The 57,671-nt window shown below is 49.9% G+C and carries 56 protein-coding genes (1 of these 56 running past the window's edge); 9 read left to right on the top strand and 47 right to left on the bottom strand.

Annotated features, from left to right (window positions below):
• The 4 genes from SO058_RS03665 to SO058_RS03650 form a co-directional block, all read left to right on the top strand.
• Positions 1–200, top strand: the 3' end of a protein-coding gene (locus tag SO058_RS03665) for a hypothetical protein (RefSeq protein ID WP_320841646.1). It extends 1,342 nt beyond the left edge of the window; 200 of the gene's 1,542 nt are visible here — the last part of the coding sequence; the start codon falls outside the window, past its left edge; the stop codon is at positions 198–200.
• A 69-nt stretch (positions 201–269) separates the two neighbouring features.
• Positions 270–524: a hypothetical protein gene (locus SO058_RS03660; RefSeq protein WP_320841645.1), complete on the top strand. Its 255-nt coding sequence runs from the start codon at positions 270–272 to the stop codon at positions 522–524.
• 13 nt (positions 525–537) lie between these two features.
• Positions 538–1,290, top strand: coding sequence for a zonular occludens toxin domain-containing protein (locus tag SO058_RS03655; RefSeq protein ID WP_320841644.1), 753 nt, complete (start codon positions 538–540; stop codon positions 1,288–1,290).
• 393 nt (positions 1,291–1,683) lie between these two features.
• Entirely contained in the window at positions 1,684–2,766 is a 1,083-nt protein-coding gene (locus SO058_RS03650) for a replication initiation factor domain-containing protein (RefSeq protein ID WP_320841643.1), read from the top strand.
• 358 nt (positions 2,767–3,124) lie between these two features.
• Here the strand turns inward: SO058_RS03650 and SO058_RS03645 are convergent, their stop codons facing one another.
• The 27 genes from SO058_RS03645 to SO058_RS03515 all read right to left on the bottom strand — a co-directional run bounded on the left by SO058_RS03645 (position 3,125) and on the right by SO058_RS03515 (position 35,261).
• On the bottom strand, positions 3,125–3,952 hold the full coding sequence (locus SO058_RS03645; protein WP_320841642.1) for an HAD family hydrolase: 828 nt from the start codon (positions 3,950–3,952) through the stop codon (positions 3,125–3,127).
• Entirely contained in the window at positions 3,949–4,869 is a 921-nt protein-coding gene (locus SO058_RS03640) for an RluA family pseudouridine synthase (RefSeq protein ID WP_320841641.1), read from the bottom strand. The genes SO058_RS03645 and SO058_RS03640 overlap by 4 nt, the downstream gene beginning before the upstream one ends.
• On the bottom strand, positions 4,862–5,338 hold the full coding sequence (lspA, locus tag SO058_RS03635) for a signal peptidase II (RefSeq protein WP_320841640.1): 477 nt from the start codon (positions 5,336–5,338) through the stop codon (positions 4,862–4,864). Before lspA ends, SO058_RS03640 begins: the two co-directional genes overlap by 8 nt.
• A 62-nt stretch (positions 5,339–5,400) precedes the next feature.
• Positions 5,401–8,193: an isoleucine--tRNA ligase gene (gene ileS, locus SO058_RS03630; protein ID WP_320841639.1), complete on the bottom strand. Its 2,793-nt coding sequence runs from the start codon at positions 8,191–8,193 to the stop codon at positions 5,401–5,403.
• A gap of 27 nt (positions 8,194–8,220) precedes the next feature.
• Positions 8,221–8,931 (bottom strand): DivIVA domain-containing protein, encoded by a 711-nt coding sequence (locus SO058_RS03625; RefSeq protein WP_320841638.1) that lies wholly within the window; start codon positions 8,929–8,931, stop codon positions 8,221–8,223.
• Positions 8,932–9,028: 97 nt separating this feature from the next.
• Positions 9,029–9,295, bottom strand: coding sequence for a YggT family protein (locus tag SO058_RS03620; protein ID WP_320841637.1), 267 nt, complete (start codon positions 9,293–9,295; stop codon positions 9,029–9,031).
• Positions 9,296–9,307: 12 nt separating this feature from the next.
• The gene (locus SO058_RS03615; RefSeq protein ID WP_320841636.1) at positions 9,308–9,763 is read right to left on the bottom strand and encodes a cell division protein SepF; all 456 of its coding nucleotides are present in this window, start codon (positions 9,761–9,763) and stop codon (positions 9,308–9,310) included.
• Between the two features lie 14 nt (positions 9,764–9,777).
• Positions 9,778–10,509, bottom strand: coding sequence for a YggS family pyridoxal phosphate-dependent enzyme (locus SO058_RS03610; RefSeq protein WP_320841635.1), 732 nt, complete (start codon positions 10,507–10,509; stop codon positions 9,778–9,780).
• The gene (locus tag SO058_RS03605) at positions 10,506–11,777 is read right to left on the bottom strand and encodes an HlyD family efflux transporter periplasmic adaptor subunit (protein ID WP_320841634.1); all 1,272 of its coding nucleotides are present in this window, start codon (positions 11,775–11,777) and stop codon (positions 10,506–10,508) included. Before SO058_RS03605 ends, SO058_RS03610 begins: the two co-directional genes overlap by 4 nt.
• 18 nt (positions 11,778–11,795) lie before the next feature.
• On the bottom strand, positions 11,796–12,050 hold the full coding sequence (hfq, locus tag SO058_RS03600) for an RNA chaperone Hfq (protein WP_320841654.1): 255 nt from the start codon (positions 12,048–12,050) through the stop codon (positions 11,796–11,798).
• Between the two features lie 29 nt (positions 12,051–12,079).
• Entirely contained in the window at positions 12,080–13,021 is a 942-nt protein-coding gene (gene miaA, locus SO058_RS03595) for a tRNA (adenosine(37)-N6)-dimethylallyltransferase MiaA (protein ID WP_320841633.1), read from the bottom strand.
• Between the two features lie 8 nt (positions 13,022–13,029).
• On the bottom strand, positions 13,030–14,982 hold the full coding sequence (gene mutL, locus SO058_RS03590; RefSeq protein WP_320841632.1) for a DNA mismatch repair endonuclease MutL: 1,953 nt from the start codon (positions 14,980–14,982) through the stop codon (positions 13,030–13,032).
• A gap of 21 nt (positions 14,983–15,003) precedes the next feature.
• A complete protein-coding gene (mutS, locus tag SO058_RS03585; RefSeq protein WP_320841631.1) occupies positions 15,004–17,592 on the bottom strand; it encodes a DNA mismatch repair protein MutS in 2,589 nt (862 codons plus the stop codon).
• 14 nt (positions 17,593–17,606) lie between these two features.
• On the bottom strand, positions 17,607–19,013 hold the full coding sequence (miaB, locus tag SO058_RS03580) for a tRNA (N6-isopentenyl adenosine(37)-C2)-methylthiotransferase MiaB (protein WP_320841630.1): 1,407 nt from the start codon (positions 19,011–19,013) through the stop codon (positions 17,607–17,609).
• Between the two features lie 16 nt (positions 19,014–19,029).
• Positions 19,030–19,698 (bottom strand): TIGR03936 family radical SAM-associated protein, encoded by a 669-nt coding sequence (locus SO058_RS03575; protein WP_320841629.1) that lies wholly within the window; start codon positions 19,696–19,698, stop codon positions 19,030–19,032.
• Positions 19,691–21,541, bottom strand: a complete 1,851-nt coding sequence (locus tag SO058_RS03570) for a TIGR03960 family B12-binding radical SAM protein (protein WP_320841628.1) — start codon at positions 21,539–21,541, stop codon at positions 19,691–19,693. Before SO058_RS03570 ends, SO058_RS03575 begins: the two co-directional genes overlap by 8 nt.
• Before the next feature lie 77 nt (positions 21,542–21,618).
• Positions 21,619–23,934 (bottom strand): heavy metal translocating P-type ATPase, encoded by a 2,316-nt coding sequence (locus SO058_RS03565; RefSeq protein ID WP_320841627.1) that lies wholly within the window; start codon positions 23,932–23,934, stop codon positions 21,619–21,621.
• A 6-nt stretch (positions 23,935–23,940) separates the two neighbouring features.
• Entirely contained in the window at positions 23,941–24,315 is a 375-nt protein-coding gene (locus SO058_RS03560) for an ArsR/SmtB family transcription factor (protein ID WP_320841626.1), read from the bottom strand.
• Between the two features lie 120 nt (positions 24,316–24,435).
• Positions 24,436–25,356, bottom strand: a complete 921-nt coding sequence (locus SO058_RS03555; RefSeq protein ID WP_320841625.1) for an SPFH domain-containing protein — start codon at positions 25,354–25,356, stop codon at positions 24,436–24,438.
• A gap of 20 nt (positions 25,357–25,376) precedes the next feature.
• Complete coding sequence (locus SO058_RS03550) at positions 25,377–25,817, bottom strand: NfeD family protein (protein WP_320841624.1); 441 nt, start codon at positions 25,815–25,817, stop codon at positions 25,377–25,379.
• A gap of 135 nt (positions 25,818–25,952) precedes the next feature.
• Positions 25,953–27,578, bottom strand: a complete 1,626-nt coding sequence (gene groL / locus SO058_RS03545; RefSeq protein ID WP_320841623.1) for a chaperonin GroEL — start codon at positions 27,576–27,578, stop codon at positions 25,953–25,955.
• Between the two features lie 20 nt (positions 27,579–27,598).
• The gene (locus tag SO058_RS03540) at positions 27,599–27,883 is read right to left on the bottom strand and encodes a co-chaperone GroES (protein WP_320841622.1); all 285 of its coding nucleotides are present in this window, start codon (positions 27,881–27,883) and stop codon (positions 27,599–27,601) included.
• Positions 27,884–28,021: 138 nt separating this feature from the next.
• The gene (locus tag SO058_RS03535) at positions 28,022–29,197 is read right to left on the bottom strand and encodes a THUMP domain-containing class I SAM-dependent RNA methyltransferase (protein WP_320841621.1); all 1,176 of its coding nucleotides are present in this window, start codon (positions 29,195–29,197) and stop codon (positions 28,022–28,024) included.
• 99 nt (positions 29,198–29,296) lie between these two features.
• A complete protein-coding gene (locus SO058_RS03530) occupies positions 29,297–30,997 on the bottom strand; it encodes an oligosaccharide flippase family protein (RefSeq protein WP_320841620.1) in 1,701 nt (566 codons plus the stop codon).
• Entirely contained in the window at positions 30,948–32,090 is a 1,143-nt protein-coding gene (tgt, locus tag SO058_RS03525) for a tRNA guanosine(34) transglycosylase Tgt (protein WP_320841619.1), read from the bottom strand. The genes SO058_RS03530 and tgt overlap by 50 nt, the downstream gene beginning before the upstream one ends.
• Before the next feature lie 116 nt (positions 32,091–32,206).
• Entirely contained in the window at positions 32,207–33,511 is a 1,305-nt protein-coding gene (locus SO058_RS03520; protein ID WP_320841618.1) for an NCS2 family permease, read from the bottom strand.
• Positions 33,512–33,545: 34 nt separating this feature from the next.
• Positions 33,546–35,261 carry an adenine deaminase C-terminal domain-containing protein gene (locus SO058_RS03515; protein ID WP_320841617.1) on the bottom strand — a complete coding sequence of 572 codons (1,716 nt, stop codon included), beginning with the start codon at positions 35,259–35,261 and terminating at the stop codon, positions 33,546–33,548.
• A 335-nt stretch (positions 35,262–35,596) separates the two neighbouring features.
• Here SO058_RS03515 and SO058_RS03510 point away from each other — a divergent pair, with 335 nt between their 5' ends.
• The gene (locus tag SO058_RS03510; RefSeq protein WP_320841616.1) at positions 35,597–35,896 is read left to right on the top strand and encodes a hypothetical protein; all 300 of its coding nucleotides are present in this window, start codon (positions 35,597–35,599) and stop codon (positions 35,894–35,896) included.
• Positions 35,897–35,923: 27 nt separating this feature from the next.
• Positions 35,924–36,838 carry a C40 family peptidase gene (locus SO058_RS03505; RefSeq protein ID WP_320841615.1) on the top strand — a complete coding sequence of 305 codons (915 nt, stop codon included), beginning with the start codon at positions 35,924–35,926 and terminating at the stop codon, positions 36,836–36,838.
• Positions 36,839–36,874: 36 nt separating this feature from the next.
• On the opposite strand, the gene SO058_RS03500 is transcribed toward SO058_RS03505, so the two are convergent.
• The 7 genes from SO058_RS03500 to SO058_RS03470 form a co-directional block, all read right to left on the bottom strand.
• Positions 36,875–37,441 (bottom strand): hypothetical protein, encoded by a 567-nt coding sequence (locus tag SO058_RS03500; RefSeq protein ID WP_320841614.1) that lies wholly within the window; start codon positions 37,439–37,441, stop codon positions 36,875–36,877.
• A 101-nt stretch (positions 37,442–37,542) separates the two neighbouring features.
• The gene (locus SO058_RS03495; RefSeq protein ID WP_320841613.1) at positions 37,543–38,490 is read right to left on the bottom strand and encodes a hypothetical protein; all 948 of its coding nucleotides are present in this window, start codon (positions 38,488–38,490) and stop codon (positions 37,543–37,545) included.
• A gap of 66 nt (positions 38,491–38,556) precedes the next feature.
• Positions 38,557–39,744, bottom strand: a complete 1,188-nt coding sequence (locus tag SO058_RS03490) for a class I SAM-dependent methyltransferase (RefSeq protein ID WP_320841612.1) — start codon at positions 39,742–39,744, stop codon at positions 38,557–38,559.
• Positions 39,745–39,865: 121 nt separating this feature from the next.
• Entirely contained in the window at positions 39,866–40,423 is a 558-nt protein-coding gene (locus SO058_RS03485; protein ID WP_320841611.1) for an ABC transporter ATP-binding protein, read from the bottom strand.
• The gene (locus SO058_RS03480) at positions 40,420–41,190 is read right to left on the bottom strand and encodes an ABC transporter permease (protein WP_320841610.1); all 771 of its coding nucleotides are present in this window, start codon (positions 41,188–41,190) and stop codon (positions 40,420–40,422) included. The genes SO058_RS03485 and SO058_RS03480 overlap by 4 nt, the downstream gene beginning before the upstream one ends.
• Positions 41,165–42,178, bottom strand: a complete 1,014-nt coding sequence (locus tag SO058_RS03475) for an ABC transporter substrate-binding protein (protein WP_320841609.1) — start codon at positions 42,176–42,178, stop codon at positions 41,165–41,167. Before SO058_RS03475 ends, SO058_RS03480 begins: the two co-directional genes overlap by 26 nt.
• An 11-nt stretch (positions 42,179–42,189) precedes the next feature.
• Entirely contained in the window at positions 42,190–42,432 is a 243-nt protein-coding gene (locus tag SO058_RS03470; RefSeq protein ID WP_320841608.1) for a TM1266 family iron-only hydrogenase system putative regulator, read from the bottom strand.
• A gap of 258 nt (positions 42,433–42,690) precedes the next feature.
• Here SO058_RS03470 and SO058_RS03465 point away from each other — a divergent pair, with 258 nt between their 5' ends.
• Positions 42,691–42,864, top strand: coding sequence for a DUF1540 domain-containing protein (locus tag SO058_RS03465; protein WP_320841607.1), 174 nt, complete (start codon positions 42,691–42,693; stop codon positions 42,862–42,864).
• A gap of 44 nt (positions 42,865–42,908) precedes the next feature.
• Here the strand turns inward: SO058_RS03465 and SO058_RS03460 are convergent, their stop codons facing one another.
• The 13 genes from SO058_RS03460 to SO058_RS03400 all read right to left on the bottom strand — a co-directional run bounded on the left by SO058_RS03460 (position 42,909) and on the right by SO058_RS03400 (position 55,927).
• On the bottom strand, positions 42,909–43,796 hold the full coding sequence (locus SO058_RS03460; protein WP_320841606.1) for a diacylglycerol/lipid kinase family protein: 888 nt from the start codon (positions 43,794–43,796) through the stop codon (positions 42,909–42,911).
• Between the two features lie 25 nt (positions 43,797–43,821).
• Positions 43,822–45,729: a molecular chaperone HtpG gene (gene htpG, locus SO058_RS03455; protein WP_320841605.1), complete on the bottom strand. Its 1,908-nt coding sequence runs from the start codon at positions 45,727–45,729 to the stop codon at positions 43,822–43,824.
• A 178-nt stretch (positions 45,730–45,907) separates the two neighbouring features.
• Positions 45,908–47,077: an AI-2E family transporter gene (locus SO058_RS03450; RefSeq protein ID WP_320841604.1), complete on the bottom strand. Its 1,170-nt coding sequence runs from the start codon at positions 47,075–47,077 to the stop codon at positions 45,908–45,910.
• A 249-nt stretch (positions 47,078–47,326) separates the two neighbouring features.
• Complete coding sequence (gene guaA / locus SO058_RS03445; RefSeq protein ID WP_320841603.1) at positions 47,327–48,631, bottom strand: glutamine-hydrolyzing GMP synthase; 1,305 nt, start codon at positions 48,629–48,631, stop codon at positions 47,327–47,329.
• A 206-nt stretch (positions 48,632–48,837) separates the two neighbouring features.
• Entirely contained in the window at positions 48,838–48,969 is a 132-nt protein-coding gene (locus SO058_RS03440) for a DUF4368 domain-containing protein (RefSeq protein ID WP_320841602.1), read from the bottom strand.
• A 197-nt stretch (positions 48,970–49,166) separates the two neighbouring features.
• Positions 49,167–49,517 (bottom strand): DUF5720 family protein, encoded by a 351-nt coding sequence (locus SO058_RS03435; RefSeq protein WP_442872233.1) that lies wholly within the window; start codon positions 49,515–49,517, stop codon positions 49,167–49,169.
• Between the two features lie 585 nt (positions 49,518–50,102).
• Positions 50,103–52,358 carry an AAA family ATPase gene (locus tag SO058_RS03430; RefSeq protein ID WP_320841600.1) on the bottom strand — a complete coding sequence of 752 codons (2,256 nt, stop codon included), beginning with the start codon at positions 52,356–52,358 and terminating at the stop codon, positions 50,103–50,105.
• A 58-nt stretch (positions 52,359–52,416) separates the two neighbouring features.
• Positions 52,417–52,902 (bottom strand): hypothetical protein, encoded by a 486-nt coding sequence (locus SO058_RS03425; RefSeq protein ID WP_320841599.1) that lies wholly within the window; start codon positions 52,900–52,902, stop codon positions 52,417–52,419.
• A gap of 94 nt (positions 52,903–52,996) precedes the next feature.
• A complete protein-coding gene (locus SO058_RS03420; RefSeq protein ID WP_320841598.1) occupies positions 52,997–53,467 on the bottom strand; it encodes a very short patch repair endonuclease in 471 nt (156 codons plus the stop codon).
• Entirely contained in the window at positions 53,467–54,342 is an 876-nt protein-coding gene (locus tag SO058_RS03415; RefSeq protein WP_320841597.1) for an NgoMIV family type II restriction endonuclease, read from the bottom strand. Before SO058_RS03415 ends, SO058_RS03420 begins: the two co-directional genes overlap by 1 nt.
• Entirely contained in the window at positions 54,290–55,276 is a 987-nt protein-coding gene (locus SO058_RS03410; RefSeq protein ID WP_320841596.1) for a DNA cytosine methyltransferase, read from the bottom strand. Before SO058_RS03410 ends, SO058_RS03415 begins: the two co-directional genes overlap by 53 nt.
• Positions 55,277–55,320: 44 nt before the next feature.
• Complete coding sequence (locus SO058_RS03405) at positions 55,321–55,524, bottom strand: helix-turn-helix domain-containing protein (protein WP_320841595.1); 204 nt, start codon at positions 55,522–55,524, stop codon at positions 55,321–55,323.
• 157 nt (positions 55,525–55,681) lie between these two features.
• Positions 55,682–55,927, bottom strand: coding sequence for a DUF6061 family protein (locus SO058_RS03400; protein WP_320841594.1), 246 nt, complete (start codon positions 55,925–55,927; stop codon positions 55,682–55,684).
• A 469-nt stretch (positions 55,928–56,396) separates the two neighbouring features.
• On the opposite strand from SO058_RS03400, the gene SO058_RS03395 reads away from it, so the two are divergent.
• Together SO058_RS03395 and SO058_RS03390 are read left to right on the top strand one after the other, a co-directional pair.
• Positions 56,397–57,236: a site-specific integrase gene (locus SO058_RS03395; RefSeq protein ID WP_320841593.1), complete on the top strand. Its 840-nt coding sequence runs from the start codon at positions 56,397–56,399 to the stop codon at positions 57,234–57,236.
• 15 nt (positions 57,237–57,251) lie between these two features.
• Positions 57,252–57,440, top strand: a complete 189-nt coding sequence (locus tag SO058_RS03390) for a tyrosine-type recombinase/integrase (protein ID WP_320841592.1) — start codon at positions 57,252–57,254, stop codon at positions 57,438–57,440.
• The last annotated feature ends 231 nt before the right edge of the window (positions 57,441–57,671 follow it).

The following is a 57,671-nucleotide window of genomic DNA, read 5'->3' as shown; positions in this document are numbered from 1 at the left end:
TTGTAAACTCCATCAAGGTCTTTGCCGCGACAGCCTCGGACTACCAGCTTCGCATTGATCTGGACACGGCCTATTTTCAGATACATGAGAATATCGACTTAACGCCGTTTGCGCTGCCGATCGCGTTCTTCCGGTATGGCGCAACCGTGTGGTTTGCTATTGGGCTGATACTGCGCACGCGTAGCTTGATCAAGTGGTGAGTAACACAATGGTCGATGTGCAGCAGCTCGCCGGTGAGAAAACTTGTGTGACATAGGAGGGGAGAGCGCATGTTCAAAGGTCTAGCGTCGTTTTGCCAATTCCTGCTCGACGCGATTGCGGCGGTGCTGGCGGTGATCTGCAACCTGTTCCCGCCGTCGCCGTTTAAGATCATCTCTAACGCTGGCTTTTCCGATCTGCTGGCGCAGATTAACTACTTTCTCCCGGTCTATGAATTCCTGACGATTGCCGAGGCTTGGCTTATTTGTATTATCGTCTATTACGCCATATCAGTAGTTGCCCGCTGGCTCAAAGCGATTGAATGAGGTGAGCTGCACAATGATCTATCTGTACTCCGGTACTCCCGGCTCTGGTAAGAGCTATCACAGTGTTAAAGATATCTGGGACAAGCTGCATAAGAAAGAGCGTAACCGGGTAATCGCCAATTTTTCGTTGGGACTTCCCGAGGAGCTGCGGGAGCACTTCACATATCTTGATAACCCGGATATCACGATAGATTATCTTATGAGCTATGCGCGGGAACATCATAAGCGCGGTATAGAGGGGCAAACGCTGGTAGTGATTGACGAGGCGCAATGTATCTTTAATAGCCGGGACTGGAACGGCAAGGGGATTTTGCATGAATCCTTGAAGAAGAAGCCCGACACGCGCATGGACTGGATCAAGTTCTTCTCCCAGCATCGGCATTTAGGCTATAACTTTATCCTCGTCGCGCAGTCTGATAAGATGATTGATAAACAGATTCGGGTGCTCATCGAGTATGATGTGAAGCACCTGAAAGCAAATAACGGCTTTTTCTTCTTTCTTCCGACCACCTTTGTCTGTGTGGAACGCTGGTACGGCCAGAACATGAAGTTAAGCACGGATATTATCCCGTACCGGAAGAAGATTGCACAGCTATATGATAGCTACGCCCTGTTTGACACGCTCGCACAGGACGAGGGCGGGCAGGGGGAACCGCGAAGCGGTGGGCACCCGCCCGCCGTACCTGCTGCGCCTGAGCCAACCAGTGCGCAGCCTATGGATAAGCTGTCGCAGTTCTTCGGACCGGGCGTAGACCCAACGCAATAAGTAACACAAAGATTGTGCTGCAGCGAGCTGATCCGGACGAGCTACGGCGCGGCAATGTGTGACAAATAGCGATCGCAGCGCAGCATGTCACACAATTTCGCTGATCGACCTGGTTTACTCGAGCGAAAATTGTGTTGCAGATGCGGGAGCGCAGCGGCTCGCATACCGACCGCCGCCCGCAGGCGGTGGAAACCCAGCCCGCCAGCGTCCAGCGGGAAGCCGTCCGCGCGGGCAGACGCAAGCAGCCATCACCACGGTTTAACCGTGTTCTATATACATTCCTATTTACAAGGTAGGAAATAAGCATAGGGCAGGGGAGCACCGCGCAAAGCTCCCTTGTAACCCCCGTGCAGTAATCACGGGGGTACTCGTTACAAGGGGAGGGGACAAGCTATGAAATCAGCAGCGAGTATAGACTGGCTGACGTTTTCTATAAAAGGGGAAACTGACCCACATGCAATCGTTAAGCGGTATCTGCGGATAGACCCGGCGTTATTCGTAGATCATCCGCACGGCAAGTACGGCTATCAGCGCAGCATGTCATTCGGGAATATCTTTGTGTTCCATGACCCGGCACCAGATCGCATTGGTGATATGGGCGTATGCGTCAGTATGTCCGGTTCAGGCTGCCGAACCTTTGAAGCTCACACGACGCTGCACAGCAAAGATGATTTGACCACGCCATTTCTGCGGCTCGTGGAGCAACTGCACGCCGACGAAAATGTAAATGTGTCGCGTGTCGATCTCGCGCTGGATGATACCGAGGGCTATTTAGACCTAGAAGTAATCGCCGCTGCGGTAGATGAAAATACCATTAACAGCCGTATCCGCAAACGTAGGGTTGTTAAGGGCTATGACGGTACAATCAAGGACGGTACAACGGTTTATATCGGTGCAGAACAATCCGATTTTCGTATCAGAATCTATGATAAGGCCAAGGAACGCTATAAGCCGACTGAACCGGAATATAACAAGCATTGGGTACGCTTTGAAATCGTCATGCGCGGCGACAATGCAAACGGCTTTGTAAATGCGCTGGTGAATACCGATGATCTAGGGCTGCTGGCTAGTGGTATCCTAAATGATAAAATTGCTTTCATCGAACGTACCGAAACCAATATAACGCGCTGTGAGGTTTGTAAGTGGTGGACTGATTTCGTCGACTCGGTCGCAAATATCAAGCTGGTAATCAAGGAAGAAACCCAACACAGGCTGTTAAAGAGTATCGATTGGGTGAAGCGGCAGATTGCGCCGACGCTTTCGCTTATCAATGATGCTAAGGGGTTTTTTATGATACGTGAAATATTGGCTATTGGAACATCTAAACGTACACGGCAGCAGCAAGCGATTTTAGACGATTACCGTAACTCGTACTACATAGATACCCGGCAAGCTACTAAAGCATGGAGCGAGCAAGATGGCTGTACCGACCAAATACTGTTACATGTGCCTGTGCGAAGTGTGTACCCGGACTAAATGCCCGTTTGTCTACGCACATAGATATGAAGCAAAGCTATATTTCTGTCAGGCTTGCTTGAATACCCAGCGCGGCGCACGGCTGGAATGCGACTTCTTTGAGCACAAGCAAAAGCATCGTTCGTACCGTATGAAGATTAGCCGTAGTGAAACGTTGGAGCGCAAAGTGGATAGAATCTTGAAGCTACTGGAGGAAAAGAATCATGAAGATAGTAACACGTAGACAAGCTGCAGCTCGTACCGATCAGTACGCCGGCGCGGAAACCTTGTGTTACAATTGGAAAACCTCCCCACCGAATTATACAAAATCTTTATTTTGTATAATCTCCTATGTTGACAATTCCATCGCGCCTAGGTCTTACTTCGTGCGACCTGGGCGCGTCTCCATATTGTCGAGCCATTCTATTGCTGCTGCAACCGCATCACAATCATGATTTCGCACAACAATATCTGCAATCTCCAATATTCCTTGATCCGCGTTTTGAGGAGCAAAGCCTTTATAGGCCATGCGCAGCATCATCTCATCATTAAAACTATCTCCAATTGCATAGATGCGATTATTTGGAATCCCACAATAAGCTGCTATTTTTTGAAGTGCTGCACCTTTATGAACGCTCTTTTCCGTTATTTCCAAAAACATCGGCATACTGGATGCCATACAAAATTCATCAGCATATGGCTGCAAGAAAGCTCGAACTAATCCTAGGATTTTAGGCGTGCCGGTTAAATTGATTTTACACCAGGAAGAAGTGTCTGTTAATTCATCTTGCATAATAGGTTGATAGGATAAATTAAGTGTTTTCAGGTGTGTTTCAGTAACCTCACTCATTTGCCGAATATAGATATTTTCGCTGTCAAAAATCTCGCAGCCAATCTCCGGAAATTTTGACACAGCGGCATTGATAAGTTCTTTTGTTTTTTCTGGCATGCCTGCACAGGATAGAATATTGTGCTGCTTATCAAAAATCAATGCACCATTCAACAGGCTATACGGGGCATTGATCGACAGTTCATCAAAATACGGCTGGGCGGCCCCGGGCGCTCGTCCTGTTGCCAAAGAAAAGAGCCCTCCCTGCTCCGTAAAATACTGTATAGCTTGTTGGTTTTTCACGGAGACTTTTCTTTGACTGTCCAGTAATGTACCATCCATGTCACATGCAAGTAGCATACGCTCAAACTTTTTCATTGCATTTTCTCCAATTTAAACAATATATCCGTAAAATATGGCGGCAATGGAGCTACAAACTTCATGTTTTCCCCTGTTCTTGGATGCACCAGCGTAAGTGCCGCTGCATGCAAGCATTGTCCGCCAATTGCTGAAAAACGGTCTTTTTTCAGCCCATATAGCGGATCACCTATGATTGGATGACCAATAGAAGCCATATGCACTCGAATTTGATGTGTACGCCCGGTTTCTAGTTGAAATGCCATATGCGTATAGCCAGAGTAACGTTTCAAAATACGGTAATGCGTAATGGCATTGCGGCCGCCTTCCATAACAGCCATCTTTTTCCGATCGCTCTTATGACGTGCAATCGGTTTGTCAATCGTTCCTTCTTCAAGCTGCGGGCAACCGATCACAATTGCTTCGTACTCACGCCGAGCCGTATGGGTAACGATCTGCGCTGCCAGATTCTGATGTGCGGTATCATTTTTAGCAACAACCAGTAAACCACTCGTATCCTTATCAATACGGTGAACGATTCCCGGCCGGTGTTCCCCGTTGATTCCTGACAGGCTATCACCACAGTGGTACATTAAAGCATTGACCAAGGTACCGGACCAATTTCCAGCTGCCGGATGCACCACCAGACCTCTTGGCTTATTAACAACAATAATGTCCGTATCTTCATAAATAATATCAATTGGAATATTCTCTGGTACCAAATCGATTTCCCGCAGTTCCGGCATCGTGATTTCAAGCAATTCCCGGCCGGTAAGCTTGTAATTCTTTTTAAGCGCCTTATTTTCGGCAAAGACTGCGCCCTGCGCCAATAATCCTTGCGCAGCGGAACGTGTCAGCCCCTCAATTTGCTCACTCAGATATGTGTCGATCCGCTTTCCAATATCCTGTTCAGACGGAACTAGATGGAGCTTAGTCATCCTGCTCCCCTTTCTGTTCTTTGTCTTTATGTTGGAACAGGATATAGATAAAAAACATTGCGCCTCCTATGCAGATAAAAATATCGGCGACATTAAAAACCGGAAATCCAATGGCTCGAAAATCAAACAGATCTACGACGAAGCCACGGATAACGCGGTCTATTGCATTCCCAAGTGCCCCGGCAGAAATCAAGTATAAGGACCATCGGCCCAACTGTGTCTGGATCCAATTCTTTCTTAATGCTACGCAAATCGCGGCAGTAATTAATACCGCTAAAGTGACAAAGAACCATCGCGAATCAAATTTTGCAAATAAACTGAATGCAGCACCGCGGTTTTCAACATAGGTTAAATGAAAAACATTTTCAATCAGTGGAATGGTATGCGCGGGCTGCAGCACGGCCACTGCCCAGTACTTCACCACTTGGTCAAGCACAATCATAAGGGCTATAAAAATTAAAACATGCATCACTAAGCTCCTACCTCATAAAAAGGGGAACAGCGGTTCGCTGCTCCCCTTTCCTATCCTATTTATCCAACAACAGACGCGCAGCGTGCACAAAGGGTCGAATGTTTCGTATCCGTGCCAACCGATTTGGATTGCGTCCAGCAGCGTTCACACTTATCCCCCGCCGCACGCTCAACCTGAATCTTTAGACCCGGCAGATATTCGCTGTCCATTCCATCGCCCAAGCCAGCCACCACATGAAGCTCGGAAACGATACAAAGCGCCGCAAGATCCTGTCCGCAACCGTTCAGGAATGCGATGGCCTGTTCGTCACCATACACGGTCACACTGGCCTCCAATGGCTTGCCAATGATTTTATCATTACGCGCACCCTCCAATGCCTTGTTGACATCATCACGGAACGCCGTAAGCTTCGCCCATTTCTCGGCGTTTTCCTCATTGAATGCCCACAATTCATTGACAGACGGCATATCATTATAAGCAACGTTGCGCACATCATCACCATCTGCATGGGGCATTACCTGCCAAATCTCATCTGCCGTAAAGCAGAGGATAGGAGACAGCATGCGCACAAGTGCATTTAGAATATGGTACATCGCAGTCTGCGCCGAACGGCGGCTTACACCAGCGGTTTCATCACAATACAACCGATCCTTTATTACATCCAGATAGAAATTGGACATATCAACTACGCAGAAATTATGAATCGTATGAAAAACCGTATGGAATTCATAATCGTCATATCCACCGCGCACTTTGGCGACCAGCATATTTAAACGGCTGAGAGCCCATTGATCCAGTTCGGGCATATCGTCATATGCGACCTGATCCTTATATGGATCAAAATCAAACAGATTGCCGAGGATATAGCGTGCTGTATTACGGATCTTCAAATAGTTCTGCGAAAGATGCTTTAGCATGTCCATGGAAATACGCATATCCTGCCGATAGTCAGAAGATGCAACCCAAAGACGCATCACATCCGCGCCAAACTGAGCCAAAATGTCATCCGGAGAGATGCCGTTGCCACGCGATTTGGACATTTTCTGGCGTTCTTCATCCACGATCATACCATGCGTGATGACCGTCTTATAAGGCGCTTTCCCCTGTGTTGCGATCGAAGTCAGCATCGATGACTGGAACCAGCCTCGGTATTGGTCGTTGCCCTCCAGATATACGTCAACCGGAGTCGGCTGCTGCTCACGATTTTCAATGACCGCACGCCAAGACGAGCCGGAATCAAACCAAACATCCATGGTGTCGGTTTCTTTTTCAAATTCGCCACAGCCGCAGGGGCATTGAATATCTGCCGGCAGGATCTCCGCAGCCGAAAGCTCAAACCACGCATTTGATCCCTTTTTGCGGAACAAGTCAGCGACAATTTGAATCGTCCGCTCATTGACCAATGGTTTACCGCATTTTTTACAAGTAAAAATCGGGATCGGAACGCCCCAGACACGCTGTCGCGAAATGCACCAATCGGAGCGCTCGCGGATCATAGAGGTCATGCGTTCCTCACCCCATGCAGGCAGCCACTGGATATCGGCGCAGGCACGGATCGCGTCGTCTTTCAGCGCATCCACCGAACAGAACCACTGTTCTGTTGCACGGAAAATAATCGGATGCTTGCAGCGCCAGCAATGCGGATAGCTATGCTCAATTTCCTCGATCGCCAAAAGCGCACTGCATGCCTTAAGATCTTCCAGAATCACAGGCGTAGACTTCTCATAATACATGCCGGCGTATTTGCCCGCATCTTTCGTCGTCATGCCCTTGCCGTCGACCGGGACTATAATCGGGATCTTATATTTCTGGCAGACAATAAAGTCATCCGCGCCAAAGCCTGGAGCCGTATGGACACAACCCGTACCGGCGTCCAGCGTAACATGGTCGCCGCAGATTACAATGCTTTCTCGATCCATAATCGGATGTTTGGTGCGCATCAACTCCAAGTCAGAACCCATAAGCGTACCGATAACTTCCCAGAAATCCATTCCAGACGCCTGCATCACCGACGTGACCAGTTCTTTTGCCAACACATAAACATCGCCGTTTGGCACCTTGACCAGATCGTATTCAAACGATGGGTTCACAGAAATTGCGAGGTTACCTGGCAGCGTCCAAGTCGTCGTCGTCCAGATGACAAAATAAACATGGTCGAGCGAGCCGGCGATTGACGACAACTTGCCACCCTGATCGTCGGTAACTTGGAATTTCACATAGATAGATGAGCATTTCTCGTCCTGATATTCGATTTCAGCTTCCGCCAGCGCGGTTTCGTCGTGTGGACACCAGTAGACCGGCTTCAGACCCTTGTAAATAAAACCTTTTTTGGCCATTTCGCCAAAAATCTCAATCTGTGCAGCTTCATAATCGTGAGTCAGCGTCAAATATGGACGTTCCCAATCACCGATCACGCCGAGGCGCTTAAACTGTTCGCGCTGTGTGTTGACATGGTTGTGTGCAAATTCCTCGCACTTGGCGCGAAACTCCGCTGTCGACACCTTGTCACGGTCCATCCCATAAGCCTGCATGGCCTGACGTTCGATCGGCAGTCCGTGGGTATCCCATCCAGGTACATACGGAGCCTGAAAGCCAGCCATATTTTTATAACGAACGATAATATCCTTTAATATTTTGTTGAGCGCATGGCCCATGTGCAGATTGCCGTTAGCATAGGGAGGACCGTCATGGAGTACAAAAAGCGGCTTACCCTCATTTTTGTCCATAAGCGTATGATAAAGGCGGTCATTTTCCCAACCTTCGAGAAAGCCGGGCTCGCGCTTGGGTAAACCCGCACGCATCGGGAACTCGGTTTTCGGCAAATTGATGGTGCTGTTATAATCCTGCGACATCGTGTCGTGTCCGTCCTTTCGTTGTGTTTACTTAACTTGCTTGGGATCGTAATCCGAGCCAAACTTCAGCTCGCCAAAGTCAAAATTTTTATCCTTGCTGCTCTTCAGTTCCGTCTCCGTGACGGAAAAACGCCTAGTAGCCTCTGCAACAGGCTCATCTGCCTGAGGAGCCTGTTGCGGCTCGTCTATAATCTGAGAAACTTCCTGAGCGACCTGACGATCCATCGGCTGTTCCGGCACCGGTGCTTGCTGCTGTTTAGCTTCGGTCTTGGGCTGAGCCGCTACCAGCTTTTCCCCTTTTGCGAGCTCCACAAGCGCCTTAGCTTGAGCTTGATAGACCGCGGAAACGCGCGCAATAAACTCCATGGTGTTCTTCTTCGCGGTTTCAAACTTCTGTTCTTCCAGCGAAATCTGCTCCTGTGTGGTTTTGACCTTAGTTTCGGTTTCGCTGCGCGCTGCTGAAATAATCTGCGCAGCCTCTTCCTTAGCTTTGTCCACCGTCTGCTGGGCTAATGTTTGTGCACTCATTAGTGTCTTGCGCAGGCCGTCTTCGACACCGCGGTATTCCTCGATCTTGTCGACCAACACTTTCATCTTGGCTTTGAGTGCCGCATTTTCTTTTTGCATCGCTGCAAATTCCTCTGCCACACGCTCCAGGAACGTGTCAACAGATTTCATATCGTATCCACCGAAAACTGCTTTTTCAAAGCCAATTTCCTGAATTTCCTGCACCGTCATATGTTCTTCCTCCGTTTATCTTTAGAGTCGGATTTTCTTTCTATTAAAATACGGTAAAATGGTCGGGCAAATGACCCGACCACTCCGCTCAACCGTGTTACAAGGTGTAAAGGAAAGTCAAAATGACCTCCAGCGCGAGAAATGCCAACAAAAATGCAATATCGAGCGGAAAGCCACGTAACGCGTCAAACCGTTCAAGCAGCCGGCGAAACGGCACGATGATCGGCTCGGTGACGAGATACAAAAACTCATAGATTTTGGAATCCCGCCCTTGCATAAACCACGACATAATCGCGCGGGCAAGGAACAAAAACTCCAAACACCGGACGACCGAAGATACAAAATAGATGACCAAATGATTCACGTCGTACCAGCCTTAAAAATACATGCCGCTGCTCTCAAGCTCGTCAATCAGATCGCCCATGATATCCACATTGTAGGGCGTGATGATATACGTGCTGTTTGCAACTTTTTTAATTTTGCCTTCATTGGCATAGGCGACACCGCTGAGAAAATCGACCAGACGGCGCGCAACATCCTTGTTGGTCTGTTCCAGATTGAGCACAACAGTGCGCTTGTCTTTCAAATGATCGGCAATTTCCGCCGCGTTTTCAAACCGGTCGGGCTTTACCAAAACGACCGCAAGCTGTGTAGTTGCGTTGATGTTAACGACCTTGTTGCTGCGGCGGGATGAGGAGGTATCGGGAACATCATAAGCCGAGGGCGATGCGGAGACAGGTTCTTCGATTCGCTGACGGGGCTCCTGCTCTTCGAATTCGTCTTCGACATCCTCTCCCTTAACCCAGTCGATAAATCCCTTAATCGAACCCATAAAAAAGTTCCTCCTTATGCTTTCTGCTGCGCCGCCCCATAGAGCCGCGCGCCAAAGATCGCCGTACCGATACGCACCATATTCGCGCCGCAGGCAATCGCGGTTTCAAAGTCATTTGTCATACCCATAGACAAATAATCCATGTTTACATTATCGTATTTTTTCGTCAAAATGTCAACAAAGAGTTGGTGCATTTCATGGAAATAGCTCAAATTTTTCGTTGTTTGGTCAGCAATCGGCGGAATGGCCATTAATCCGCGGATATGCAGGGCAGGATTTTCACATAAATGACAAACCGCAGCATCCAGTTCTTCCGGTAGCAGGCCGCTTTTGGCCTCTTCTCTACCAATGTTTACCTCCAAAAGGATATCCTGCCGCAGAGAATGCTTTGCCGCCTCTTTGGCTATGGCCTCTCCAAGGCGTATGGATCCGACTGACTGGATCAGCGATACCTTGCCGATTAAATATTTTACCTTATTCGTCTGCAGCGTGCCGATGAACTGAAGATCAGCACCATCGTAGGCGTGCTGATCGTACTTATCCAGCAGTTCCTGCACACGGTTTTCTCCTGCGATATGAATGCCACAGGAGATTGCATATTTCACGCGTTCAGCATCGTTCATTTTAGTCGCCGCGACCAAATGGATTTCCGAAGCATCGCGCCCGGCAGCCTGGGCGGCCCGTTCTATCCTCTCGCGCACATTGCGGATACGCAGCGCAAGCTCCTGTTTTTCCTGCACGGTCATGTCTTCACCACCCTGTTATTCTGAATATCCTTACCCTTAATAATAATTTTATCCTGTGCAACAAGCGCACCAGCGTCAGTGGCGCTTTGCTGCACCACATAAAACTGGTCGGTCTCATATAACGGCTGAATGCTCTTAAAGCGCGACATCGAGCCGCTGAGGATATAGACACCGAGCGTACTGTTGCCCTTGCTGTCAGTTTCCATGCGCGCGGCCTCTTTGGGAACTTTCAGCCCTATATAGGTGCCCAAAATAATATCGATCGGCTGATCGCGCATCGAAACCATTTCGCTGTTGAACTCATTTCCCTCTAGTATAACGAGTGAAACATCGCTGTTTCGCGGTTTATCCAACGCATATACGGTCACCGGCACTTCAATAGAGGCCTGTGTAAAGCGCACCCGCAGACTTGTACCGACAGACAGTCGATTAGCCTGTTCAGTTGGGATTTCTGCACCAAGATACCAGCTAAAGCCTTGTATAATCTTACCTAATGCCGCTCCCGAATTCTGCGGTTTTGCCGCGGTGAGCTTCTGAAACGTTTCCAGTGTTAGGTCTTCCAGCTTATCAACAGTGAAAACCTGTTCATAACCATCTATAATTTCAGAAAAATAACCAGAGGATGGCGCCGTAATTTCGCTGGTCCTGCCGGAAAGCTGTTGGGCAAGTGATTGCCGCTGCGTATCAAGCGCTTGACGTTCAGCAGATATGGTTGCTGCATCGAGCGTGCCCGCTTCCCGGCGAAGCGAAAGCGTACGCAGTGAGGCTGCTGCGGAACTAAGCGTTGCGCCCGATCCTGTTTTTAGCTGCGCAGATAATTGCTGCATGGAAAGCGTGATCAGCTGATCCAGCTTTGCCGCATCTGAACCGTCGCCAGCGGTTTGCAATGCGGTATCCAATAGGCCGATCTGTTCGTCCAGTGCCTCCAGCTCGCGGCTATGGTCGAGCGACTGCTCGTCCGAATATTCGATTGCAAGCGGCGCATTTTGCTGCACGCGTTCACCGCTATAAACGATATGCTTTACCGTATCACTTGCGCTGCCCGATACTTCGACCTCATCCCGGATAAACCATCCGGTGGCGCCGAAGCTGTCATCGACCGTAACGTGGGCGGCAGTAATAGTTTCCACACTGCCAAAAAACGCGGAAATTACCTGCGCGCCGATATAAAATACCAGCACTGCGGCGATGACCAGTACGGGAAGCCGGTTATTTGGCTGCGTGCGCTTTCGTTTTTTCCTATGCAGTTGTCTGTTATCCTGCTCCATGCGGTACCCCTATGTATGTTATTCCGAGGCTGCAATTCCCTCCTCACGGCGGGCGTGCAGATCGACGCGGCTCTGCGGAATGATGGTGGAGATAGCATGCTTATAAATCATCTGCTGCTTGCCTTCGCTCTCCAATATTACAATAAAGCTATCAAAACCGCGGACACAGCCACGCATCTGAAAGCCATTGGTCAAAAACACCGTTACAGTTTGTCCCTGCTGGCGCACCGCATTGAGCAGTGCTTCCTGCAAATTGATCTCGTTTCGCACAATAATTCCTCCATAATTTACAAATTATGGTATTATTGTACACCGCATTCTACCAGATAGTCTGTCGCTTTTTGTCGCAGCGTCTCAAGTTCCTCGTGTTTATTATAATAAATCCAGTGGATTTTGTCATCTCTTTTCAGCCAAGTCAATTGGCGCTTGGCGTAATTTCGGCTGCGTTGCTTGAGCAGTTTGACACACGCATCCAGCGGCTCCTGTCCCTGCAGATATCCCAAAAGCTCTTTATAGCCGATGGCTTGCGCCGCTGTTCCAATGAGTTTCCCAGCATCCAGCAAACGCTGGGTTTCCTGAAGCAAGCCGTCCTCCAACATCTGCTCGACGCGACGATCGATCCGCTCATACAGCACTTCACGTTCCACGGGACAAACGCCGATCTTTACTGCGTCGTATTTTGGCGCAATCCGTTTATTGCGGCGGTTAAATTCGTCAAGCGTCAGCCCTGTCTGCTCAAAAACCTCCAAGGCGCGAATGACACGTTTCAGGTTATTCGGATGAAGCCGCCCAGCCGCTTCCGGATCTACCTGCCGCAGCGCGGCGTGCACCGCCGCATTTCCCTGCTTCTCCGCCAATTGCTGATATTTTATGCGCACCGCCAAATCGGTCTCGTCCCCAGTAAAAACGCTACATTCGATCAGCGCATCCATGTACAATCCGGTGCCGCCTACGACAACCGGGATATGGCCGGATGCCAGAAGCTGCTGCGCCGCAACGTCCGCGAGTTCGACATAGCGTGCGACCGAAAAACGCTCGCCCGGCTCACAAACATCAATCAAATGATGAGGGATGCCGCGCCGCTCCTCGGCAGTCGGCTTGGCTGTACCGATATCCATGCCGTGATATAGCTGCATGGAATCAGCCGAAATGATTTCCGTATCAAGCTGTTCGGCCAGCGCGACCGAAAGCGCGGTTTTCCCACTAGCCGTCGGGCCACAAATACAGATCAAACGATTTTCCATTTGCTCTCCTATTGGTTTACACGCTTAAATAGCTTGTCCAGCTCATATTTTGTCAACCGCACAGTGGTTGGCCGCCCATGCGGGCACGAACGGACATTTTCATCGCTTAGTACGCGGTCGCAGAGATCCTGCAGTTCGATGAGTGTAGTCGATTTCCCCGCTTTGATTGCCGCCTTACAAGCAACCGTGTGGATCAAATCATCCAGCCGGTCGGGTACGGCGGCACGGCTGTTCATCGCTTTTTCCGCCAGCTCACTTAACACGTTGGATACGTCGCCGCTATCCAGATATGCCGGCACGCTTCTTACAGCAAAGCTATTCTCCCCAAAGGAGTCCACAATAAATCCAGCCTGCCGAAGCGTCTCCATCTGCTCGGTCAAAGCAGCCGATTGCTCGGCGGTCAGCTCGACGATCACCGGCGACAATAATTCCTGAGATGGGATTTCACTTTCCGCACGAAGCTTATTAAACAAAATCCGCTCATGTGCGGCGTGCTTATCGATGAGGATTAGTCCATCCTGATCTTCTGCAATCAAATAGGTTTGAAAACACTCTCCTATCACACGCGCACCGGTATCCAACGGTTCTAAAGTAGGAGCCGCCTGAGTTGGTTCCGCAGAAACGGCTTTGGATTCCGCGGCCGCCGGAGCGGGCATATTATGCTGCTTCATTTTCTGCATCAGCACAGGATCTGCCTGCATGGGCCCAGCATTGCGGGGCGGTTGATACGGGATCGCAGGCTGGGCGGCTACAAAGCCTGCATGCTGAGGCCGCGGCGTACGCGGCGGCACGGCGACCAAAAAATCTTCGAGCTCGGGCGCGGCGCTTTTTCCCTGCAGGGTTTCTGCCTGCACGGACGGCTCTATCGGCCGCTGCATGGCAAACCGCTGCTGCTGTCCTGTCACATGATCTTCACAGCGAGGAACAGGCGCGGCTTCTTTGGTCTTATGAATGAGCTGAGGCGTGTTGTCACCCGCTGCCAGCGCGTTTTTGCATGCAATATAGACCGCCTCAAAAACGGCTTTTTCCTGCGAGAACTTCACTTCTGTTTTGGCCGGATGGACATTGACATCGACCGCGCCGAGCGGCAGTTCGAGAAAAACAGCGCCTGAGGGATATTTCCCGGTTATGATCGCATTGCGATAGGCTTCTTCCAACGCGGCCTGCATCAGCTTGCTTTTCACATAACGCCCGTTTACGAAGAAATGCTGCATTGCCCGGTTCGGGCGGCCCGCATGCGGTTTGACGATATATCCGCTGACCGACATGCCGTTATGCTCCGTCTGCGGCACCGGCAGCATGTTTTCCGTCATCTCTTTGCCAAATACGGCAAACACCGGCACCAAAAGCTTTCCTTTGCCGTCGGTCGTGAATACCTGCTTGCCATCGCGGATAAGCGTAAACGAGATTTCGGGATGCGACAGCGCGGCATGCTGCACCACGCCTAAAATATATCCGGCCTCCGTAAAGTCCTTTTTGAGAAATTTCATGCGCGCCGGCGTATTGAAAAACAGGTCGCGCACCACAATGGTCGTCCCCTGCGGACAACCGGCCTCCTCGCTTATATCCGCCGTGCCCGCCGTCAAATGCAGATGCAGGCCGGAGATCGCATCCGGCTGGCGTGTGAACAGGTCAATGCGTGAGACCGAAGAGATCGCTGCCAGCGCTTCGCCCCGAAAACCCAACGTGCCGATCGCGGAGAGGTCGGCTTCGGTGCGCAGCTTGCTGGTCGCATGCCGACGAAACGCGACAGGCGCATCCTCCGCCGACATGCCGCAACCGTTATCCGCGATACGCAGATAGGTCACGCCGCCATTTTCAATTTCTACCGTGATTCGGGTCGCGCCCGCATCAATTGCATTTTCAACCAATTCTTTCGCGACTGATGCCGGCCGCTCTACGACCTCGCCCGCCGCGATCAAATCGGCCAGATGCGGTGATAATTCCTGAATAATGGCCAAGCTGGGCGCTCCTTTCCTCCGTTACAGCAGTTTTTTCAGTTCATAGAGCGCATTCAGCGCTTCGATCGGCGTCATAGTGTCGACCTGCATCGCGCGCAGACGGTCTGCGACCGCGCCGCCCGACAGCTCGTTCATAGTAAGCTGTGGAATGTCATCCTCTTCAATCGCGTGCATTTCCACGCGCGGCGTATTTGCCTCCAAATCGGCGAGCACGCTTTTGGCGCGTTTAATGACCGGGTTCGGCACGCCCGCTAATTTGGCGACTTCTATGCCATAGCTGTCATCCGCGCCGCCGCGCACGATCTTGCGCAGAAATGTGATATCATCTCCGCGTTTTTTGACTGCGATATTGTAGTTTTTAATCCCGGCAACCATACCCTCAAGCGCAGTCAGCTCATGGTAGTGTGTGGCAAACAGCGCACGCGCGCCGATCTTCTTGGTATCAGCCACATATTCTATCACCGCGCGCGCGATGGACATGCCGTCATACGTCGAGGTGCCGCGCCCGATCTCATCCAAAATGATCAGGCTGGATTTGGTTGCGTTTTTCAATATATCAGCAACCTCGCTCATTTCCACCATAAAGGTCGATTGACCGCTCGCCAGATCGTCCGACGCGCCGACGCGGGTGAACACCCGGTCGGCCACGCCGATATGCGCGCTGGACGCCGGCACGAACGAACCGATCTGCGCCATGATGGTAATAAGCGCAACCTGCCGCATATATGTAGACTTGCCTGCCATATTGGGGCCGGTGATGATGGAGACCCGGTTCTCCCCATTGTCAAGCACCGTGTCATTGGGAATGAACAGGCTGTCCGCCAGCATTTTTTCAACGACCGGATGCCGTCCGTCGTGAATTTCGATACGTCCCGAAAAATCGACGGTCGGACAGACATAATGGTTGTCCGACGCTACCTCTGCAAGTGCGCACAACACGTCTAAATTCGCAAGCGCCTGCGCCGTGCACTGTACGCGATGGACCTCTGCGGCCACCCGGTCTCGCACCGATACAAACACGTCGTATTCCAGCGCGGTCAGCCGTTCCTGTGCACCAAGCACTGTGCTTTCCAATTGTTTGAGTTCTTCTGTGATATAACGCTCACAGTTGGCCAGTGTCTGCTTGCGGATATATCGGTCGGGCACCAGATTGCCGTTGGCCTTGCTGACCTCTATATAGTAGCCAAACACGCGGTTATAACCGATTTTCAGGCTCTTGATCCCAGTCTGGTCGCGCTCGGACTGTTCAATATCCGCGATTTGCCCTTTGCCGCCTGATGCCAAATCGTGCAGGCGATCTATTTCCTCGTTAAAGCCTGATCTAATGATACCGCCTTCACGCACCGTGACAGGCGGCTCTTCCACGATTGAAAGATCGATCAGCTGCCAGATATCCTCAAGCAGATCGATACGTCCGGTGAGTTCCCGGAGAAGCGGCGTGCCGAACAGCGCAGCCTGTTCCCTAACTGCCGGCAGATTGGAGATCGCGGCGCCGAGCGCGCGCAGGTCGCGACCGCCTGCTGTGCCATATACCACGCGCCCGATCAGGCGCTCCATATCGAACACCTTTTTCAGCGCGTCCCCCATTGCGGTTCGTGCCATCACATCGTCACACAGCGCGCCGACCGCCTGCTGGCGGCGCGCGATGTGGAGCGGATTGTGGAGCGGCTTTTCGATCCACTGACGCAGCAGCCGTGCGCCCATGGCTGTCTTGGTCTTGTCCAACACCCAAAGAAGCGTGCCTTTTTTCTCTTTCGTGCGCATCGTTTCACAAAGCTCGAGATTGCGCCGTGCAATCAGATCCAGCTCCATATACTGCCCTTGATGGTAAACCTGCAGGCTGTTTAAGCTGGCGAGCGCGGTCTGCTGCGTCTGCTCCAGGTAATCCAGCAGACCGCCCATGCACTGGATTGTACAAGGAAGCCCGGACAGCCCTACCGCGTCGAAATCTTCGATATGAAAACGCTCTGTGATACGGGCAGACGCACGCTGCGCTTCAAAGCTTTCCTCCGGCATGGGTTCGATCAGCGCTTCCAGCCGCTCGCGCAAAAAAGTATTCAGCGCTTCATTCCCAACAGCATTCCCGCCGATGAGCACTTCGCGCGGACCAAAACGCCCCAATTCGCTCGCAATGTCGTTCCAGTCGGCAGAACCCGTCGCATAGGCTTCGCCGGTCGTAATATCGGCAAAGCATACGCCGATCTGACCCTGCGCCTCATAGACACACCCCAGAAAATTATTGAGGTTTTCCTCAAGCATGGACGCCTCAACAACCGTGCCCGGCGTAACTCGCCGCACGATCTCGCGCCGCACCAGCCCTTTGGCCAGCTTGGGATCCTCAACCTGTTCACAGATCGCGACTTTATATCCCTTTCGCACGAGCTTCGCGATATATCCCTCTGCGCTGTGATACGGCACGCCGCACATGGGTGCTCGCTCCTCCTGGCCGCAGTCGCGGCCGGTCAGCGTAAGTTCCAGCTCACGGGATACCAGCTTAGCGTCTTCGAAAAACATTTCATAGAAATCGCCCAAACGATAAAACAGAATATAATCTTTATTCTTGTTTTTGATATCAAAATATTGTTTCATCATGGGCGTAAAGTCTGCCATTTTGTTACCTCTTTCTATCTTTTTCGCGCAAACAAGCAGCGCAGTGAGGTTTTTTCAATTTCTACTTCGGTAAATTGTCCGATTTGAAGCCCCTCTCCACGTACACATACGAGCAAATTGCCCTCCGTGCGTGCCGTAAAAGGATAATCCGGTCCTTTGGCTGCGCCGTCCACCAGCACACGCAGTCGCTTGCCCTGATACGCAGCCTGCCGTCTGGCGACGATCTCATCCTGTGTACGCAGCAGGCGCTCAAAGCGCTCCTGCTTCACCTTTGCAGGGGTTTTGTCCTCATATTCCGCAGCAGGCGTACCGCTTCGTTTGGAATATAAAAATGTAAACAGCAAATCAAATTCGGTTTCGCGGACAAGGGCAAGCGTCTGCTCAAAGTCTTCTTCCGTTTCTCCCGGGAAACCGACGATGATATCGCTCGACAAAGTAATATCCGGCATTTTCTCCCTGGCGCAGGCAATCAGCCGCCGGTATTCCCCGACTGTATAACGCCGGTTCATGCGGCGCAGGATATCGTCGCTGCCGGACTGGAACGGCAGATGAAGCTGTCTGGCGACCTTGGGACAGTCCGCCATCGCTTCAAACAGCTTCGGGGAGGCGTCTTTCGGATGGCTGGTCATGAAGCGAAGCAGAAAATCACCGGACACGTCGTTCAGACGGCGAAGCAGGTCGGCAAAATCAATATCCAGCCCCAGGTCTTTGCCATAGGAATTGACGTTCTGACCTAGAAGCGTGATATCTTTGTATCCGGCGGCCACCAGCTCGTGAAGTTCCCGTTCGATCTCCTCCGGAAAGCGGCTGCGCTCGCGTCCGCGCACGTAAGGGACAATGCAGTACGTGCAGAAGTTATTGCAGCCGTACATGATGGACAGCCATGCTTTCGCTCCATCTTCGCGAAGCACCGGCAGTCCCTCGGCGATTTCGCCGCACTCCTCACCGTCAATATCGAACACACGTTTTTTTTCTGTCAAAACACGGTAAAGCAGGGATGGAAACCGCCAGAGTGCGTGCGTGCCAAACAACAGATTGACCTGCGGATAGCTTTTCTTGATCTTTTCCACATTCTTTTGCTGCTGCGCCATGCAGCCGCATAACGCGATGATCACATCGGGCCGCTGCTTTTTCAGATGTGACAGCGCGCCGATATTGCCGAACGCGCGATCCTCCGCATGCTCGCGCACCGCACAGGTATTGAACAGGATAAAATCCGCGTCATCCACCGTATCGGTCATGGAAAAGCCCATTTCATACAGCATGCCGCGAATGCGTTCGGTGTCCGCCTCGTTCTGCTGACAGCCAAAGGTATGCGTATAGGCCCGCATTTGCCTGCCCTTTAGCAGATTGGCTATGCCGTCGATATAAGCGTATTGATTTTGAATTTGTTCCTTTGATACAGTACGGGGTGCACTCATGCGTTCGGCTCTCCTCTTAGCGGAAATTTTGACCGTCTTCGGTCAACACGTTCAGGCGGTGGTACGCGCAGAACGGGATCTCATATTGCGGCAAATACTGCTGCACGGCTCGCGTCAAATACTCTGGGCTCATGCTGTTGTTGCCCGCTGCGGTAACGACCGTGGCAAACACTTCCGGCGCCTGCTCGTCAATTGACAGGTCGTGCATCAGGTCGCGCATGTTGACGACCTTTTCCCCACGTTTGGACCGCTTCAAAATTTCGACCACAGGCTGGGCGAATAATTGACGCACTGTTTCGGCAAACCCTGCGGGCACACTGTTTTCAAAACTCCATGTGATCCGATACTGCGACCAAGCGATACGACCGACTTTCAAGCCGCCATCCTCCAGCGGATAGATTTCAATAGCGCGCAGGCCTTCCGGAAGCGCATCGTTCATCGCCTCGACCGCATTTTCCGGCACAGATTCCGAGGTTATATTAAAGTCCAAAAACTCACATTCGCTGGAAAACCCAGTCGAAAGCGGAAGCGCTATTGAAACATATGCGTGCTGATTAAAGCCTTCGGTAAACCACATCGGCATTTGGCAGCGCGCCATTGCCCGCTGCATTGCATGCATCAGGTCGAGGTGCGAGATATACTTAGCCCGTCCCTCTTTGGCAAATTTCATTCTGGCTTTAAACACAGCATTTGCCCCCTTTCAGCAGGGTAGCAGCACCGCATCCAGCACATTTCATCATGCAGTCCGGCGTCACAGCAGCCTTTCGGGAAAGCTCCCATTCTTTCTGCAAATGTAGTTTACTGGACCCGCAGCCAATATGATCCCACGGGAAGGTCTCGGAAAGCTCCCGATGGCGAGAGGCATAAAAAGCGGGATCAAGCCCACAGTCCTGAAAAGCTTGCACCCAAGTCTGGTAATCGAAAAATTGATCCCAGCCGTCCAATTTGCAGCCGCGCTGCCATGCAAGGTAAATAGCTTTTCCCTGTCGGCGGTCACCGCGCGCGATGACCCCCTCCAGCACCGACGTTTCCGCGTCATGCCAGTTATAGGTCACATTCTTAGTTTTCATGATCGTTTTCATATAAGCCTGCTTTTCACGCAGCGTTTCCAGCGTGTCCTGCGCGTCCCACTGGAAAGGAGTCTGCGGCTTTGGCACAAAGCAGGAGGCCGACGCGGTGATGCGGACGCCGCGTGCACGGTTATTAGTATTCATGCGCCAGCAATAAGCCACTTTTTTGCAGATTTCGGCAATGCCGTCAAGATCCTCCATGGTTTCAGTCGGCAAGCCAAGCATAAAATAGAGTTTGACGTTGTTCCAACCGCCCTGAAACGCTATTTCACAGGCGTGCAGCACATCGTCTTCAGTAATGTTTTTATTGATAACGTCGCGAAGCCGCTGTGACCCAGCCTCGCAGGCAAAAGTAAGCCCGCTTTTCCGAGTTTTCTGCACACGCTGCATCAGCTCCGTACTGAAGCTGTCGGCGCGCAGACTGGGCAGAGACAAACTGATATGCCGCGGCTCACAGTAATCGAGCATCCCTTCTGTCAACGCGGAAAGCTCGCCATAGTCGCTGGTCGAGAGTGATGAAAGCGATATCTCCTCGTAACCGGAATTTTTTAGCACGTTCTTCGCCTGACGGAGCAGCACGTCTTTCGATTTGGTGCGAAGCGGACGATAGGTGTGGCCCGCCTGACAAAAGCGGCAGCCGCGCGGGCAGCCGCGGAACAGTTCAACCATCGCACGGTCAAACACGATATCAGTTGACGGCACAACGAACGACTCAGGATAGTACATCGTATCGAGGTCCTGCACAATGCGCTTTTGTACGACCGCAGGCGCGCCATTTTTCGGCGTCACTGCCCGAACGGTACCGTCATCGCAATAGGTGACTTCGTATTGCGACGGCACATAAATACCGGGGATCTGTGCTACCTCAGACAAAAAGAAGCCTTTGCTCCAATTTTCCCGCTTTGCTTTCCTATATAGGCTGGTTAGGTCGAGAATAACCTCTTCCCCATCGCCGATCATGAAAAGATCGACAAAGTCGCAAAGCGGCTCAGGGTTATAAGCACAAGGGCCGCCCGCGACCACCAAATTTTTAAGCGTGGTGCGTTCCTCGGCCATCACCGGCACGCCGCCTAGATCGAGCATATTTAATATATTGGTAAAGGACAGCTCATACTGCAGCGTGAAACCAATGATATCAAACGCATTCAGCGGATCGCCGCTTTCCAGTGCGTAAAGCGGCAGGCCTGCGCTTCGCAGTTCCTGCTCCATGTCGACCCAAGGCGTGAACACACGCTCGCACCAGATGCCCTCCTGCTCGTTGAGCAAGCCATATAGGATACGCGAGCCCAAGTGGGACATGCCCACTTCGTAAACATCGGGAAAACAAAAGGCAAACCGTAAATCCGTCTTTTCCTTATCTTTGGTAATCGAACCCCACTCGCCGCCGACATAACGCGCAGGCTTCTGTACGCGGGACAGGATCGCTTCAATCTTCTTGTGCAATACACGTTCCTCCATAACAAGATACAGCATCAGTATAACATAAAAAACGACAAAAGGCCATACCGCACTTACGCGGCATGGCCTTTTCTTTTCTATTTCGCGTTCAGCGTACGTGCTGCGTTGAGCACAGCCAGCACGGTCATGAGCACATCAGCCGCTACGGCCTGCCACATAGTTGCCGCACCGAACAGCGTCAGCAGCACCAGAACCGCTTTGATGATAAAAAGCAGCAGCATGTTCTGCATTGCCACTCCATGCGTCTGGCGGCTGATACGGACCGCTTCGGTGAAACGGGTCAGATCGTTCGTCATAATCAGCACATTGGCGGCTTCAGCTGATTCCGCAGAGCCTGCAACGCCCATCGCAACGCCTACGTCGGCCAGCTTGAGTTCGGACAGGTCGTTGACACCGTCGCCCACGTAAGCCGCCGTACCGTCAGTCGGGATCGTACGAAGCAGGAACTCCATTTTGGATGCTTTCTCTTCCGGCAACAAGCCGCTGTGCACGGTATCAATACCAATCGCGTCGGCCACCTGCTGCGCGGGAAGCTCGGTGTCACCGGTCAGGATGACGGTACGCATTACGCCAAGCGATTTCAACCCGGCGATCGCCGTCTCCGCCTCCGGACGGACAGTGTCTTCCAAAATGATTGCTCCGGCATAGTCGCCCTCATAGGCAAGATACAACACTGTACCCGCAAGGTCGGGAACGCCTTTCACGCCGCGAGAAATCATCAGCTTACGGTTGCCGGCCAACAGATTGTGGTTTCCAATACGGGCACGCACGCCGCGACCCGGAAATTCTTCAAATTCAGCAATCTTTTGCGGAATACCCTCATAAGCCGCAACCACCGCACGTGCTACCGGATGCTGGGACATCTGTTCTGCTGTAGCCGCCAGTGCAAGGCAGCTCTCGGCGTTAAAATCAGCGGTCGCCTGAATCTCTTTGACCCTCAGATTCCCTTCTGTCAGCGTACCAGTCTTGTCAAAAACGACCATGCGAAGTTCAGCCAGTTTTTCTACGGCCTCGCTGCCCTTAACCTGAATCCCCTTTTGGGACATACGCCCGCTGCCGCCCAAAAAGCTGAGCGGAACTGATATCAGCAGCGCTGTTGGGCAACAAACGATCAGCACGGTCAGCGCACGGTAAATCCATGTAGACAGACGCCCAAAATGAAAGAGAGGCGGCAAAAATGCCAGCAGCACCGCTATGCAAATAATGAGCGGCATATAGCGCGACGCGCCGTGAATGACAGATTCTTCGAGCGAAGCGCGCCGTCCTGTGGATTCCTCATGAATACGCAGGATTTGGCTGACGCCGCAGTCCTCAAAGCGCGTGGTCGCGCGAATCAAAAGCAACGTTCCAGTATAGAGGCTACCAGCCAGTACCTTACAGCCCTTGCAGACCTCGCCAGGCTCGCTGTCGCCTGTCAGCACGGTGTCGTCCACCGTACCTTCGCCCCGCAGCACCTCTCCATCAATCGGGATGCGCTCACCGGCGCGCACAATGATAAAATCGCCGATCTTGATATCCCCGGGCGCCACACGGCGCTCCTCACCTTCCATATTGACTAGAGAAGCTTGGACCGGAACAAAATCTGTTTGCTGAGAAAGTGAATTGCGCGTTTTCCCCAGTACCATATCATTAATGAGCTTACCGATACTGTGCAAAATCAAAACTAATGAAGCTTCAAACCGCTGGTCGAGCAAAAACGCACCCAATGACGCAAGGAAAATTAACAGGTATTCGCTAAAATACTTACCGTGCATCATATCGCGGACCACGGTAACCGCCACCGGCAACACCGCAATCAGATAAGCGATCAGATAAAAGACCAACGCCCCTGTGCCTTGTTCCAATACGCGGCCGATTATTAAAAAGACCGCCGCAATCGCCAGACGCACCAATGTCCCCCGGATATCCACGGCGGTCATCGCCTGATAAGGCACATCGGCGCCATACAAGCCACGGCGTGCGTTTTCTCGCCGCTGCCGGGTCTGTTCCCGGCGGCGCAGCCGTGCGCGCAGTCTCGCACGCTCTATAAAAGACAAGCCGTCAAAATCCGCGTCCTCCGCATTCTCCTGATCTGACGGAAATTCTTCCGAGATGGGAGGCAGTTTCTCATCCGTTTCCAAAGACTCAGTCCCCTGTGGTTCAGCCTCCAGCCCAGACTGTTCTGGCTCTGGTAGTTCCACTTCTTCCGTTTCCTCCGGAGCAAGTTCCTCTGCCTGTTCTTCTTCAGAAACCGCTGTTTCCTCTATGGGCGGTTCTGAAGTCTGCACCGTGCCGCTTTCTAAATCTGACAACAGCTCGTCTACCAGCCCGACAGAAAATCCATCTGGCGCTACCACAGTTTGCTTTTCCTGCTGCAATGGCTGCTCGTCTGACCGTTTTATATCCTTGCTCATCTATTTCTATCCCTCCTGCACGTGCGCGATCCCTTGTGCGAGAATCGTCTGAATATGGTCGTCGCACAATGCATAATAAACCGTTTTACCGCTTTTTCGGCTGCGAACCAGTCTTGCCTGCTTGAGAAAACGAAGCTGATGCGAAATTGCGGACTGGCTCATACACAATAACGAAGCAATATCACACACACACAGTTCTTCCGTTACCAACGCAGATAGAATACGCAGTCTCGTTTTATCGGAAAATGCTTTGAAAAAGTCCGAAGCAGCAGCCGTAATATCTTCGTCAGGCATTGCCCCGCACGCCTGCTGCACCGCATCTGTATGGATTACATGCTCTTCGCAGCACTCGACTTCTGATTTTTGCTTTTTTCCAGCCAAATGAAATCCCTCCTGCGAAATATGAGCGTCTATTCAATTATGCTATCATTAAAACGCTCTTTTGTCAATCACAGCGGCAAAAAAGCAGCCTGTCAGACAAGTTCTGACAGGCTGCCGCTATTATTTCGCCGCAGGTTCGCTTTTCGGGTCAGTAATGACTTCCTTAAAGGAGGTTGCCAATCCGGCAAGGCCCTGAATTTCACTCGGGATAATAATTTTCGTCGCTCTGCCGTCAGCCGCCTGACTGAATGCTTCGAGCGATTTGAGCTTAATGATCTGCTCAGTCGGCTCTGCCTTGTTCAACATCTCAATGGATTCGGCAAGCGCCTTTTGAACCGTTAACAACGCCTCGGCCTCGCCTTCCGCTTCTTTGATCTTGGCAAGGCGGCTTGCTTCGGCACGCAGAACTGTCGATTCTTTCTCGCCTTCGGCAACCAGAATCGCAGACTGCTTTTGTCCTTCGGCAACCAGAATCGCCTCGCGGCGTTCGCGCTCCGCTTTCATCTGCTTTTCCATCGACTCCTGAATCGCAGCCGGTGGCATGATGTTTTTCAGCTCCACGCGGTTGATCTTGATGCCCCACGCATCGGTCGCCTCGTCCAGAATCGCGCGCATTTTAGTATTGATGATATCGCGGCTGGTCAACGTCTGATCAAGCTCTAAGTCACCGATAATATTACGCAGCGTGGTGGCCGTCAAGTTTTCGATAGCAGACATAGGGCTCTCAATGCCATAAGCAAACAGTTTGGAATCCGTTATCTGAAAATAAACAACAGTATCGATCTGCATCGTAACATTGTCTTTGGTAATGACAGGCTGCGGCGGAAAATCTACAACCTGCTCTTTCAGCGTCACCTTGCGGGCGATGCGTTCAAACAGCGGAATTTTAAAGTGCAGACCGGTATTCCATGTTCCCTGATACGTGCCGAGCCGTTCGATAACATAGGCGCGAGCCTGCGGCACAATGACGATATTGCTTGCCAAAAACGCTATAAGGATAATGGCGAGCACAATCCAAATAATCGGTACAAGAAATGGCATGTTTTTTCTCCTTTACTCTGTTACACCTTTTCAACAATCGCTTTGACTCCGCGAATCGCAATGACCTTGACAGCTGCGCCTTGCGGAATCAGTGAATCATCCACGCTGCGTGCTGTCCAAAGCTGGCCGAACACTTTGATCTCCCCCGTTTCCTGCATATTGTCAATTTCCTGAATGACGATAGCAGGTTCGCCGATAATCCGGTCTGCGTTGGTGGGCTCGTTTTTAGTACGCAGAAAACGGCGGCAGAACGGGCGCACCAGTATGAGCAGCACTGCGGCAAACAATACAAAAATTAAAAGTTGCGCAGGTAATCCCAAACCGATGCTCGCTGCAATCAGGGCGAATACCGCACCGACTGCGAACCAGATTGCAGATAAATCCAGCGTAAATGCTTCCACAGCGACACCGATAATGATGACTGCAACCCAAACATAGAGGCTGTTGATTCCAAATATCATGGCAGCGCCTCCTTTCTACTACGTGCATAGTTTACCATAGTGTTCCCCAAAAGTACAGTGGAAAAACGCAAAACACCATAGATAAAAAAGCGACGCACCGTAAAGTGCGCCGCCTTTTCTGCGGTATATTAAAGCTTAGTACATGCCACCCATATCCGGAGCAGCCGGAGCGGGCGCTACGGGCTCTTTCTTGTCAGCAACCAGGCTTTCTGTTGTAAGCACCATCGAAGCGACCGACGCCGCGTTCTGCAACGCAGAGCGGTTGACCTTGGTCGGGTCGACAATACCGTTAGCAATCATATCACCGTAGGTCTCCGTCGCAGCGTCAAAGCCGTAGCCAACCTTGCCGGCACTCTTGACCTTATCGACGACGACAGCGCCCTCGATACCCGCGTTTGCGGCAATCTGCTGCATCGGCGCTTCCAGGCCGCGCGCGATAATGCTCATACCGGTCTTCTCATCGCCCTCAGCGGACTCGATCAACTTTTCAATCGCCGCAATTGCGTTGATATAGGATACGCCGCCGCCGGCGACAATACCTTCCTCGACAGCTGCCTTGGTAGCATTGAGTGCGTCCTCGATGCGGAGTTTCTTTTCTTTCATCTCCGTCTCAGTAGCCGCGCCGACCTTAATGACAGCAACGCCGCCTGCCAGCTTGGCCAGACGCTCCTGCAGCTTTTCGCGGTCAAAGTCCGAAGTTGTGCGCTCGATCGCGCCGCGGATCTCGGTAACGCGGTTTGCAATCGCCTGCTTGTCGCCGGCGCCGTCGACAATCGTGGTGTTTTCCTTGGTAACCTTGATCTGGCGTGCCGAACCGAGCATTTCCAGCGTCGCATCTTTCAGCTCAACGCCGATTTCTTCGGAAATAACAGTACCTCCGGTCAGGATTGCAATATCCTGCAGCATTTCCTTGCGGCGGTCGCCAAAGCCCGGCGCTTTGACCGCTACACAGGTGAACGTGCCGCGCAGACGGTTGACAATCAGCGTAGACAGCGCCTCGCCCTCAATATCCTCCGCGATCAGCAGCAGCTTCTTGCCCGATTTGACAACCTGCTCCAACACCGGAAGCAGTTCCTGAATGCTGGACAGCTTTTTATCCGTGATCAAAACGAGTGCATCGTCCAGAACAGCTTCCATCTTTTCGGTATCGGTGCACATATAGGGGGTAACATAGCCGCGGTCAAACTGCATGCCCTCAACGACTTCGGAATAAGTGTCGGCGGTCTTAGATTCCTCGACCGTGATAACGCCGTCGGTCGAAACCTTTTCCATCGCTTCAGCGATCAGCTTGCCAATCTCATCGTCGCCGGACGAAATGGCGCCAACGCGGGCAATATCGTTGGTACCGTCGACCTTCTTGGAATGGTCGGCGATCGCGGCGACCGCAGCGTCTACCGCCTTGGCAATGCCGCGGCGCATGACCATCGGATTCGCGCCGGCCGCCACATTCTTCAGGCCTTCCTTAACGAACGCCTGCGCCAGCACGGTCGCGGTGGTGGTGCCATCGCCCGCCACGTCGTTGGTCTTGGTCGCGACTTCCTTGACGAGCTGCGCGCCCATGTTTTCATACGGATCGTCCAGTTCGATCTCCTTCGCGATCGTCACACCGTCGTTGGTGATGAGCGGCGCGCCGAACTTCTTATCCAGCACAACGTTGCGGCCCTTGGGACCAATCGTAACCTTGACCGTGTCAGCGAGCTGGTCAATGCCGCGCTCCAATGCCTTGCGTGCATCCTCGCCGTAAATAAGCTGCTTAGCCATGTTGCATTACCTCCTCAAAATCACTCTACTACCGCAAGAATATCACTCTGGCGAACAATGATGTATTCCTCGCCGTCGAGCTTCACCTCGGTGCCGGAATACTTGCCCGTGATGACCTTCTGGCCTTTTTTCACCTCCATGGTGATCTCCTTGCCGTCGACCACACCGCCGGGGCCGACCTCGATCACCTCAGCGACCTGCGGCTTTTCCTGCGCGGAAGCGGTCAGGATAATGCCGCTTGCCGTAGTCTCCTCGGCCTCGCACATCTTAATGACAACGCGATCAGAAAGGGGCTTGAGTTTCATAACGGGTTCCTCCTTATGATGAATAAAAATTGACGAATCTATTTTAGCACTCATATATCACGAGTGCTAACACGAGTATTATATTACACCAGTGTTTGTATTTGCGCAAGAGGTTTTTTGGAAAACACAGCAAAAAATTTATGAATTTTTTGTTAAGCCATTCTGGCTGAGCTCGCTGGTTTTAGCAGACGGGCGCGGCGAGTGCTTAAAATACATATACAGATCGCATTTAATCATCCCATTATAGAGTTTGCGCCGTTTATCCGCCTTTTTCCCGAAAAACCGTTCAAACGCGATATCCGAGCTCAAAATATACTGCTTCATGGGCGAATGGCCAACCGCGCGTCCAAACGACGCATACAGCTTTTGCGCCGATTCCATATCGAGCAGACGCTCGCCGTAGGGCGGGTTGGCAAACAAAGTTCCCTTTTTCCGATAGTCCAGTTTGCAAGCGTCTGCCTGCGTAAACCTGATTGTATGCAAAACGCCCGCCTTTTTCGCATTTTCCTGCGACAGCGCGACACAATCAGGATCGAGGTCGCTGCCTGCAATATCAAAGCGTGCTGCACCGTCCATCTGTTCTAGCGCGTCTTCCCTCGCCTGCCGCCAAACGTTTGTATCAATGCATGCCCATTTGTCCGCATCAAACGCGCGCATTAAGCCAGGCGCACGCCGCGTTGCGATCATTGCGGCTTCAATAGCAATCGTGCCTGATCCGCAAAATGGATCAAGCAGCGGCTCTTTCCCCCGCCAGCGTGCAAGCTTGACCATGGCGGCAGCCAGCGTTTCTCGCAGCGGAGCGGCGTTGGCGTTTGCCCGGTAACCGCGCTTATGCAGACCTGCGCCCGAAGTGTCAAGAAAAAGTTCGGCAGTATCATGCATGATGGAAAACTGGATTTGATATTTGGCACCAGTCTCGTCAAACCAGTTTTGTCCATACACACGCCCTAGACGTTCGACCACTGCCTTTTTAATAATTTTCTGGCAGTCTGGGATGGAATGCAGCGCAGAATCCAGACTATATCCTTTGACTGGGAACGAACCGTCCTTGGGAATAAACTGTTCCCAAGGCAGCGCACGCACACCCTCGAACAGCATATCAAAGGTTTGGGCCGAAAAGGTGCCTAGACGGATCAGCACACGTTCGGCGCAGCGCAGATGCAGATTCGCCCAAGCCAGCGTCCGCTCGTCGCCCTCAAACAAGACGCGTCCATTTTCCGCCTGCACGTCATTCAGCTTTCCTCCGAACCGCAGTTCGTCCGCCACGATTCCCTCCAGCCCGAACAAAGTCGGACAGCACATGGTCAATTCCATAATCTCCCTCTTTCCAGAAAAAAGGCCCTTGCCGCGTCTGCGGTCAAGAGCCGTCAACTTCTGATTCATCATATCGGGTTTGCAGTCGCTTGTCAAGCGTCAGAGCATGAGCGCTGGCGGCAAAGTGCCAGATGGTTCCATTCGCCTGCCGATATAGCGCAGCAGGCGCACGCCGAACAGGCGAAGGATCAGCACATATAAGACACCCGCACTGCAAACAGTCAATATCAATGCCCCCCACTCCGCCGTGCAATAAAGGCGGAATATCCTATAAAACGCTCGTGTCCAGCCGAACAGAGTCGCGGCGCAGAGCAACGGTACGCCAAACCGCCGGAGCGGTCGAAGCGAAAAACCTGTCCGGTGATACAACACAGTCAGGTTGACCGCAAATGCCCCCGCGCTAGACAGGAGCATCGCAAACAGGTATCCATAAATCCCCATTGTCGGCCGCGCGCACCACCGGTATAGGAGCAGCAATTGAAGCAGTTCGGCGCTGATTGCTGTTGCAACATTGAAATGCTGCAGCCCCAGTGCGTTGAGCAGGCTTCCAGAAGCCATTTGATAGTAATTCGATACCGCGACAACGCCCAGTATTGCAACATATGGCAGCGTCAGTGATTGTCCAAAAAACACCTCGCTAAGCCGCGGTGCGAGCGGCACCAATACAGCAGTTGCGGGAAGTGCAATCAGCCCCACGGTGGAAATGGATTTCCCCACAAGCGAACGCATACGATTTAAATTGCCGACCGCCTGAGCCGCGGTAATTGCAGGCAGAAGCGCGGTGCATACAGAACTGACCAGCGCAATAGGCAGCAGAATCAGCGGCATGGCCATGCCTGAAATTACACCGAGAGCGGAAAGGGATTGCTCATAGGTCAATCCGGCTACCATCAGCCGTTGCGGCAGCAGGACGGATCCAGCTGAACTGAGCAGATTGCTGCCCAGTGCGGAAACCGATAAAGGTAAAGCAATGACGAAAAACTGATGGCGTAGCATCCGGTCAATTGGCGCGCGCCGTCCGGGGCGTCGAATCTGCTTACGGTATAGGCCGGTGAGAAATAAAGCGCTGAACACCTCACTGACAACCATCCCTGCAAAGATTAGCATGGCGATCACGCCATAATCATTGCCGCCGTAGGCAAATAGCAGGCAAAAAACCGCCGCAATACGAACCGTTTGTTCCCCAACTTCGGAAACCGCCGTATATTGCATACGCTCCAAGCCAATGCACAGCGATTTAAAGATGTTCTCAATACCGGTGAGCGCCAGACACAGTAATAAATACGGCAAGGCACGCGAACAACGAACATCCCCAAGCAAGTCTACAGCAATCGTATCGCGGGCCAGCAGTACCACCGCCGTGCAACCCGCCAGCATGGCACCAAACGCGGTAAACGACAGGCGTAAAATCGCAGATAGCCGATCCTGTTCACCACGCGCTTCATAAGCGGCACTTAAACGAGAGCATGCCATTGTAACGCCCGATAGGCAGCCTGCATTCAGCACGAGATACGCCGAATTAACCAAGCGGTAAACGCCCAGCCCTTCGGCTCCCGCAAAGTGGCTCAACAAAATCCGATATAAAAACCCCAACGCCTGCAGTGCCAGATTGCCGCAGGCCAAAACGCTGGCCGCATATAAAATCGTCTTTTTTCGTATCCGCACAGCATGACCCCATTTCACTGAAAGGGTATGCGGCGCAGCTTGCCGATATGAACAAAGCGCCCCGACTTCGGAGCGCTTTGCTGTTTTAAATGCGTTTGCCCATTTGCTCGCTGTATTCCGCGCGGAAAGCAGCAAAGGTGCCCGCCTCCAGATGCTGACGAATCTCCTCCATCAAATGGTTATAGAACCATAGGTTATGCATGACAAGCAGCCGCTGTGACAGCATCTCCCCCGCTTTGAGCAAATGCCGCAGATATGCACGGCTGAATCGTCGGCAAGTCGGGCATTGGCAGCCCTCTTCGATCGGCCTATCGTCCGTCTGGTATTTGGCGTTCATAATATTCAGGATACCGTGATGTGTGAACAAATGGCCGTGCCGCGCGTTACGGGTCGGCATGACACAATCGAAAAAGTCCACGCCACGTGCCACACCCTCAATAATGTTGGACGGCGTGCCCACTCCCATCAAATAGCGCGGTTTGTTCTGCGGCGCATGCGGCAGGACGACATCCAGGATATGATACATTACTTCCGTGCTTTCCCCCACTGCAAGGCCGCCGATCGCATAACCCGGCAAATCCAGCTTTGCGATCTCCTCCATATGCTGCACGCGTAGATCGTCGTAGGTGCCGCCTTGGTTGATGCCAAACAGCATTTGCTGTGGGTTGACCGTCCCCGGCAGGCTGTTTAGACGGTTCATTTCTGTTTTGCAGCGTTCCAGCCAGCGGGTTGTCCGTTCGATGGACGCTTGTACATATTCTCGCGGCGCGGGGTTTTCAATACATTCGTCAAACGCCATCGCAATATCCGAGCCTAGGTTGGACTGAATCCGCATGCTTTCCTCAGGCCCCATAAAAATTTTGCGACCGTCGACATGCGAATGGAAGCATACGCCTTCCTCCTTGATCTTGCGCAGCGTAGCCAAAGAAAACACTTGAAAGCCGCCCGAATCCGTCAGCATTGGTCCATCCCAGCGCATGAATTTGTGCAAACCGCCCATCTGCTTCACAACCTGATCCCCGGGGCGCACGTGCAGGTGATAGGTGTTGGATAATTCGACCTGGCAGCCCAGCTCTTTCAAGTCGAACGCATCGACCGCGCCTTTGATCGCGCCCTGCGTGCCCACATTCTGAAACACCGGGGTCTGCACCACGCCGTGCGCGGTCATAAACGCGCCGCGGCGCGCCGCGCCTTCGGTTTTCAGCAGTTCAAAAGTACCGATTTCCATAATTCCCTCATTCTAAAAATGCATTTGGCGTTATTTTACCATAAAGCGGCCGCAGATTCAATGTTTCGGCAAAACAAAACGCCGCACGAAGCCGCGCGGCGTTTTAAAAGCCTTCCTTATAGAATCGTCCAGAAATACAACAGGCAGACCGCGATTAGCACATACATAACCTTAGGGATCTCGCGGATACGGCCCGAAGCCAGCTTTAGGAGCAGATATATAGGCAGTGCGACACAGATGCCGTTGGCAATGTTGTTGGCAAAAATCGTGAAAGCGACGCAGAGGAATGCCGGGAAACTCTCGGTATAGTCGGAGAAATCAATGTTTTTCAGCGCGCTCATCATACCGACTCCGATAATAATCAGTGCGGGCGCGGTCGCGGCAGACGGAATCATCAGTGCGATCGGCGTGAGTAGCAGCGTGAACGCAAAGCAGACTGCGGTGGAAACCGCAGTCAGGCCGGTCTTGCCGCCCGCCTCGACGCCTGCCGAGGATTCCAGATACGTCGTCATACACGGCATACAGAACGCCGAGCCGACGACGGTTGAAACCGCGTCCACTTTGAAGACCTTATCAATGCCGGGCAGGTTCCCATCCTTATCTAGATAGCCCGCTTTGCCGCCGACCCCGATGGCCGTACCGAACGTCGAAAAGAAGTCGGGTACAAACAGCGCGATCAGGAAAGGGATATAAGCAAAGCGCAACGCGCCCAGGATATCCATGTTCAAGAAATTGCCGAGCGGGTTTCCGGGTGCCATCAGCAGTGTTTCGGGCAGCTTGGTAATCCCCATCGGGATGCCGATCAGCGTGGTTATCAGAATGGAAACAATCATGTAGCCGGGCACTTTGAGCGTCTTTGTAACCAGAATCAGGATAAAGCCAATGAAAGCCAGGATAACCGCCGGGCTGGCCAGTTCCCCCCAGCCAAGGTTGTTTTTCCCCTCGACCGCGACAATCAGCTTGGCGTTTTTGCAGCCGAGCAGTGCGATAAACAGGCCAATGCCCGCGCTGACCGCGTGCTTTAAGCTGGGCGGGATCGCCTTTACGACCGCATCCCGCAGACCAACATACGAGATCAGCATAAAAATGATGCCACTCCAAAAGATGACGCCTGCAGTGACCGCCGGGGAAACGCCGTCGTTCGCCATCATGCCCACGACGATGCCCACGCTTCCCAGCCCGGGCGCCAGCGCGAACGGGCGGTTGGTCACGAACGCCATAACGACGGTCGTCAGAATAATTAGCAGTATCATTGATGTTAGAATGACGCCGCGGTCGAGCCCCGCATTCCCCATCATGTTTGGAATCGTCCCCAGTACATATGCCATGGTCACAAAGGTCGTGACGCCCGCGAGGACCTCCGTGCGGGCATTAGTATTATACTCGCTCAGGTGAAATCTCTTTTCCAGCCAGCTATTCATTGTTGTCTCCCCCTAAACTGTGTTTTTATGATCTTTAAACGAAAAGTGGTACGACGCACGCCGCTTTGACGTCGATCAGGCCTTTGTCCGTCAGCTTAAGCGCCGGGCTAACAGGCAGCGTCAGCGTGCAGAACGACATGATCGGGTTATAATGCCGGTAGCCCTGCGCCTCCATCGCCGCGCGCACACATCCGAGCGCCGCTCCGATCTCCGCCGCCGGTCTACCGGACAGGATGCCGCCGATATTAAGCTGCAATTCGGCCTGCACCTGTCCTCCGTCCACGGCGACCATGCCGCCCTGCAACTCGATCAGCCGGTTCACCGCCAATGCAATGTCCTTCACATTTGCACCTGCGACCAGCATGTTATGACAGTCGTGCGCATAACTGGTAGCCACAGCGCCGCGCTTGTGACAATCGCCAGTGACAAAGCCAAAGCCGATACCGCCGCCTTTACCATAACGCTCTAATACTGCGGCGAGCAAGCAACCTGACTGCTCCCATTGTACTAAGCCACCTTGCACCGGCATTTCTACGATGCGCTCAGCCGTCCTAGTGCTGCCGTCGCGCATTTCCATGGCGCGTACGCGGACAGTACCTTCCATAATCGGAGCTTTGACATGGAAGGTTTGTTCGTTTTGCATTCGTAACCGGATACTGTGGTAATAGGCCTCTGCAAAGTCTGTCCCATTGTTCCACGTGCGTGCAGGCGCCCCCTTCTCATAAATACAACTACCGTCTTTATACGTTGCAGCAATAGAAAAGGTGTCCAGCGCATCGAGCAGCAAAAAGTCTGCTTTCTTGCCAGGATCCAGCGCGCCACGGTCGAAAAAGTTCATGCGGCGTGCGGGTGTGAAGGTCGCATTATAGACCGCCTGCGCCGGTTCAAAACCATCCTTAATGGCCTTTCGCACCAATGCATCTAAATGGCCTTGTGTTTGAAGCGTATCCGCCATCACATCGTCTGTGACAAAGCAAAAATATTCATAAAGGTTATGTTTGTGGATAAATTCTAAAACCTCGCAGTTAAGCATTTTTTCTTGTATTTCAACAAACATTCCGCCTGCAAACCGTTGGCGCAGTTCTTCAATGTTGTGCTCTGTATGGTCTCCATTAATGCCGAGGTAGAGGAATTTGGCCAAATCCAAATCGACCAATGCTGGGCAATGTCCCTCAATGGGAAACAGCCGGTCAATTGTCCGCAGCTTTTTTAAAAATTTGCTAATTTCCAAGTCGTTTTTCCGGATGATCTGACGATAATTCATCACCTCACCCACGCAGGCTACTGCAGGATTTTCCTTCAGCCGCTCCATATCCTTGCAGTAGATAACGCCGCCCGTCGTTTCCAGTTCCGGTTTAGTTGACGGGACACTACTCGGAATCCCGTAAAAAATATCGATTGGGCTATTTTCACCCGCGCGGATCATATCCAGTACACCCTGGACGCCACCCACATTGGCCATCTCATGCGGTTCAGACACAATTGTCGTCACGCCACATTCGACGAGACGGTCGCAAAATGCCGCAGGTGTCATCATCGAACTTTCAATGTGCATATGGATATCGATCAGCCCGGGGATCATCCAGCGGTCGTCGCCGTCTATATAGGATTTTGCATTACATTCCCGCGTTTTTTTTCGATCAATATAAAGAATTTTTCCATCACTAATCCAAACATCTACTTTGTCAAACGTTTTAAAATAGCTGTTGAATGCACGCACGTCGCGTACCAGCAAATCAATATTCTGCATATTTCACCGCATTCTGCATATTTCACCGCTTTTCCCTTTTTCATAAAATGCAAGTGCTTAAATTTAATTTGCACCCCTGCGTATCCCTTGTTTGATTGCTACTATTTTGCCGCAGCTTTAATAGTAAATACCATATAACTGTTTACAACCATATTAACATACAAATTTGCTGTCCACAATGTACTTATAAAAAGTGTAGGAGTTTAAATGGGCAACAAATATTGAAAAATACGTGCTTGGAATTTCAATTTGACAAATCTATGCATGCGTGTTATACTGTTTCCATAATGTAACTTTGTATTGTAACCGTTTTGTAACTATAAAGGAGTGCCAATATGCCCACCACCGCTAAGAAGAACGACCTTCTCGAATACAAGGGTCACCCGCTGATGCGCAAGGAAAACATTATTTATTATGGCAGTATGAGTGATTCGCATATTATCATGATGCAAATTTTGGACTCCGCTCCGGTAAAAGATTTGGCGGTAGCCAAACGCGTATCGGTACAGCTCCAGCAGACGAATCCCAACGTCCGCATCAAAGAGCGTATCATCAAAAAAACCGAGAAAGACAGCCTGTGGGCGGCGATGGATATTGCCTCGATTTGGCTTAACCGAGCCTTAAACAGCAAGTAAGCCAACGGAAACGGAGGGTTTACCAGAATGAATATATCCAAAAAACTAATTCAAACCGCTGTTTCTGCGGCACTGGCGGCTTCCATTCTTCTTCCAAGTGCTCTCGCACTATATCCCGCCAAGGTCAAAGCGGATGCCTTGTATCTGCGTAAATCGCCCGGTGGCGAGATCATAACGACATTGAAACAAGGTACCACAGTTGCCGTTATTAAAAACAGCGATAGCTGGTTTAAGGTAGCGGTCGGCGGCAAAGAAGGCTATGTCAGCGGTGAATTTCTGGCTGGCACCTCAAACGGCGATTTTCTGCTGGGCAGCGGACGCGTCGTCTGCGATACGACGGTCAACCTGCGTGAGCAGCCCAATATGTCTGCCAAAGTGCTCACCTCAATGCCGAATGGAGCGACGGTCAGCGCGCTTGGCGTTTACAGCGGCTGGTATAAAGTCAGCTATAACGGAAAAACCGGTTATATGCATCCCGATTACCTGACTTTCGGCGCAGCTTCCGCAGCTTCTATTCCCAACAAGGCGGTTTCCAGCAACGCCGCAGTTGTCTCCTATATAGGTGACAATGCACAACGTGGTGAAGTGCTGGCTTTTGCGGCGCAGTATCTCGGCACACCGTATGTTTATGGCGGCAGCACACCAAGCGGCTTTGATTGCTCCGGCTTTACCTCCTATGTGTTCAGCAATACCGTTGGTACTATCCCGCGTGTCGCGCAATCTCAGTTTGATGCGACCAACCGCGTTTCTATGGATGAACTTCTTCCGGGCGACTTGGTGTTCTTTGGTTCAAGTGCATCGTCAATCAGTCATGTTGGCATTTATGTTGGCGACAACCAATTTATCCATTCCCCGCACACCGGCGATGTCGTCAAATATGACACACTCACTGGCACCTACTCCTCCCGCTTCCAAGGCGGCGGACGCGTTATTACGGATTAAAAAACAACCCCCCCGGACTTTACCGGAGGGGTTTTCTTATGGCTTTAGCACCAGGCTTCCATCTTGGCAAATAAATTCTGCAAAAGAGTCGCCCCACTCTTTTATCTGGCCGTTGACCGCTCCCGCAATTGCCTCAGTAAGCGCACCAGCCGTCTGCTCGGGCAGTTCAAAACCTGCAATTTCCATTCGCTGTGCCGTAAGCAACAGCGTACCATCCTGCCACGTAACCTGCCACGCACCATATACTTTGCAGGGATCGGGCAAAAACATCATGGCTGTGCGCATGCTGCCCGGAACAGCGCCGCTATCAAGCAATGCCTGGTGATCTACCGATGCGCTGACCTCCACGGTACCGCTTTTTGCGATACGCACTGTCAACTCCTCTGGGGCAAACGGCAGCGCTTGTGTAATAAGGGCGCCCAAATCATCTTCGCCTATCTGAACTTCCATATTATCCTCCTGCTGTTGATCAGCCTGCGGGGGTGTGTCTGGCTGCTTCGGCTGTTCCGAGCGGTGTAGCAGCATTTTCCCAATCAAAACCAGAGACAGCAGCATACACACACCCAGTATCAGCGTATAGACAAAACTTCGTTCCTCTTTCATGGCTTGCCCCCCTAATTTTGTTCCTGCTTCTACATTATGCGCCGCATCATCTTGCTATGTATAAAAAGAACCGCCGGCGTTTGCCGGCGGTTCCGCTAAAATCAGTTGCAGCTCTTGCAACCGCAGGAATTGTTGCTATTGTTATTCCCACAGCCGCAGGAGGCGTTATTGCCGCACCCGGTCTGCGTCGGGCCGCAGCCACAACCGCAGCAGTCAGAACGATCCATCTTGGGCGGGAAGAATTCGTCGATCGGGAACTCAAAGTTCGCGAATACAGCGCAGGGATCCTGTGCTTCGCCGGTACCGCTGTTCGAGCAGTCGCGGCGCGGCATGCAGATGTCGTACGCTGGCATGAGCAGCTGGATATCGCGCTCCAGACGGATGATCGAAAACTGTCCCAGCGTTACAAACAGCTGATAGCCTTGGTTGTCAAGAACGATGTCGTCGCCGCCGAAGCAGCCGCACAGCGCGTTCGGAACCTCGCGCAGGCAGCAGCAGCAGCAATTGCACGATGTCTCGGGAGACACAACGCGGGCATCGAGCAGGATCGGATCAACGACTTCGACGATCGCCTGCGGCAGGTTGCTCTTGGTGCAAAGCTGAACATCCATGCCGTCTTCCACATAGCGGGACGAGAAGATGCGGGCGCCGCCCTCGCTGCCGAACAGGATGACGCGCTTGTCAAATACCGACAGTCCGTCGATAATGCGCGGACGGCCAACCGGGCAGCTGACCTCGACTTCGATCTTGTAGAAGAAGCGGATATCTACCGAGTAAAAACCGCGGTTGAATTGCACGCGCTCAACGTCGATCTTAACGCAAAGCAGCTCGGCGCTGCGGGGCTTGACGGCGGCAATACCGCCGCTGTTGAGCAATTCCTGACCCTCGCGGCACAGGTAAACGCGGATGTCGCGCAGGCATTCCTTGCTCTTGCAGGAATCGTAAACTTTATTGGTGTGAACGCAGACAGCTTCGCGGAAGCCGCCGGCGGTAGAGTTATTCGTGCCACTGCCGCAGACCGGGCCGGGGCAACAGACTTTATCAGCCATGTGTACTTACCTCCAAATAGTGATTGAAGACTCTTCAATACAGCCTATGCAGAGGTTTTTGGGGGGTTACAGCAGCAGGTCGTCATCCGTTACAAAAAGATCATTCTCCATCGCGCCGCATTGACGATCCAGCTCAGAGGTCGTGCCCAGAAGGGCGCGGACCGACTCGTACTCTTGTCTTGCGTACGGATTGTCCCGACCAGACCGCACCGCACGGATAAGCAGATTTTTGGGCGTATCCAGCGGCGAAATATATTCCACTACTGAAACCTTATACCCTGCTGCTTCCAGCCGCAGCGCACGCATACTGTCTGTCAGCACATCGTTGAACCGGGCTTTGAATACGCCGGATCTCATCAACGGTTCCAACCCAGGCAAGCGGTACTGATCAAGCAGTTCTTTGTGGCAGCACGGCACGCAGGCAATATATTTTGCGCGGGTACGAAGCGCAGTTGCAAGCGCAAGGTCGGTTGCAATGTCGCAGGCGTGCAATGAAATCACAGCCGTTACATTTTGGGGCGGCTGGAACACGCGCAGATCAGCGCACTGGAATACCATATTATGATAGCCCAGCCGTTTTGCCATTGCCCGGCTTTCCTCAACCACGCGTTCATTGATATCGACACCGATGACACGGCAACGGCGGTGAAGCACTTCGCGCAGATAAAAATTCATGACAAAGCTTAGGTACGATTTTCCACACGCACAATCCAGCAATACGATTTCTTCGCTGTCGTCCCGTTCAAACATCGGCGCGACGAGCTCTACATAATGATCGATTTGGTTGTATTTGCGGATCATATCGTTTTTCAGTTTGCCTTCAGCCGTCAAAATGCCGATTTCGCGCAGCAGCGCCGCCGCCTGGTCGACCCGGATCAAATAGTTTCGTCCGCTGTCCAAAAGCGGATTGACGGCAGCTGTTTTTTCCTCTGCGCCAGCCTGTCGTTCCGTCTGCTTCATCTGCACCCCGCGGGGCGTAACGGTCAGTGTAATAACCGTTCCACGTTCCGTATAATCCAGCCTTGCCTCTTCAAATTTTTGCGCTTGCTCCGTGAAAAACATGCAAACGCCTGTGGCGTCAACCGGCTTGGTAGCTCCTTGAAAAGTCAGCGCATATCCATCGTCCGCGCGCTCCAACCTACCCGGAAACTGCTTTTTCCCCGAAACAAATGAAAACGTTGCGTAAACAAAATAATCCCGGTTTTTCATCAGCCGCGCAGAAATCCCGCTAAGCAACAGCTGTAATTTTGCCAAATCTCCCTTTTGCATGTCCTCTCACAACCTTTACCGATACAGTATACCGTTTTCCGACAAATAGGTCAAGCATAAGAGCCGAAAAGCGGCCGTGAGGACTGATTCTCCTCTCGGCCGTCGTTTATTCCAAAGTAAAAGTTCTCATGCCAGAAAGGAGTTCTTCCGCGCCGTGTGATACCAGAATCCACGTCCGCCTCCGGCGATACACTTCGATGACTGCAATCGCATTTCGAATATTTTCCTGATCGAGACCGGCAAACGGTTCGTCCATCACGAGCAAATCAGACTCTACAAGCAGTGCCCGCGCGATGGCGACTCGTCTCCGCATACCGCCCGACAATGTACGGACGGGCTGTTCCAACGAATCATCCGGCAGTAGCGCACGCAATATCTCTGCGCTGGGCTTACGTCCATACACTAACTCCAGATTTTCCATTGGGCTCCAGTCCTCAATCAGCACGTCTTCTTGAAATACCGGGGCAAAATGTAGCCCCTCAGCGCCCAAAACCATCCCTCTGTCCGGCGTTTCCAGACCCATGACCAAGCGGAGCAGCGTGGTTTTTCCAATGCCTGATGCGCCGCACACTTGCCAGCATTCCCCCTGTTTGATCTCCCAATTGATGTTTTTCAGCACCTGCTTGCCCTGATACGATTTACAAAGATCTACACATCGAATCATATGTTGCGGCCTCCTATTCCCTGCCGCAGTTTGTCCAGCACGCAAATCAACAGTTTTTCCAGCAGCACGCTTATAATGATGATAACAAATGCCCAGGCAAATAAATCGTCTAGATTGAGATAGAGCTTAGACAGGTATAGCTGTTCTCCAATCGAATGCGCAGGAAGGCCGATGATTTCACCTGCGATTCCCGCTTTCAGCGCCATGCCTACCGTTATACGGCAGCCTGACAATAGATAAGGTGCTAGCGCAGGCAAGTAGATTGCCCCAAATTTGCGTCGCGGCGGGATACGAAATAGCCGCGCCATTTCAAGCAGTTTACCATCCACATCGGATAGTCCCTCCAGTACATTGATATACAATACGGGGAAAACGACAAAAAAGGCCGTTAAAATAGAGATCCATTCCGAATGGATCCAAATCAGTGCCACTACAATAAAGCACGCCACCGGAACACTCTTCATCACTTGTACAGCAGGTTCCAGCAGCATCCGAAACCACGAAAAACGATATCCCAGCGCAGCAAGAAAGCATCCCAATAGAAATGCCAACAGATACCCTGCTGCAATTTTTATCAGCGTCCCAGCAACCGAAAACCAGAATGTTCTTGTAAAGCACATAGCAAACAGGCTCTGCACGGTCTGTATAGGGCCTGCAAACATAAATTCCGGTGCAAACAGCGATACGATTTGCCACAGTGCAAGCCAGAAAGCCGTTACTGCCGCATTGCGAACCCACCGTTTATCCAACATAGTAAAACGCGTCATCAGGCATCTCTCCGCCTACCGCTTCGGGCGCGATCTCATACAAATGCTCCAGATACTCCTGCACCCAGGCCTTCATCTTCTCACCGGCGACTGCGATCAGCGGTGTGTGGTATTTGAGTAGGCTGACGCATGCCTCTGCCTTGGAGATGCCGTAAGCCTCAATCAGGTTCGCTCCTTCCTCGGGGTTATCCCGCATATAATCAACCGATGCCTTATGAGCCTCGATAAACTGCTTGACCGCTTCCGGATGTTTTTCCAAAAACGTGCGGCGGACAATGGTCACGCCCGTCGCCGTGCCCGCCTGAATCGACTGGTCGCTATACATCTGCCATTCGTCGCTCATGCTGTAAGATAGCCTCAGGGAGTCGTTTTGCTGAACGGCAACCGTTGCGAATGGCTGCGGCAAAATTGCAACAGCATCCGGATTTTGCGTCAACAACGATACGATCTCGGTTGGCTCCGACTTAAATTCAACGGTGAGATCATTCATCGTCATTTCATTTTGAGAAAGGAGATACCGCAGTGACCATTCGGGCGTGGTGCCTTTACCAGTCATATACAGCACCTTCCCTTTCAATTGGGAAACTGAATAAAAAGAATTTTCCTCATTTGACACGCCATAAAGCACATCGCCGGCGTTGACGTCAATCACCGCGACGCCGCCTTCGGTTTTTTTGTAGAGAGTAGCGGCCAGGTTAGTCGGGACCAGCGCAATATCCACCTCGCCTTTTCCGATCAGCGGAACGATCTCGTCCGCCGCAGTATAGAGCGCAGCATCATATCGCGGAGATTCCGCTTCCTTGTCGTCCTCAAGCATCTTAACAATGCCCATAGCAGTCGGTCCTTTGAGCGCCGCAATGCGCGTAACGACCGCTTCCTGTGCCGTGACGCTTTCCTCTTTCCCGGTCACGAGCTGCGTCGCCGCGCAACCGGACAACGCCGTACACGCAAGAACAACCGCCAGTAAACCTACAACAATTCGTTTCATGAATATTCTCCTTATTTGGCCAGCATTGATTTAACTTGCACATTTTTCAGCCGCCCAAGTTTGCCGGACAAAGCATTGATTGTATCATTTGAACAATCCATAACGATCGTGATAATCGAGCAGCCTTCTTTTTGATGAGGAATACCCATACGTCCAACGATGTGTTCTCCATAAACATGCAACAGCTCGTTTACCTGGTTGCTTGATTCCCGATCCTCTACGATAATGCCTAAAATTGCAATGCGGTTTTCCATTGTCCCGGTCTCCTTTTCATAAAAAAGCGTCCCGTATCTCCGATACAGGACGCAAATTTTCAACATTTCCGTTCTTTCATCGCAGATTTAAATCTTTGATAGCAGATATAGTATTGGTGCGACGCTCGCCCGTTAGCCCGTGCTTTCGGGAAAGGATGTCTTTGGTAAAAGTATAGCGGTTTCGTTTGTTGTTGTCAATGCATAAAACGAACGCCACAGGAAAGACTAATTTCGAAATCAAAAAAGGAGGTCTCTCTCATGGATCGTTCCAACAAAAACACCGCTATCCGCTGCACCGTCGAACAGTGCGCCAACCACTGTGACTGCGCCGAGTACTGCGCGCTGGATTGCATCACCGTGGGTACCCACGAATCGAATCCGACGGTAGATCAGTGCACCGACTGCAAATCTTTCCAGAAGAAGTGCTGCTGACGAACAAGGGCTGCTACTTATCAACAAGTAGCAGCCCTTGCTTTTTATTCGCCTGTGACAAACGTAATCGCCTGACTATAGTTATGGATCTCCGCCTGCCTGTTCGCCCCGCCAAATTCGCCGTCCAGTGTCCACGGCACCTCATTTTCCGCATCGAACGCAATATGCGAAGTATGGAAATACGCAAAGCGTGTCGATTCTTGGTTATGCGTAAGAAGATCGTTTACCAGCCACTGCAATTCCATCGGATTTTCAAAGGGATATACCAGCAAGACCTCATAAAGTCCATCGTCCAGCCGCACTTCTCCGGGCGTAATCGCTTTAAAGCCGCCGACAGAAACCGAATTAGAAACCATGCCATAGATAAAATCATCTTCTTCGGCAAACTCATCGCTTTTGATTTTAATATGGTGCGTCTTGATGTTGGCCAGCGATTTAACACCTTCCATAATATACGCCGCGCGACCAAAAATATTTTTGCTCTGCTGTGGAGTGGCGTAGGATACCTCAGTAAACGCGCCGAACGCAGCGATATAGTTGAAATAACGGTCATTAAATTTGCCGATATCGAGTGCATGCAACACGCCATCCGCCGCGATCTGTGCTGCTTCCACCGGTGCCTTGGGCAAATTGATGCTTGTGGCAAAATCATTGGTCGTTCCCGCCGGGATATAGCCCAATGGCGGCCGCATGTCGCACTGCATCAGACCTGTTACCACCTCATTGAGCGTACCGTCTCCGCCTGCACATACAATGCGGTCAAATTCCTTCGACCGTTCGCTTGCCACCCGCGTAGCGTCCTGCGAACCTTGCGTCACATAAACCGTCACATCATAGCCGGCTTGTTGAAAGATATTAATACATTCAACTGCTTTTGCGGCAATCTCTCCCCGCCCCGCATGTGGATTGATAATCAAAAGCAGCTTTTTCATAAGCGCGGCCCCCTTTTTCGGCTGATCAGCTGATCAAATCGCAGACTGCGTTGGCATACGAAACCGGGTTGTCGATCGGCATGCCTTCAATCAGCAGCGCTTGCGTATACAAAATGTCGGCGTATGTTTTCACCTTGTCCGAATTCGCCTGCTGTAATTCACACAATTTTTTAAATATCGGATGCTCCGCATTCAGTTCGAGAACACGTTCGGCGTGTACGCGCTGGCTGTCGTCCAGCGCCTGTTGGTTAAGCACTTTTTCCATTTCCAGCGTTACTGGGCCCTCGGCGCGCAGACAGCATGGATGGCTCTTGAGCCTTCCGGTCAGCACAACTTTCTTGACCTTATCACCAAGCGCTTCCCCCAATGTGGATAGCAGGCCAGCATTATCTTCACTCAGCTTTTCGATTTCCTGCTTTTCGTCTTCCGTTTCCAGCCCTAAATCCGGATCAGTCACTGATTTAAACTGCTTTTCCTGATAGTTTGCCAGCATTTTAATGCAAAACTCATCAATATCATGATGCAGACACAGCACTTCGTACCCTTTATCACGAAGGGTCTCCATGGTCGGCAACAATTTTATCTTATCAACCGTTTCGCCGCAGGCATAATAAATATACTTTTGCTCCTCTCCCATCCGCGAAACATATTCTGAAAGCGTGACCATTTTGTCCTCAGTCGAGGAATGATATAGCAGAAGATCCTGCAATAGTTCTTTATGCGCGCCATATTCCACATATGCGCCATATTTTAGCTGTCGGCCAAACGCATTCCAAAACTTTTCATAATTTTCGCGCTCATCCTGCTGCATTTTTAAAAGCTCGCTTTTAATCTTCTTTTCAATGCTCTGCGCGATCGCTTTTAAATGCCGGTCGTGCTGGAGCATTTCGCGAGAAATATTAAGCGAAAGATCCGCCGTGTCGACCATGCCCCGTACAAAGCTGAAGTGATCAGGCAGCAGATCCGCACATTTATCCATAATCAAAACGCCGTTTGAATAGAGCTGCAGCCCTTTTTCATAATCTTTCGTGTAATAATCCATTGAAGCATGCGACGGAATAAACAGCATTGCGGTATAAGTGACAGCTCCTTCCGTGCTGGAATGGATATACCGCAGCGGCGGCTCATAATCATAAAATTTTGTGCGGTAGAACGAATGATAATCCTCTTCGGTCAGCTCCTTTTTGGACTTTTTCCAGATCGGCACCATTGAGTTAAGCGTTTCATTTTCCGTGTACTCTTCCCACTCCGGCTGGTAGTCCTCTGCGGCATCCGCCGGCTTCTCTTTCATGCGCGATTTTATCATATCCATTTTGATAGGATAACGAATATAATCTGAATACTTTTTCACGAGCGACTGAATACGATATGCATCCAGAAATTCATCATAATTTTCCTGGTCAGTATTATCCTTAATCGTCAGCGTAATTCGCGTGCCGTTCTCCGCCTTGTCACAAGGTTCGATCGCGTATCCTGCGGCGCCGTCCGACTGCCAGCGGTTTGCTGTCTCTCTTCCCACAGTTCGCGATACGACTTCCACATGGCTTGCCACCATAAATGCCGCGTAGAAGCCTACACCAAACTGTCCGATGATATCAATATCGCTTGTGCCGTCCTGCTCCTGCTTGAATGCCAGCGAGCCGGAATGCGCAATCGTTCCAAGGTTGCTCTCCAGTTCTTCGGCTGTCATGCCGCAGCCGTGATCTTCAATAATAAACTTCCGGTTTTTCTTATCCAGCGTCAATTCGATAGGCAATCCCTCACGCGTGATACCGGTTTTTCCCTCCTGCATAGCGTTGTAATAAAGCTTGTCCGTCGCATCGGAAGCATTTGAAATCAGCTCGCGCAGGAAAATCTCCTTATGCGTATAAATGGAGTTGATCATCAAATCCAGCAAACGCTTGGATTCTGCCTTAAACTGTTTCTTGCCCATAAAATATCCACCTCTGTCATATTCAAATTAGCACTCTTTCAAGCAGAGTGCCAACACTGATATCATAATCCCTGCCACAGGAAAAATCAAGCCTTGTCCAAAAAGTTTAATGTTTATTTAAATTTGGAAAAAGACCCGTGCATTCATCTATTTAAGCACGGGTCCTAAGGTTTAATTCTTATTTAATTTTATCTGCATCGATAGCGCGTTCTTTTACGCGGGCGCGCACGGTCTCACGAAGTAATGTATAAAGAACAGAAAAAACCGGAATAGCAAACAGCATGCCGATAATACCTGCAACACTTGCGCCCAATGTGACCGCCGACAAAACCCAAATAGACGGTAAGCCGACCGAACTGCCCACCACACGGGGATAGATAAAATTCCCCTCTACTTGCTGCAGCACCAGAAACAGCACAAGGAACCATAACGCTTTCATAGGGCTCAGAATGAAAATAAGCATAGCGCCTACTACACAACCAATAAACGCGCCAAAAATCGGAATGAGTGCGGTCACGCCAATCACAACGGCGATCATCAGCGCATACGGTATTTTAAAAATGGACATTGCAACAAAAAACATCATGCCTAAAATAAACGCTTCCAGACATTGGCCGGACAAAAAGCTATTAAACGATGACGAAGTTAATCCGCAGATCTCCAAAAAGCGATCAACGCGCCGTTCCGGGAAGAACGAATAAAACAACCGGCGGAATTGACGGCCAAGCGTTTCTTTCTGCATCAAAATATAAATAGCAAAAACCAAGCCGATCAGTGCATTGGTGACACCATTGAGCACCGAGGTCGCAAAGTTGAACGTATCACTCAGAAAACTTCCATTTTGTAAAAACTGGACGACCATTGCACCTACTTCTTTCCAATCGATCTCCAGCCAGCTTTCCTTTAGAGATAGGATCTCTTTTTCAAACGCCGGCACAGCCGTGCTGATCTGGTCAAGCCATTCTGGAACCCGGGCGCGAGCTGCCGCAAGTTCGGTACCGATTGCCGTAATCGAATTATATAATTCAGGCAAAACCATGAACAACACAATTACAACGACGCCAAACACAACGATCAACGTCAAAATAATGCTGCATACCCGCTTCATTTTAAGCAGTTTTTTATTTTTCGTCGCTTTGGTACCTGTGAAAAGGTTTTTTTCAAAAAACCGCATAGGTACATTTAAAATAAAAGCCAGGCAACCGCCAATCAAAAAGGGCGCAAGCAAGCCGAGCACGTACCGCAGTGCTTCTCCCACGAGCTTGGTGTTCTGCAGTCCGACAAACAGTAATACAGTAAACAGAATCAGCCCCATGGCCTTTTTCATATTATCACGATTCAAATTCAATGAAATATATCCTCTTTCTCCGGTATTTGGATAGTATTATCAAAACACTTCTCCGTGTTAAAGTCAAGGATTTATCCGTATTTTTCACAAATTTATAAAGGTTTTTATTCCTTACCCGCGCTATAGATCAATTTTATCCCTAAACATATTACGTTAACCGTTTTTTCTTCATCTTCACTTGACCAAATGTTTTGCAAGCATAAAACTGCCGCTCCAAAAGAGCGGCAGTTTTGTTATTTCATTCCAGCTTTATTCCCATTCAATCGTACCACTCGGCTTTGGCGTCAAATCGTAAAGCACACGATTTACCCCAGCCACTTCAGCTGTGATACGCATAGTGATCTTTTGAAGCAATGCAAATGGAATATCCTCAACGGTCGCCGTCATTGCATCAACTGTATTGACCGCTCGAAGAATAACAGGCCAGTCAAACGTACGTTTACCATCGCGCACACCAACGGACTTAAAGTCCGGTACCACGGTAAAATACTGCCAAACCTTTCCTTCAAGTCCTGCGTTCGCAAATTCCTCACGCAAGATAGCATCAGACTCCCGAACAGCCTCCAAACGGTCGCGTGTAATTGCGCCAAGGCAGCGCACGCCTAACCCAGGACCCGGGAACGGCTGCCGATAAACCATATTATCCGGCAGCCCCAGCTCCTTTCCGCAGGCGCGTACTTCATCTTTAAATAACATTTTAAGAGGTTCCACCAATTCGAAATCCAGATCTTCCGGCAGGCCGCCAACATTATGGTGGCTCTTGACGGCTTTCACGGTTTTGGTGCCTGACTCAATAATGTCTGGATAAATAGTGCCCTGTCCCAAAAACTCGATACCATCCAATTTCCGCGCTTCTTCTTCAAAAACACGGATGAATTCCGCGCCAATGATTTTACGTTTCTGCTCCGGATCATCCACTCCTGCCAGCTTATCCAAAAAACGGTCTACCGCGTCTACGTAGACCAAATTAGCATCCATCTGATTGCGAAAAACCTCAATAACCTGCTCCGGCTCTCCTTTGCGCAGCAGGCCGTGGTTAACATGTACACAGGTCAGCTGCTTGCCGATTGCCTTAATCAGCAATGCGGCGACGACTGAGGAATCCACACCGCCAGATAAAGCCAGCAGAACCTTGCGGCCACCCACCTGCCGCCGAATGAGCTCTACCTGGTCGGCAATGAAATTTTCCATATTCCAGTTCGGCAGTGCCTTGCAAACGCCAAACACGAAATCTTTGAGTGTATTAAGGCAGTCTTCATAATTCTCGGGCCATGCCGCCAGTGCTTCGCCCTTGGCAGTAGGATGATCTACCGCCAGCGTCGGTACACCAGATTCATAGACTGCAGGGACGACATCAACAGTTATACCGTCTACTACACGGTTTGGTCCGCCGTTTAAAATGATACCTTTTACGTTTGGTAGAGCCCGCAGCTCTTCGGGCGTAATGTCATGTGGGTGTATCTCACTGTATACACCTAATTCGCGAATTGCACGTGCAATCGTTGTGTTTTCTGTGGAACCAAGATCCAGCACCACAATCATATCCTGCTTCATCGGTTTGTAACTCCTCTCTTTTTTACATGTGGTCAAATGTCTCTGTCAAACCTTTGTGATGTTATTATATCATATTTTCCCGAACGGCGCATCAGACTTTTCCGGACTCGCAAAAGCATAAAAAGCAACCCGAGAAACCGAACAAATGTGAGGGTTTCGTAAGGATGGTTTTTTAAGTAAGGATTTGCGGTATGGCATTTTTGGTGCTATACCGCTTTTCCTTTCCATAAAGTGACCTTTGAATGGTCGAATGTTCCGATGTGATTGTAGATAATCTCGATTTCCTGTAAACGCCGCCCGCTGCTTTTGTCTGGGGCATGAACAATTATCCTATCCACAAATCACGGGTTTTCTCTATGCGGAAAACTGCCATAATCGGACACCTCCTTTCCGTTTTCTAAAAAGGTCGTTTTTCTTGTGATTTTTCCTCTGTGCTGTTTCCGTCAGGGTACAGGGATAAATCCTCCTGCCTGTTGTCGGAGAGAGGCATACAGAGAGGAAAAGGGATGATTTTCGCCCCAAAAGAGGGTGCTTTTCAGAGGTCACGGTCTTTTGCGTCATAGTGGAGGTTTCCCGCTATCACTTTGGCGTGGTTTCTGATCTTGATAAATCCCTTGTCCTGGTTCTCCCTGGCTTTCTGGTATCCCTGCTCGGTGAGGAACAGACGCATACGCTCACCTTTATATCCCATAGGGGACTCATGGGAGAGAACATCTAAGACGATCATGTGGCGGGTATCAGGGGCAAAACGCTCCAGAGCCATAATGTCATGGCCGGCCAGTTTCTTCGCCCCGGACTTCTGCCTTGCCTCCGCAAGCATTTCCCCGATGGTTCGGGCTTTCCCCGGCAAGTGGTAATTCTTCTGAACATCATTTACCAGAGCCATGCACTCCTTGTCGGAGAGGGGGCGGATTTTTGCCATAAGGCTTTCCGCCATGGCTTTGGTATCTTCATCCCGTGAATAGCGGCAGGTCATGTAAAGTTCGTTCAGGACACCCGCCTGGCTTGTGCTTTCAAGCTGGTAGGCCATCCTCATTTCAGGTTCCGTCAGTTTCATGGTTGGCTCCTTTCTGTAAATGGGCATGAAAAAAGCCATAGGCGAAAATACCTATGGCGGTCTGCCCGATGGAGGCATACAGAGGCAATAGAAAAGGGATACTGCTGTCAAAACAATATCCCTTAATCTGTCTGATATTCAGTTTTAAGCCAAAGCCCTGTCTGTTGCTGTCCGCAATGCCTTGATTTTACTGGTTTTTTACTACCATCCTTATCAAAGCCTTGCTAAAGTAAGGTTTCCCCGGTTTGAAATATTCTACGATAATTGCAGTTATTCCCACTCGCTCCTGTTAGAATTTTTCTAAACGGATTTGCTTATGAGATTTAGCTCAGAATATTGGTATCCTTTTCATTATTCAGATAGTAGGGGCTATCTGATTTTTTGTTGCCATGGTGTTGCCAAAGAAAAGGCAAATCAAAGTCCTTCAACCTTTATGAAGAGTTCCTTTAATGCCCAATCAGAAATATCTATTAGTGGCTCAAACATAAAAGAATTTAAGTGTATGCTTTCAGGCGTGATAAGATTTACTTCCTCGATTATAGCTTTTTGCTCTGATGTTAAGAACGGCTCTGCTTGTTTGTACCATTCTCTTGTTTGATTACTACTTGCATCTATGCAGATTTGCCCATTTGCTGTAATTATATTCTGCATAAATTTTTCTGTTAAAAGCCGAGTTGCAATCGCAATAACCAATTTATTATCCAAAAGCACTTCGTCAGTATTATCCGCAACACAAAGGTTTGCGATTCTAATAATTGCTGAATAGTAATTCTCATCAACACCAGAAAAGGAAACTCCATTAAGAAAAGGACTGACTAGATTCCACAAATCCGAGACCCTCGTAGATTGCGTATCAAGTGGTTCGGTTTTTAAATGTAGGAAACAGGTTAATTTCGCATATCTACTGGTAGGTCCAGTGTCCATTTCACTATATTCGCACAAGTTTCTGTAGAATGGAATACTTGATATTAAAAGTTTCTTCTTTTCATCGTTAGTAATGTTTCCATCTTTGATGCCAGAAATCACAACATTCTTAAAAAAGTCCTTTTGATACTTGAATTCTGTAACTGAAGTAACACCTTCTTCATCACGCTGTGCAATAAAACAATTCGAGCGATTTACACCCAATCTTAGTTTTACTGTCCTATAAAAGTCAAAATTATGTGTGAGAATAAGCAAATCAATACCAGAGGTGTTACCGAGGTCGTTAAGATACTCAATAATGGCATACTTGTTCTTATAATCAAACGAATCTGCTATATCATCTGCAATTATTAAGAACTGTCCGCTACCAGCACTCGCTTGTTGCCTAATTCTTTCAAGATCAAACAAAATATACAGCAGATAAAGCGCTCTTTTTTCGCCAGTACTCAATGATCCCATTAAATCATCTTTTTTTAGCGTAGCACTCTGTTGTGCAGTAACCCCTCGAGTATATTTGAATGACAGATTTGGCGCTTCATCTTTTAGCAAGAAGTTAGCTTTGTTTTCAATCTGAACCTCAAATGGAACACGAAATCGTCTATTAAACTCATTAACTACCGCTTGCCATCTTGCCGATTGTGCAGCAGCCTGTTCATACAACGCCCGAATTTGAATTGTATATTGCGAAATTCTACCATAGTAATCAGCAAAGGGATTGTCAAGTTTTGAAAAGCAATCAAGCCATGTTTGAATCTTTAAGGCATTAATGTCTCTCAACGCAGGAATTATTTCGCGATGGGAGATAATAATATCACGGAGTCGCGAAACATTTTCATTAGCAGTAAGTAGTTTTTTTAGTTTTTGAAAAACTGTACTTAGTTGAGGTGTTGTATAAATACGCTCTAATTGCTTATCTACTGCAGCTTTCCACTCATCAAGTGAATGAATAACTGTAATTCCGTCTTTTAAGTGAATAGTGTGTTGTGCATTAAAGAGATTATGTTTTGCCAATTCTTTGCCGAGAGTTTCTGCATTTCTATCGGTAAACCCGTCGCTCAATATAGGGTTATTTTCCAAAAGAGTGTTAAGATTCTCAATATATTCCTCAATCGAACTAACAAATTCTCGTTTACTATATACCGCCAACACTTTATCGTTAAACAACTCTGAATAAGTACAATCATTCAAATAATCGAGTACCTGTCGATTTTCAATGAGTTCATGTATTTTTTCAAAAATATCCGTCCAATCGGAAGTGTTGTCCAGCCCTAAATCCGCAATTATTTTTCCTTTAATTTGAGGCTTAGTTAAACCAGTCAGAGTCCTCAGTTTATCCTCAATTTGCCGAATTTCGCCGCTAAACTGAGCCATAAGAACATTATATTCATTTCTTGTAGTTTCATCTGCCAATAAAGTACTTACAGTTTCTTTAGTAAATTCAAATGAATCAGTAAATGTATTGACAACATATATTCTATCCGTTGGCGTTAGAGTTGTCGCGGCATTGGCTGAACTAAAAACATACTGACTTGTATAATGTGTTAGCGAGTAACTACTAACTGCATCTCGAAAAATACGGTCACTTGTTTCCGCTCCTTTTGAAATGTCATCAAACACCTTTGCTAACGAACTTTTCATTACTCCGTTAGGCGCATATATCATAGCTTTGTTACAGCGAGAAAAATTGATATTAGGTAGATTAAACAGTTTTAACCCATAACAGTTTTCAAAATGTCCACTAAGCATTGCGTCTCACTCCCCCCATAAACTCTTTTGCTAAACACAAAATGTAGGAAAAAGGTGACTAATTTTTCTTATAAATCATTTTCCCATCGTCAATTAAAGAATTAGTAATCAGTAAGTTATATGCTCCAATCCTTGAATGCCAATGTTTATGTTTAAAAAACGACTCCCAGTCGAGTTCTAAAATAAACTCTGGCTGATAATTCTCGTTCAGCTTGATTATAACTACATACTCAAATAAAGGCTTAATGGAATTAATATCAGTATCTTTAGGTATTCCATAAAAAGCGCCTGTTGTATTGGTGGTGGTGCACTTGATTGAATATCTTTCACCATTTATGCTAATAGCATCTATATTTTTAGTAGACGGTGGCGCAAATTGTAATTTGGGTAATCCTTTTGTTTTGCTGTAGTAGTCAACTACGATGTACTCGCCTAGATCTCCAGTAACATTCTTAGAGCGAATCAACTGATCTTGGCGCATTTTAGATAGCAATTCACCATAAATTTGTATTAATTCCATTCCAGAATATTGCGAAAAATCCATAATATTAAATCCTTTTATTTAATTGCAAAACTATTATAACTTCCAAATTCAAGCATACGCCAAGCCGTTGTAATTGCCAAATTTTCAGACCCAATCATATACTTGCACACCAATTAAAAACAGCGAATCCATAATTTGAATTCTTTTTATTTTGATTAATACATTGTACCAATTCTTGGATTATAGTGTTAATCTCTCTTTGAATCTGACATTCCCATAACACGACAACTGTCCATCCAAGAGCTTCAAGTTTTTGAATATGCTCCTGATCTCGCTGCTTTGTCCGCTCTATCTTAGGACCCCAATATGCTTGGTTTGACTGGCTCGTATGGGCATACCGACTTCCACAATCATGCCCGTGCCAGTAGCACCCGTGAATAAAAATGGCTATTTTCTTCTTAGTAAAGACAATATCGGGCTTGCCCGGCAATGCCTTATAATTGACCCGGTACCGGTATCCCATCGCAAAGAGGCGTCGGCGTACCATCATCTCTATGCTAGTATCCTTGCTCTTGATGTGGGACATGATTTTACTTCTCCGGTCAGAAGAAATCGTATCGGCCATTATACAGTCAAATCCAGCGGCAAATCAGAAATATCCTTTAAACGCTTGCCCTGAACAAGCGTTTCCAAAGTTTCAACTGCATCTTCAGAGCCCACTTCCTTGACCGCACGAATCAGTTCATAAAGGGCAAAGTGGTACACACAATCAATATCACCTGTTCCCAAGGCGAGAGAGGCAAGCCGGTTCGGCATGGGTTCCGCCGTAACTACAACGATATGAGGCAGATGTCCCTTCCTGTTCCGAATCAAATTCAGCGCCTCGGTCCGGCTATTCTGGGCCCGATCACTTCTCATTGTAAATTTAGCTGATACACTTGCATGCAGTATAGGTTTACCGCCGTTGACTTTCCGAATATCTGCCATTTTACTTACATCTGTGTCAACGATACGCTGAGCAGCGTTGATTTCATCATCTTCATATAGGTCACGATAAACTACTACATCTGGTGCCACTAAATAATCGTTTCCCAGAGCCGCTGCTAGCTGAGCGTTCTGTGTAGTAAGTGCATTTAAGTATGCAAGATGTTCATACTGAGCAAAATCACTTGTCTTCAGTTTATTGTTATTTCCAAGCTGAAGAATTGTCCAGCGCCCTGGCCGTAAATTCTGAAGCTGCGGGAAAGTTTCACGCAAAAAATCCATTGTAAGGATTTCGAATTGTTTACCAAGTGTTTGCCCGGAAATCTTATCTACTGTATTTACAGTATGATGATGTTCATCAACTAAAATATCAATAATTTTCCTGGAGATTGCTTTTGAACCCCGACTACTAGTATCTGCATTCGATGCTACACCAGCCGAAGTCAATGTAAGGGTGTTCGTCTCAAATAACCGCTCGTGAAAGTGAAATCTCGCATTCGCTATTAATGTATCCATGTTCAAGACACTCCTTTATCTCTTCACCAACCGCTTGCGCTACCGGAGGAGGAAATGCATTTCCAATCATCCGGCACGCCACAGTTTTTCTTTTTCCGAATGTCCATGTGTCCGGGAATCCTTGAATTCGTGCCATCATGTGGCTTGTAAGCCGGGGCATCCCCTCAAAATCTGGTGCTGGCGCTTCATTCGCAATCCCTTTCCCATCAACACCAAGTTCTGCCCAAGCATTGCGCGCTCTTGTCGGACCCAAATCCGGCCCACCGTGCTTTTTAGAGCCACCTACCAATGTAGGAGCAATTTTATTAGCTTTAGCTGCCCAGTCTTTTGCACCCGGCCAACCATTTTCAGCCATTAAATCATACAATGTTTTTCCCACGGTAGGGGCACTGCAGGGATCTTCATCTGGGTAGGAAAATACTCCTGTCTGATCGCTGCGTATACCGACAATAACAACCCTCGGACGAAGTTGTGGAACGCCAAAATTTGATGCGTTCAGCAACTTAATTTGTGTCTTATATCCCAATTCCTGAATAGATTCTAAGATATGTGTGCGGTATTCATTAAAACTTGAATCTAAGAATCCTCTAACATTTTCTAACATGACCGCACGGGGCTGAATTTCCTTGATAAGACGGATTGCTTCCGGGAACAGGTCGCGCTCATCATCTTTTCCTAGCTGCTTACCTGCTACTGAAAAAGGAGGACACGGCACTCCACCCGCAAACAGATCTACCCCCCTATAAGGGCGTCCATCAAAATCGTGCACATCCGCACATATAACATTCCACTCAGGCCGGTTATCTTTTAAGACTTTACAATAATCAGCTTCATATTCCACTAATGCTACATGAACAAAACCCGCCATAGCAAGACCAAGAGCCTGCCCTCCAGCTCCTGCACATATTTCAACACAAGTCAACGGACGCTGCATATAATTTCTCCTCACCGTTCTTTTGCAAATTGCCTGCACAGCCATCACCCGTCTATAAACTCTACAATCTCACCTATATCACATGATAAGGTTTGGCAAATCCGATGTAGACTTTCCATTGAGACATATTCATTCTTTCCCATTTTGGCTAGTACATTGAAACTGATTCCTGCAGCGTCTTTTAGCTCTGTTCGCTTCATTTTTTTATCAATCAGCATCTTCCATAGCTTGTCGTAACTGACTGGCATAATCAATTCCCCATTCATTGTCGAATTCCTTTATATTATACCATATCACGCACATGATAGCAAGATAATCTCACGAAAAAGTGAGTGCACGGAATTTAGCTATGACTCAACCCTATCTTTCAAAGCATCCTTAAACGCAGCTCCGATTTTATACCTGTCAATCCAACAATCTTTTCTCTGTCACGGCACTCAGGTATAGTTCCGGCTCACCGTTCAAAATTAGCTCGGCATAGGCCAGCGGATCGGTATAGATCAGCCAGTCCAGCTCCGACCGCTGGTACATGCTGTTTGCCACCTCGTTCTCTACGGCAGTGCAGTCAATGGAGAGCAGCATCCCGTCCTCCAGAGACAGCTCCACGCAGGCGGTGTCTAGGTTGAACTCACAGGACAAAATCTTTCTCATAGTCGTTACTCCTAATGCTTAATTTTCGATTGATTTTCCGCAGCAGCACAAGGTCCGTTTCGTTAATTTTAGAATCTGGCAAGCAATGCGTGTGGCTATCCACACACAAATCCGGCAAGCAATGCGAGTGTTAATACACACTCACATTTCCTGCCGTCTGCTTGTTGAGGGCAGTGTCCCCCAAGCCCCTTTTGAACACAGAATTTCATTCTGTGGCTGCGCGTTCTGCGAACGCTTTGAAAGGGTACGCCAAAGCGCCGTCCCCTTTAAGATGCCGTGGAACAAATCGTTCCACCCTTACGCCTGATGGCTACCGTGAAACACAGTAGTCATCGCTAGATGCGTGGGCAAAATGTTTTCCCATCCTTCGCTTTTACTTCGCGTCCTATACCCCGGTCTCAAGTCATGAGGGCTACTCCTTAATATTTACATAGTACGCCCTAAAATAGGGCTCACCTGAAAAGATGGGGTGGCAAAACACCACCTCATATTTTCTTTCCGCAACGGTGGCGACGGTCGCAACGGTGCAGGGAGTACCCCTCAAAACACCGTCGCGACCGTTGCAAGCGTCGCGCTTTACTTCATTACTTCAAAATTCCTCAGCAAGTCCACCATGAGCTGCAATATGACCTTTCAGGCGCTAACGGAATTGTATTTTGAGGATATGTCCACACGGCTCAAGGCTACCACTATATCAAACAAGCGGTATCTGTTTGATACCAAGCTGTTGCCCTATTTCAGGAAGCTACCTATCGACAAGATCACGCCTGCACATATCCGAAAATGGCAGAATGATTTAATCGGCCACGAAAAGGACTACGCTCCTACCTACTTGAAAACCACCAATAATCAGTTGTCAGCTGTTTTTAATTATGCAGTTAAGTATTACAATCTCTCGTCTAACCCGTGCCGCATTGCCGGGAGTATGGGCAAAAAGGACGCCGACGAGATGCAGATATGGACGGTCGATCAGTTCAAACAGGCTATGAAACATTGCAAGCGTGACAACGACCGTCTAGCCTTTGAAATCATGTTCTATGGCGGCCTGCGGATTGGGGAAACTCTGGCTCTCACTCCTGCTGATATTGATGAATCCAAGGTCATCAGCATCACTAAGAGCTATACACGACTGCATGGTGAAGATGTCATCTCGACGCCTAAAACGCCTAAGAGCATACGAGACGTGACGATTCCCACATTCCTTTACGAGCACATCCAGTCATACATAGCCTCTCTATACGGTGTAACGCCCGATACACGGCTTTTTACCTGGGGCAAGGGAACTTTAAACCGTGCGCTGAAAACCTGAGCTGTGGACGCTGGATTGCCTCTGATAAGGGTGCACGACCTCAGACATTCCCACGCCTCGTTATTGGTGGAAATGGGCTACAGCATTTTGCTAATCTCCCAGCGGTTGGGTCATGAAAAGGTGGACACCACCATGAACACCTACGCCCATCTCTATCCAGACAAGCAGGAGAAACTAGCCGATGATTTGCAGCAATTTGAGTAATCGTGTATCAAAAGTGTATCACTACCGAAAAAGATAACCCGGAAAGCCTGATAAATCAAGGCTTTCCGGGCTTTGTTATATCATTCCCACTCGCAAAATGAAACTTAATTCTAAACGCTTTTGTTTGGGGGATTTGATACCATTTGATTTTTCCTGATACCTATTATCCTTATCCTATGGGCTTGCCGAACTTTTGCTATCATTTGGCTATCAAGGAAATGGCTATCAACG

It is taken from the genome of Agathobaculum sp. (assembly GCF_034098985.1).
GTDB lineage: Bacteria > Bacillota > Clostridia > Oscillospirales > Butyricicoccaceae > Agathobaculum.
This window is presented reverse-complemented; position numbering and strand designations above follow the sequence as displayed.

Bases quoted from the DNA above. Each gene is read 5' to 3' on its own strand.
- SO058_RS03660 (WP_320841645.1), top strand. From the start codon at position 270: ATGTTCAAAGGTCTAGCGTCGTTTTGCCAATTCCTGCTCGACGCGATT.
- SO058_RS03655 (WP_320841644.1), top strand. From the start codon at position 538: ATGATCTATCTGTACTCCGGTACTCCCGGCTCTGGTAAGAGCTATCAC.
- SO058_RS03650 (WP_320841643.1), top strand. From the start codon at position 1,684: ATGAAATCAGCAGCGAGTATAGACTGGCTGACGTTTTCTATAAAAGGG.
- SO058_RS03645 (WP_320841642.1), bottom strand. From the start codon at position 3,952: ATGAAAAAGTTTGAGCGTATGCTACTTGCATGTGACATGGATGGTACA.
- SO058_RS03640 (WP_320841641.1), bottom strand. From the start codon at position 4,869: ATGACTAAGCTCCATCTAGTTCCGTCTGAACAGGATATTGGAAAGCGG.
- lspA (WP_320841640.1), bottom strand. From the start codon at position 5,338: ATGCATGTTTTAATTTTTATAGCCCTTATGATTGTGCTTGACCAAGTG.
- ileS (WP_320841639.1), bottom strand. From the start codon at position 8,193: ATGTCGCAGGATTATAACAGCACCATCAATTTGCCGAAAACCGAGTTC.
- SO058_RS03625 (WP_320841638.1), bottom strand. From the start codon at position 8,931: ATGACGGTGCAGGAAATTCAGGAAATTGGCTTTGAAAAAGCAGTTTTC.
- SO058_RS03615 (WP_320841636.1), bottom strand. From the start codon at position 9,763: ATGGGTTCGATTAAGGGATTTATCGACTGGGTTAAGGGAGAGGATGTC.
- SO058_RS03610 (WP_320841635.1), bottom strand. From the start codon at position 10,509: ATGACCGTGCAGGAAAAACAGGAGCTTGCGCTGCGTATCCGCAATGTG.
- SO058_RS03605 (WP_320841634.1), bottom strand. From the start codon at position 11,777: ATGGAGCAGGATAACAGACAACTGCATAGGAAAAAACGAAAGCGCACG.
- miaA (WP_320841633.1), bottom strand. From the start codon at position 13,021: ATGGAAAATCGTTTGATCTGTATTTGTGGCCCGACGGCTAGTGGGAAA.
- mutS (WP_320841631.1), bottom strand. From the start codon at position 17,592: ATGGCAGACTTTACGCCCATGATGAAACAATATTTTGATATCAAAAAC.
- miaB (WP_320841630.1), bottom strand. From the start codon at position 19,013: ATGAGTGCACCCCGTACTGTATCAAAGGAACAAATTCAAAATCAATAC.
- SO058_RS03570 (WP_320841628.1), bottom strand. From the start codon at position 21,541: ATGGAGGAACGTGTATTGCACAAGAAGATTGAAGCGATCCTGTCCCGC.
- SO058_RS03565 (WP_320841627.1), bottom strand. From the start codon at position 23,934: ATGAGCAAGGATATAAAACGGTCAGACGAGCAGCCATTGCAGCAGGAA.
- SO058_RS03555 (WP_320841625.1), bottom strand. From the start codon at position 25,356: ATGCCATTTCTTGTACCGATTATTTGGATTGTGCTCGCCATTATCCTT.
- SO058_RS03550 (WP_320841624.1), bottom strand. From the start codon at position 25,817: ATGATATTTGGAATCAACAGCCTCTATGTTTGGGTTGCAGTCATCATT.
- groL (WP_320841623.1), bottom strand. From the start codon at position 27,578: ATGGCTAAGCAGCTTATTTACGGCGAGGATGCACGCAAGGCATTGGAG.
- SO058_RS03540 (WP_320841622.1), bottom strand. From the start codon at position 27,883: ATGAAACTCAAGCCCCTTTCTGATCGCGTTGTCATTAAGATGTGCGAG.
- SO058_RS03535 (WP_320841621.1), bottom strand. From the start codon at position 29,197: ATGGAATTGACCATGTGCTGTCCGACTTTGTTCGGGCTGGAGGGAATC.
- tgt (WP_320841619.1), bottom strand. From the start codon at position 32,090: ATGGAAATCGGTACTTTTGAACTGCTGAAAACCGAAGGCGCGGCGCGC.
- SO058_RS03520 (WP_320841618.1), bottom strand. From the start codon at position 33,511: ATGAATAGCTGGCTGGAAAAGAGATTTCACCTGAGCGAGTATAATACT.
- SO058_RS03515 (WP_320841617.1), bottom strand. From the start codon at position 35,261: ATGCAGAATATTGATTTGCTGGTACGCGACGTGCGTGCATTCAACAGC.
- SO058_RS03510 (WP_320841616.1), top strand. From the start codon at position 35,597: ATGCCCACCACCGCTAAGAAGAACGACCTTCTCGAATACAAGGGTCAC.
- SO058_RS03505 (WP_320841615.1), top strand. From the start codon at position 35,924: ATGAATATATCCAAAAAACTAATTCAAACCGCTGTTTCTGCGGCACTG.
- SO058_RS03500 (WP_320841614.1), bottom strand. From the start codon at position 37,441: ATGAAAGAGGAACGAAGTTTTGTCTATACGCTGATACTGGGTGTGTGT.
- SO058_RS03495 (WP_320841613.1), bottom strand. From the start codon at position 38,490: ATGGCTGATAAAGTCTGTTGCCCCGGCCCGGTCTGCGGCAGTGGCACG.
- SO058_RS03485 (WP_320841611.1), bottom strand. From the start codon at position 40,423: ATGATTCGATGTGTAGATCTTTGTAAATCGTATCAGGGCAAGCAGGTG.
- SO058_RS03480 (WP_320841610.1), bottom strand. From the start codon at position 41,190: ATGACGCGTTTTACTATGTTGGATAAACGGTGGGTTCGCAATGCGGCA.
- SO058_RS03475 (WP_320841609.1), bottom strand. From the start codon at position 42,178: ATGAAACGAATTGTTGTAGGTTTACTGGCGGTTGTTCTTGCGTGTACG.
- SO058_RS03470 (WP_320841608.1), bottom strand. From the start codon at position 42,432: ATGGAAAACCGCATTGCAATTTTAGGCATTATCGTAGAGGATCGGGAA.
- SO058_RS03465 (WP_320841607.1), top strand. From the start codon at position 42,691: ATGGATCGTTCCAACAAAAACACCGCTATCCGCTGCACCGTCGAACAG.
- SO058_RS03460 (WP_320841606.1), bottom strand. From the start codon at position 43,796: ATGAAAAAGCTGCTTTTGATTATCAATCCACATGCGGGGCGGGGAGAG.
- htpG (WP_320841605.1), bottom strand. From the start codon at position 45,729: ATGGGCAAGAAACAGTTTAAGGCAGAATCCAAGCGTTTGCTGGATTTG.
- guaA (WP_320841603.1), bottom strand. From the start codon at position 48,631: ATGAAGCAGGATATGATTGTGGTGCTGGATCTTGGTTCCACAGAAAAC.
- SO058_RS03435 (WP_442872233.1), bottom strand. From the start codon at position 49,517: ATGGCTCTGGTAAATGATGTTCAGAAGAATTACCACTTGCCGGGGAAA.
- SO058_RS03430 (WP_320841600.1), bottom strand. From the start codon at position 52,358: ATGCTTAGTGGACATTTTGAAAACTGTTATGGGTTAAAACTGTTTAAT.
- SO058_RS03425 (WP_320841599.1), bottom strand. From the start codon at position 52,902: ATGGATTTTTCGCAATATTCTGGAATGGAATTAATACAAATTTATGGT.
- SO058_RS03420 (WP_320841598.1), bottom strand. From the start codon at position 53,467: ATGGCCGATACGATTTCTTCTGACCGGAGAAGTAAAATCATGTCCCAC.
- SO058_RS03415 (WP_320841597.1), bottom strand. From the start codon at position 54,342: ATGGATACATTAATAGCGAATGCGAGATTTCACTTTCACGAGCGGTTA.
- SO058_RS03410 (WP_320841596.1), bottom strand. From the start codon at position 55,276: ATGCAGCGTCCGTTGACTTGTGTTGAAATATGTGCAGGAGCTGGAGGG.
- SO058_RS03405 (WP_320841595.1), bottom strand. From the start codon at position 55,524: ATGCCAGTCAGTTACGACAAGCTATGGAAGATGCTGATTGATAAAAAA.
- SO058_RS03400 (WP_320841594.1), bottom strand. From the start codon at position 55,927: ATGAGAAAGATTTTGTCCTGTGAGTTCAACCTAGACACCGCCTGCGTG.